The 55,589-nt window shown below is 60.4% G+C and carries 49 protein-coding genes, 7 tRNA genes and 1 pseudogene (1 of these 57 running past the window's edge); 23 read left to right on the top strand and 34 right to left on the bottom strand.

The annotated features are described in order from the left end of the window. A protein-coding gene (gene putP / locus AC1IN8_RS06940) for a sodium/proline symporter PutP (protein WP_319912610.1) crosses the window boundary here: on the top strand, nt 1-1,346 show its 3' portion. The gene continues 163 nt to the left of window position 1, outside the view; the window shows 1,346 of its 1,509 coding nt (coding positions 164-1,509); its start codon lies beyond the left edge, outside the window; its stop codon occupies nt 1,344-1,346. A gap of 61 nt (nt 1,347-1,407) precedes the next feature. Here putP and AC1IN8_RS06935 read toward each other — a convergent pair whose 3' ends face one another. The 6 genes from AC1IN8_RS06935 to AC1IN8_RS06910 all read right to left on the bottom strand — a co-directional run bounded on the left by AC1IN8_RS06935 (nt 1,408) and on the right by AC1IN8_RS06910 (nt 7,406). Then, nucleotides 1,408-1,998 carry an MliC family protein gene (locus tag AC1IN8_RS06935; protein ID WP_479758442.1) on the bottom strand — a complete coding sequence of 197 codons (591 nt, stop codon included), beginning with the start codon at nt 1,996-1,998 and terminating at the stop codon, nt 1,408-1,410. A 147-nt stretch (nt 1,999-2,145) separates the two neighbouring features. After that, nucleotides 2,146-2,751 (bottom strand): NAD(P)H-dependent oxidoreductase, encoded by a 606-nt coding sequence (locus AC1IN8_RS06930; protein WP_479758441.1) that lies wholly within the window; start codon nt 2,749-2,751, stop codon nt 2,146-2,148. Nucleotides 2,752-2,807: 56 nt separating this feature from the next. Continuing rightward, nucleotides 2,808-3,239: a MerR family transcriptional regulator gene (locus AC1IN8_RS06925; RefSeq protein WP_479758440.1), complete on the bottom strand. Its 432-nt coding sequence runs from the start codon at nt 3,237-3,239 to the stop codon at nt 2,808-2,810. A gap of 770 nt (nt 3,240-4,009) precedes the next feature. Beyond that, nucleotides 4,010-5,935 (bottom strand): restriction endonuclease, encoded by a 1,926-nt coding sequence (locus tag AC1IN8_RS06920; RefSeq protein WP_479758439.1) that lies wholly within the window; start codon nt 5,933-5,935, stop codon nt 4,010-4,012. Nucleotides 5,936-6,240: 305 nt separating this feature from the next. Continuing rightward, nucleotides 6,241-6,669 (bottom strand): VOC family protein, encoded by a 429-nt coding sequence (locus tag AC1IN8_RS06915; RefSeq protein ID WP_479758438.1) that lies wholly within the window; start codon nt 6,667-6,669, stop codon nt 6,241-6,243. A gap of 374 nt (nt 6,670-7,043) precedes the next feature. Further along, nucleotides 7,044-7,406, bottom strand: a complete 363-nt coding sequence (locus AC1IN8_RS06910) for a DUF2061 domain-containing protein (protein WP_479758436.1) — start codon at nt 7,404-7,406, stop codon at nt 7,044-7,046. Between the two features lie 179 nt (nt 7,407-7,585). Between AC1IN8_RS06910 and AC1IN8_RS06905 the strand changes: the two genes are divergently transcribed. Beyond that, the gene (locus AC1IN8_RS06905; RefSeq protein ID WP_479758435.1) at nt 7,586-7,792 is read left to right on the top strand and encodes a hypothetical protein; all 207 of its coding nucleotides are present in this window, start codon (nt 7,586-7,588) and stop codon (nt 7,790-7,792) included. 81 nt (nt 7,793-7,873) lie between these two features. On the opposite strand, the gene AC1IN8_RS06900 is transcribed toward AC1IN8_RS06905, so the two are convergent. From AC1IN8_RS06900 to AC1IN8_RS06890, 3 genes are read right to left on the bottom strand one after another with little or no spacing between them, the layout of a single operon-like run. Further along, nucleotides 7,874-8,728, bottom strand: coding sequence for a 23S rRNA (adenine(2030)-N(6))-methyltransferase RlmJ (locus AC1IN8_RS06900; RefSeq protein ID WP_479758434.1), 855 nt, complete (start codon nt 8,726-8,728; stop codon nt 7,874-7,876). Continuing rightward, nucleotides 8,722-9,183, bottom strand: coding sequence for a DUF2390 domain-containing protein (locus tag AC1IN8_RS06895; RefSeq protein WP_265436574.1), 462 nt, complete (start codon nt 9,181-9,183; stop codon nt 8,722-8,724). Before AC1IN8_RS06895 ends, AC1IN8_RS06900 begins: the two co-directional genes overlap by 7 nt. Then, nucleotides 9,176-11,086 (bottom strand): ABC transporter ATP-binding protein, encoded by a 1,911-nt coding sequence (locus AC1IN8_RS06890; RefSeq protein WP_479758433.1) that lies wholly within the window; start codon nt 11,084-11,086, stop codon nt 9,176-9,178. Before AC1IN8_RS06890 ends, AC1IN8_RS06895 begins: the two co-directional genes overlap by 8 nt. A gap of 152 nt (nt 11,087-11,238) precedes the next feature. Between AC1IN8_RS06890 and AC1IN8_RS06885 the strand changes: the two genes are divergently transcribed. The 3 genes from AC1IN8_RS06885 to AC1IN8_RS06875 all read left to right on the top strand — a co-directional run bounded on the left by AC1IN8_RS06885 (nt 11,239) and on the right by AC1IN8_RS06875 (nt 14,332). Beyond that, nucleotides 11,239-11,649, top strand: a complete 411-nt coding sequence (locus tag AC1IN8_RS06885; protein ID WP_319912630.1) for a CBS domain-containing protein — start codon at nt 11,239-11,241, stop codon at nt 11,647-11,649. Nucleotides 11,650-11,967: 318 nt separating this feature from the next. Next, nucleotides 11,968-13,038: a porin gene (locus AC1IN8_RS06880; RefSeq protein WP_202046628.1), complete on the top strand. Its 1,071-nt coding sequence runs from the start codon at nt 11,968-11,970 to the stop codon at nt 13,036-13,038. A gap of 349 nt (nt 13,039-13,387) precedes the next feature. Further along, on the top strand, nt 13,388-14,332 hold the full coding sequence (locus AC1IN8_RS06875; protein ID WP_319912631.1) for a chemotaxis protein CheV: 945 nt from the start codon (nt 13,388-13,390) through the stop codon (nt 14,330-14,332). A gap of 104 nt (nt 14,333-14,436) precedes the next feature. On the opposite strand, the gene AC1IN8_RS06870 is transcribed toward AC1IN8_RS06875, so the two are convergent. After that, the gene (locus tag AC1IN8_RS06870) at nt 14,437-15,045 is read right to left on the bottom strand and encodes an arylesterase (protein ID WP_408805467.1); all 609 of its coding nucleotides are present in this window, start codon (nt 15,043-15,045) and stop codon (nt 14,437-14,439) included. A 57-nt stretch (nt 15,046-15,102) separates the two neighbouring features. Between AC1IN8_RS06870 and AC1IN8_RS06865 the strand changes: the two genes are divergently transcribed. Beyond that, entirely contained in the window at nt 15,103-15,828 is a 726-nt protein-coding gene (locus AC1IN8_RS06865) for an ABC transporter ATP-binding protein (protein WP_043132953.1), read from the top strand. A gap of 302 nt (nt 15,829-16,130) precedes the next feature. Further along, on the top strand, nt 16,131-18,572 hold the full coding sequence (locus tag AC1IN8_RS06860) for an ABC transporter permease (protein ID WP_479758432.1): 2,442 nt from the start codon (nt 16,131-16,133) through the stop codon (nt 18,570-18,572). Nucleotides 18,573-18,635: 63 nt separating this feature from the next. Here AC1IN8_RS06860 and AC1IN8_RS06855 read toward each other — a convergent pair whose 3' ends face one another. Beyond that, nucleotides 18,636-19,541, bottom strand: a complete 906-nt coding sequence (locus tag AC1IN8_RS06855; protein ID WP_139436002.1) for a TIGR01777 family oxidoreductase — start codon at nt 19,539-19,541, stop codon at nt 18,636-18,638. 281 nt (nt 19,542-19,822) lie between these two features. Here AC1IN8_RS06855 and AC1IN8_RS06850 point away from each other — a divergent pair, with 281 nt between their 5' ends. After that, the gene (locus AC1IN8_RS06850; protein WP_479758431.1) at nt 19,823-21,373 is read left to right on the top strand and encodes an EAL domain-containing protein; all 1,551 of its coding nucleotides are present in this window, start codon (nt 19,823-19,825) and stop codon (nt 21,371-21,373) included. 117 nt (nt 21,374-21,490) lie between these two features. On the opposite strand, the gene AC1IN8_RS06845 is transcribed toward AC1IN8_RS06850, so the two are convergent. Both AC1IN8_RS06845 and AC1IN8_RS06840 read right to left on the bottom strand, forming a co-directional pair. Continuing rightward, nucleotides 21,491-22,672 (bottom strand): aminotransferase-like domain-containing protein, encoded by a 1,182-nt coding sequence (locus AC1IN8_RS06845; protein WP_404837844.1) that lies wholly within the window; start codon nt 22,670-22,672, stop codon nt 21,491-21,493. A gap of 195 nt (nt 22,673-22,867) precedes the next feature. After that, a complete protein-coding gene (locus AC1IN8_RS06840) occupies nt 22,868-23,935 on the bottom strand; it encodes a M28 family metallopeptidase (protein ID WP_479758430.1) in 1,068 nt (355 codons plus the stop codon). Nucleotides 23,936-24,211: 276 nt separating this feature from the next. On the opposite strand from AC1IN8_RS06840, the gene trmB reads away from it, so the two are divergent. From trmB to AC1IN8_RS06820, 4 genes are all read left to right on the top strand, one after another. Next, nucleotides 24,212-24,925, top strand: coding sequence for a tRNA (guanosine(46)-N7)-methyltransferase TrmB (trmB, locus tag AC1IN8_RS06835; RefSeq protein WP_139436010.1), 714 nt, complete (start codon nt 24,212-24,214; stop codon nt 24,923-24,925). 42 nt (nt 24,926-24,967) lie between these two features. Next, nucleotides 24,968-25,300, top strand: a complete 333-nt coding sequence (locus AC1IN8_RS06830; protein ID WP_005348158.1) for a YggL family protein — start codon at nt 24,968-24,970, stop codon at nt 25,298-25,300. Nucleotides 25,301-25,397: 97 nt separating this feature from the next. After that, nucleotides 25,398-26,318 (top strand): glutaminase B, encoded by a 921-nt coding sequence (gene glsB / locus AC1IN8_RS06825; protein WP_202046621.1) that lies wholly within the window; start codon nt 25,398-25,400, stop codon nt 26,316-26,318. Between the two features lie 38 nt (nt 26,319-26,356). After that, entirely contained in the window at nt 26,357-27,640 is a 1,284-nt protein-coding gene (locus AC1IN8_RS06820) for a rhodanese-like domain-containing protein (RefSeq protein WP_414017163.1), read from the top strand. Nucleotides 27,641-27,722: 82 nt separating this feature from the next. Here AC1IN8_RS06820 and AC1IN8_RS06815 read toward each other — a convergent pair whose 3' ends face one another. The 6 genes from AC1IN8_RS06815 to AC1IN8_RS06790 form a co-directional block, all read right to left on the bottom strand. After that, a complete protein-coding gene (locus AC1IN8_RS06815; protein ID WP_479758429.1) occupies nt 27,723-29,810 on the bottom strand; it encodes a YjbH domain-containing protein in 2,088 nt (695 codons plus the stop codon). Further along, nucleotides 29,810-30,559, bottom strand: a complete 750-nt coding sequence (locus AC1IN8_RS06810; protein ID WP_479758428.1) for a capsule biosynthesis GfcC D2 domain-containing protein — start codon at nt 30,557-30,559, stop codon at nt 29,810-29,812. The genes AC1IN8_RS06815 and AC1IN8_RS06810 overlap by 1 nt, the downstream gene beginning before the upstream one ends. After that, nucleotides 30,556-31,167, bottom strand: a complete 612-nt coding sequence (locus AC1IN8_RS06805) for a YjbF family lipoprotein (protein WP_479758427.1) — start codon at nt 31,165-31,167, stop codon at nt 30,556-30,558. The genes AC1IN8_RS06810 and AC1IN8_RS06805 overlap by 4 nt, the downstream gene beginning before the upstream one ends. A gap of 100 nt (nt 31,168-31,267) precedes the next feature. Further along, nucleotides 31,268-31,540, bottom strand: coding sequence for a hypothetical protein (locus tag AC1IN8_RS06800; RefSeq protein WP_139436024.1), 273 nt, complete (start codon nt 31,538-31,540; stop codon nt 31,268-31,270). Nucleotides 31,541-31,626: 86 nt separating this feature from the next. Continuing rightward, nucleotides 31,627-32,571: a Wzz/FepE/Etk N-terminal domain-containing protein gene (locus AC1IN8_RS06795; protein WP_479758425.1), complete on the bottom strand. Its 945-nt coding sequence runs from the start codon at nt 32,569-32,571 to the stop codon at nt 31,627-31,629. Between the two features lie 63 nt (nt 32,572-32,634). Beyond that, the gene (locus AC1IN8_RS06790) at nt 32,635-35,175 is read right to left on the bottom strand and encodes an SLBB domain-containing protein (RefSeq protein WP_162519177.1); all 2,541 of its coding nucleotides are present in this window, start codon (nt 35,173-35,175) and stop codon (nt 32,635-32,637) included. A gap of 900 nt (nt 35,176-36,075) precedes the next feature. Between AC1IN8_RS06790 and AC1IN8_RS06785 the strand changes: the two genes are divergently transcribed. Next, nucleotides 36,076-36,285, top strand: a complete 210-nt coding sequence (locus tag AC1IN8_RS06785; protein ID WP_041205103.1) for a YgdI/YgdR family lipoprotein — start codon at nt 36,076-36,078, stop codon at nt 36,283-36,285. A gap of 43 nt (nt 36,286-36,328) precedes the next feature. Here the strand turns inward: AC1IN8_RS06785 and AC1IN8_RS06780 are convergent, their stop codons facing one another. Both AC1IN8_RS06780 and AC1IN8_RS06775 read right to left on the bottom strand, forming a co-directional pair. Then, the gene (locus tag AC1IN8_RS06780; protein WP_479758424.1) at nt 36,329-39,892 is read right to left on the bottom strand and encodes an ATP-binding cassette domain-containing protein; all 3,564 of its coding nucleotides are present in this window, start codon (nt 39,890-39,892) and stop codon (nt 36,329-36,331) included. A 99-nt stretch (nt 39,893-39,991) separates the two neighbouring features. Beyond that, entirely contained in the window at nt 39,992-41,269 is a 1,278-nt protein-coding gene (locus AC1IN8_RS06775; protein WP_479758423.1) for an alpha/beta hydrolase, read from the bottom strand. 522 nt (nt 41,270-41,791) lie between these two features. On the opposite strand from AC1IN8_RS06775, the gene AC1IN8_RS06770 reads away from it, so the two are divergent. Beyond that, nucleotides 41,792-42,013, top strand: coding sequence for a hypothetical protein (locus AC1IN8_RS06770; RefSeq protein WP_080675078.1), 222 nt, complete (start codon nt 41,792-41,794; stop codon nt 42,011-42,013). 64 nt (nt 42,014-42,077) lie between these two features. On the opposite strand, the gene AC1IN8_RS06765 is transcribed toward AC1IN8_RS06770, so the two are convergent. Next, nucleotides 42,078-42,153 (bottom strand) — tRNA-Asn (locus AC1IN8_RS06765). A 5-nt stretch (nt 42,154-42,158) separates the two neighbouring features. Then, a tRNA-Phe gene (locus tag AC1IN8_RS06760) sits at nt 42,159-42,234 on the bottom strand. Nucleotides 42,235-42,847: 613 nt separating this feature from the next. Between AC1IN8_RS06760 and rraB the strand changes: the two genes are divergently transcribed. Next, nucleotides 42,848-43,183, top strand: a complete 336-nt coding sequence (gene rraB / locus AC1IN8_RS06755; protein ID WP_025325934.1) for a ribonuclease E inhibitor RraB — start codon at nt 42,848-42,850, stop codon at nt 43,181-43,183. A gap of 70 nt (nt 43,184-43,253) precedes the next feature. On the opposite strand, the gene AC1IN8_RS06750 is transcribed toward rraB, so the two are convergent. Further along, entirely contained in the window at nt 43,254-45,224 is a 1,971-nt protein-coding gene (locus AC1IN8_RS06750; RefSeq protein ID WP_139436744.1) for a putative bifunctional diguanylate cyclase/phosphodiesterase, read from the bottom strand. Between the two features lie 166 nt (nt 45,225-45,390). Between AC1IN8_RS06750 and AC1IN8_RS06745 the strand changes: the two genes are divergently transcribed. Then, nucleotides 45,391-45,885 (top strand): hypothetical protein, encoded by a 495-nt coding sequence (locus tag AC1IN8_RS06745; RefSeq protein WP_025325936.1) that lies wholly within the window; start codon nt 45,391-45,393, stop codon nt 45,883-45,885. A 63-nt stretch (nt 45,886-45,948) separates the two neighbouring features. Here AC1IN8_RS06745 and AC1IN8_RS06740 read toward each other — a convergent pair whose 3' ends face one another. After that, nucleotides 45,949-46,866, bottom strand: a complete 918-nt coding sequence (locus AC1IN8_RS06740; protein ID WP_479758422.1) for a cupin domain-containing protein — start codon at nt 46,864-46,866, stop codon at nt 45,949-45,951. Nucleotides 46,867-46,979: 113 nt separating this feature from the next. Between AC1IN8_RS06740 and AC1IN8_RS06735 the strand changes: the two genes are divergently transcribed. Beyond that, on the top strand, nt 46,980-47,309 hold the full coding sequence (locus AC1IN8_RS06735) for a carboxymuconolactone decarboxylase family protein (protein WP_024945875.1): 330 nt from the start codon (nt 46,980-46,982) through the stop codon (nt 47,307-47,309). Between the two features lie 224 nt (nt 47,310-47,533). On the opposite strand, the gene AC1IN8_RS06730 is transcribed toward AC1IN8_RS06735, so the two are convergent. The 6 genes and pseudogenes from AC1IN8_RS06730 to rsgA all read right to left on the bottom strand — a co-directional run bounded on the left by AC1IN8_RS06730 (nt 47,534) and on the right by rsgA (nt 50,524). Next, on the bottom strand, nt 47,534-47,938 hold the full coding sequence (locus tag AC1IN8_RS06730; RefSeq protein ID WP_202046616.1) for a hypothetical protein: 405 nt from the start codon (nt 47,936-47,938) through the stop codon (nt 47,534-47,536). Between the two features lie 2 nt (nt 47,939-47,940). Continuing rightward, nucleotides 47,941-48,204, bottom strand: a complete 264-nt coding sequence (locus tag AC1IN8_RS06725; protein ID WP_005327324.1) for a DUF2960 domain-containing protein — start codon at nt 48,202-48,204, stop codon at nt 47,941-47,943. Beyond that, nucleotides 48,194-48,325, bottom strand: a pseudogene (locus AC1IN8_RS06720) (VF530 family DNA-binding protein); the annotation flags it as partial. The gene AC1IN8_RS06725 and the pseudogene AC1IN8_RS06720, both read right to left, overlap by 11 nt. Next, nucleotides 48,309-48,578 (bottom strand): VF530 family protein, encoded by a 270-nt coding sequence (locus AC1IN8_RS06715; protein WP_479758421.1) that lies wholly within the window; start codon nt 48,576-48,578, stop codon nt 48,309-48,311. The gene AC1IN8_RS06715 and the pseudogene AC1IN8_RS06720, both read right to left, overlap by 17 nt. Next, entirely contained in the window at nt 48,575-49,447 is an 873-nt protein-coding gene (asd, locus tag AC1IN8_RS06710; RefSeq protein ID WP_479758420.1) for an archaetidylserine decarboxylase, read from the bottom strand. The genes AC1IN8_RS06715 and asd overlap by 4 nt, the downstream gene beginning before the upstream one ends. A gap of 42 nt (nt 49,448-49,489) precedes the next feature. Further along, on the bottom strand, nt 49,490-50,524 hold the full coding sequence (rsgA, locus tag AC1IN8_RS06705) for a small ribosomal subunit biogenesis GTPase RsgA (protein ID WP_479758418.1): 1,035 nt from the start codon (nt 50,522-50,524) through the stop codon (nt 49,490-49,492). Nucleotides 50,525-50,615: 91 nt separating this feature from the next. Here rsgA and orn point away from each other — a divergent pair, with 91 nt between their 5' ends. From orn to AC1IN8_RS06675, 6 genes are all read left to right on the top strand, one after another. Continuing rightward, a complete protein-coding gene (orn, locus tag AC1IN8_RS06700; protein ID WP_139436732.1) occupies nt 50,616-51,161 on the top strand; it encodes an oligoribonuclease in 546 nt (181 codons plus the stop codon). Between the two features lie 177 nt (nt 51,162-51,338). Continuing rightward, nucleotides 51,339-51,414: transfer RNA gene (locus tag AC1IN8_RS06695), tRNA-Gly, on the top strand. 24 nt (nt 51,415-51,438) lie between these two features. After that, nucleotides 51,439-51,514, top strand: a tRNA-Gly gene (locus tag AC1IN8_RS06690). A 29-nt stretch (nt 51,515-51,543) separates the two neighbouring features. Beyond that, a tRNA-Gly gene (locus AC1IN8_RS06685) sits at nt 51,544-51,619 on the top strand. 38 nt (nt 51,620-51,657) lie between these two features. Then, nucleotides 51,658-51,733 (top strand) — tRNA-Gly (locus AC1IN8_RS06680). A 24-nt stretch (nt 51,734-51,757) separates the two neighbouring features. Continuing rightward, a tRNA-Gly gene (locus tag AC1IN8_RS06675) sits at nt 51,758-51,833 on the top strand. Nucleotides 51,834-52,116: 283 nt separating this feature from the next. Here AC1IN8_RS06675 and AC1IN8_RS06670 read toward each other — a convergent pair. From AC1IN8_RS06670 to AC1IN8_RS06660, 3 genes are all read right to left on the bottom strand, one after another. After that, complete coding sequence (locus AC1IN8_RS06670; RefSeq protein ID WP_005327092.1) at nt 52,117-52,326, bottom strand: cold-shock protein; 210 nt, start codon at nt 52,324-52,326, stop codon at nt 52,117-52,119. Nucleotides 52,327-52,596: 270 nt separating this feature from the next. After that, on the bottom strand, nt 52,597-53,265 hold the full coding sequence (locus AC1IN8_RS06665) for a LysM-like peptidoglycan-binding domain-containing protein (protein ID WP_139436730.1): 669 nt from the start codon (nt 53,263-53,265) through the stop codon (nt 52,597-52,599). Nucleotides 53,266-53,364: 99 nt separating this feature from the next. After that, on the bottom strand, nt 53,365-55,467 hold the full coding sequence (locus AC1IN8_RS06660) for a methyl-accepting chemotaxis protein (RefSeq protein ID WP_162519214.1): 2,103 nt from the start codon (nt 55,465-55,467) through the stop codon (nt 53,365-53,367). Nucleotides 55,468-55,589: the final 122 nt, after the last annotated feature.

The raw sequence follows: 55,589 nt of genomic DNA, 5'->3' as shown, positions 1-55,589 counted from the left end.
ACATGAGCGGCTGGCTCCTGATGGGCTTGCCGGGCGCCGTCTTCATCGGCGGCATCTCCGAGAGCTGGATCGCCATCGGCCTCACCATAGGTGCCTACTTCAACTGGCGCTGGGTGGCCGGTCGGCTGCGGGTTCACACCGAGAAGAACCGCAACGCCCTGACCCTTCCGGACTACTTCACCTACCGTTTCGAGGACAAGAGCCGGGTGCTGCGCATCCTCTCCGCCCTGGTGATCCTGCTGTTCTTCACCATCTACTGCGCCTCCGGCGTGGTGGCCGGTGCCCGCCTGTTCGAGAGCACCTTCGGCATGAGCTATGACACCGCCCTCTGGGTCGGTGCCGCGGCTACCATCACCTACACCTTCTTCGGCGGCTTCCTCGCGGTGAGCTGGACAGACACGGTGCAGGCCACCCTGATGATCTTCGCCCTGATCCTGACCCCGGTGTTCGTCATCATCGCGGTGGGCGGCATCGACACCGCCATGGTGCAGGTGGCGGCGCAGAACGCCAGCAACCTCGACATGTTCAAGAACCTGGACTTCATCGCCATCATCTCCCTGATGGCCTGGGGCCTGGGGTACTTCGGCCAGCCCCACATACTGGCGCGCTTCATGGCGGCGGACTCCCACCACTCCATGGCCAGCGCCCGTCGCATCAGCATGACCTGGATGGTGTTCTGCCTCGGCGGCGCCGTGGCCATCGGCTTCTTCGGCCTCTCCTACTTCTCTACCTTCACCGAGCAGGCCGCCGGCGTCACCGGCAACCCGGAGCGCGTCTTCATCGAGCTCTCCAAGATACTGTTCAACCCCTGGATTGCCGGCGTGCTGCTCTCCGCCATCCTGGCGGCGGTGATGAGTACCCTGAGCTGTCAGCTGCTGGTCTGCTCCAGCGCCATCACCGAGGATCTCTACAAGCCCTTCCTGCGCAAGAACGCCTCCCAGAAAGAGCTGGTGTGGGTCGGCCGCGCCATGGTGCTGGTGATCTCCCTCATCGCCATCGCCGTGGCCGTGAACCCGGAGAACCGGGTGCTGGGGCTGGTGAGCTACGCCTGGGCCGGCTTCGGTGCCGCCTTCGGTCCCGTGGTGCTGCTCTCCGTGCTCTGGTCCCGCATGACCCGCAACGGCGCCCTGGCCGGCATGCTGGCCGGTGCCCTGACCGTCATCGTCTGGAAGCAGTTCGGCTGGCTGGGTCTGTACGAGATCATTCCGGGCTTCGTCTTCGCCACCCTGGCGATAGTGGTGTTCAGCCTGCTGGACAAGGCGCCCTCCAAGGCGATGCTGGATCGCTTCGCCGAGGCAGAGCAGGAGTTCCAGACCCCGATGGCCGAGGCTATAGCGGTGAAATAACCCCTGTGACCGCTAACAAAAAGCCCCGCAACTGCGGGGCTTTTTCATGGGAGGGGTGGGCTTATTGGCCGCTGACGCGGCACTGCCGGGCGGCTTGGTCATAACGCTCCAGCCTGGCTTCGTTCCCCTTGGTCAGCAGCGTGAGATTCTGCCCCTCGTAACGGGCGCCGCTGGCGCTGGGGGCTTCAAAGGCGAGCACCTGCGACTGCTGCGCCCCCTCGCTCAGGTTGATCACGGCGGCGGGCCGCTTGGCCTCGTTGTAGAAGTAGGTCGAGAGCCGGATCCCGCCGTCGCACTGGTAGTCGACCGGGCTTGGCACTCTCAGCTGGCCCCCCTTTATCTGCAGCTCTGTGATGCGCAGCTGGTAGCTCTCCTCCACGCATTGGCGCGAGTCGCTCTCTTTCCAGCACTCGTTGCGCCCCTTGATCCAGCCGCGCTGCATCGCCTTCTCCGTCTTCTGCTGCTCGGCCGACAGCTGGCTCAGCGCCTTGGGGTAGAGGGCGGCGAGTTCGTTATCCAGCGCCGCCAGCCCGGCGTCCTGGCAGACAAGCTGCTCGGCCGCGCCGTGGGCCTTGGCACAATCAAAGGAAGGGGTGGCGGCACTGGCCAGCAGCGGCATCAAGGCGAGGGTGCCCAGCAACATCTTGGTCATCGAAAAGGCTCCAGCAAGAGGGGATTCCCACTTACTACAGCACAAGGGCGCCGGACCGCCGAGGACTTTTTCACCCCAGACTCCCTTGCCCGCCTCTTTGGGCAGCGCTGCCGACAACAATGGTCATCAGGTCGTCGCCGCCCTGGCTCAGGGTCGCCGCCGCGCCAGCCGCTGCGCATCACTGCGGGCGGCGGCGGCGGTACGGCCCAGCCAGCGCTGTCGCTCCCGCTCGCTGGCGGTATGGACTGGCCCCAGATGCTGGCGATGGGTCAGCCTTATGCCGCACAGCCCCAGCACCGGCTTGGCGAGGGTGCGCTCGACGGGGGAGCCCAGCCACCAGCGGTAGTACCAGACAGGGCTGTCCATGGTGAGCAGCAGGCGCGCCGTCTTGCCGGCGAGCAGGCGCTCGGGAAGCGCCTTGCCTTTCTGATATCGAAAGGCAAACCCCGAGAGCAGCACCCTGTCCAGCAACCCCTTGAGCCGGGCCGGCAGGTGGCCCCACCAGAGGGGGGCGACGATCACCAGATGGTGAGCCTGCTTCAGGCTCTGCTGCAATGCCTGCAGATCGGGCTCGAGGGGCTGCGCCTCGTCATAGCCATGGTGCAGATCCGGCTCGAAGGCGAGCTCCCCCACGTGATGCAGAGTGACCTCTGTGCCGCCCTCCTCGGCGCTGCGGGCGTACTCCCTGGCCAGGGCATGGCAGAGGCTGTCGGGTTTGGGGTTGCCGTTGATGATAAGCAGCTTGGGTGTCATGGCGTGGCTCCTGATGAAGTGAGCCCCCATTACACCCCTTGTCCCATGGGACAGAGTCAAGCCACCTTGTGCGCCCGCCCTGCATCCCTCTGATGAAGCTGCGATTCGGAGTCGCGCGGGATGGGAGCGCCATAGCGGCAGGGGTGCTGCGCGAGCAACTCGGCGCACTGGCTCAAGGCCTGGTGCTGGCGTTGCAGCCTGGCCACCTCGGCCTCGATCTGCGCCAGCTTGCCCGCGATAAGCTGCTCAACCTTCTGCCAGGGAAACTCGGCGAGACTGGTGAGGCCTGCCAGCAAGGGAACCAGCTCCCCCAGCTTGCAGCCGAGTCGCTGGGCCTCGCGGATAAAGTCGACCCACTCCAGATCCTCGGCCCGGTAGACGCGATACTTGCCGCGCCGCCTGGGTTCTGGCAGCAGCCCGAGCTGCTCGTAGAGACGGACTGCCTTGGGAGTGGTGCCCGCCAGCCGGGCAAATTCGCCGATATACATATTGCTGCTCGCAAAGGTGGTGTGAAAGGGGCTCACTATAGGCCAGTGGCAGGGGGGAATGAATCCCCACGGGGAAGAGGCAGTCGGCGCGGCGATTTGCGCAGCAGCGATCCGTATGCGGCTTTCCCCATCGAATGCGAGGGCTTTGCCCTCGACGGGGTTTCGCCCGCCCTTCGGGCCTGGGCGAGTGACTTTGGAAAGACCCAAAGTCACCAAAGGTCTTCTCCCCCGGCAAGCCGTCCGCTTCGCGGATTCCCTCTCCTCCTTCATCGGGTCGGACGGATCGCCGCACACGGCACATCCCTGTGCCGCCTGCGGCTGCGCCGTCGTCCATGACGGCGCTCCTGACCCGCTAAACTCGGCTCGGCGGCTTTCAGGGGGAAATAATACCCTGCCTGTCTGCGGCGCAGTGAGGTGTGCCGCAGGGGCGGGATATGGCCGAGCTGACCCGTGATGGGGCCGCAGCAGGTGCTGGTGGACTGGTGATCGCCAATATAAGCAAATATGGGGTCATCAACGGAAAACTCATAAATCCAGCTTATAGTGACTCCGGCGAGCCAGACAGGGCCACTAGGTGGCCAAAAAGGGCTCCCCAAGGAGATTTCCCGATCCTTGCTTATATAGCGGCTGGGTTATAGATGATGGTCAGAATACGCTGCGCTAATCAAACCTACTTGCTTTGCCAAAGGAAACCCCTATTCACACTGCTTATAACAATCTCCTATGGAGTGGTTGACAAAATGTCAAAAATTAATTTTTTGCTAAGTACATTATGGACTCATCATCTTTTTTAATTCATCAATTGTTACTGGCTCTGTAATATTCAATTGCCCAACATATTGTTTTGATGACTCACGCCAATTTACACCAAAGGAAATTTTGTAATTATCAAGCCAATATTTATCTGTGATGACTTGGAATTTATTGTGAATATTTACCTCTAGAGTGGACATGATTTTTTTTGATATTAAATGAATTTCATCAAGGATGTTTTTTGTTGTTTTATGCTCAATCCCATCAATGTTTGGTATTATATTAAAATGAAATAGTTGTTTGCTTTTTTCTACTTCTATCTTGAGCTCATCAACTTTATCCATGCCTGATATTATGCATTTTATGTTTTCCATTTCGGCGTCAGAAACATTATCTGTATTTATTATAAACTCGATCAAAAAAAGACGAGAGTATGGCAATATAGGGCTGGGTATGTTTTCAGGATAAGAAATAATTTCACCGCAAATATATTTCACTTTTTCTGGTAATTCAAAAGGATCAGAACCTTTTATAGCAATCATATGCCTTGCTGTACTCGGAGGTATTATTTTGACGTCATTTATTTTTGATAATTCATGAGAGATTGAAGATCTCTTTTCTAACCATTCTTCTTCGCTTGGCATTTTTAATATATGGTCTAATGATTCAGAATTTCTTTGTCTTGGAATAGATAGATAGCCAAGTAGCGCATGATGTAGCCAACCACATATCATTTCATTATCAACATACCATTCTGACTTTTCATCTGGAGTTGGTATGTTTTTATATGGCCAAACATCAAATTTTTTGATTACGCAAAAAATGGATTGTTGCCATTGCAATTTTCTCTGTTCAATAATGGCCAGTTTTGTAAGCTGCTCACTCCATCCAATACGACTTATTAGTATATGGTCGAGGCAAACATTTAATTCTTTATTAAATAATCTAATGTATTCAGCTTCTGAAACTCTAGCATCGTTAACACTGGTCCAATTCTTGGAACTATCAGTATCAATAAACTCATATTCGGTGCCAAAAAATGATTTTGTTTTTACGAAGCTAATTGGTTTAACATCAAGCTCTAACCTTGAACCGTCCTGAGTATTAGGCCTATTGACTATATGAGGTGTGCCAAATCGAATAGTAAATGAACTTAAACTTAGTTGTGTCCATGTTGATAGAATGTTTGCTAAGTTCTGTATTAAATCATTGATTTCTATTAATGTGTTTAATCCTTCAACTGTTATCGCTGAAAAAGAGAATAATGAGTTGGCACCCTCTTCACATGTTAGTGGTACTGGCGCTTTATATGGCTCAAATATCCTTGTATCTAGTAATATTTTGTTGATGGAAAACTTTAAATGGTTTAACGAATTTCTAAAATCGGTTAGAAGAATTGTGATATCTTGCTCTTCTGCATGATCATTAATAATGTATGGAAGATCATTTTCATGCTCTCTTATCAAGATTGGGAAGTTAATGGTTAATAATTTCCTTATAAATGACTCGCCATCAAACCAAATTGATCTTAACAAAGGATTATCTAAAACAATAGAACATAACATATCGCCATCTATAAAATTTAGATTAAAAGTTGGATAGTTGTCTAGATATTCTCTTTTGGCTTGTGGTGAAATTTTAGCATTTGTAATAAAAATACCATTTTTATAGTTGAATTTAATTAAAGCCATTGGGAGTTCGGATAACTCTCTGCTACTACAGACTAACTCAGAGTTATTATGATACTTACATTGCACTAGTAACTTTTCGCCTGATTGGTTTTCCGCATATAGATCTCTGCCACCATCACCGGGACCATCCATTTTTTTTGTATTAGTACAGCCTAAGGAAAACAAAATGTCTGCACTTAAATCAACTAAAAGTTTTGGGTCTAAAATTTCAGTTAATTTCTCTTTAGGGTTTTCTGGACCTTTATAGCTCATATTTCACTACCTATTGGCTTATGTACTTAATAGTGACTAGAATGAAAGTAGGACTAATTTTATAATTAAATTCCATGTATGATTCCGTATCGACGCTTTTACCGTGATGGAGTATTTATTTAAAAGCATCATATTACCATTTTGGCTCTGTATCTGTTCATATTCGAATGACTTCCTTTCTAGGATTTTCCTTTATCACTGTAAAAGTACAGTAATAAGAAAATCAGGGCATCACTATGTTGGGCAAGGCGTAGCCACCTCGTTGCACCATGGCGAAGTCCATATCACCGGTGTTCTGTTATTTGCTAAAACCGAATTTCCACCGACTCAGCACTGCGTGTTGCCTCGCCGTGATATACCGCTTCGATATTATTGCCGTCCGGATCGAGCACAAAGGCGGCGTAATAGCCGGGGTGATAATTGCGCTCGCCGGGGGCGCCGTTGTCCTGACCGCCGTGGGCCAGCGCCGCCTGATAGAAACGTTCCACCATTTCCCTGTCTTGCGCTTGGAAGGCGAGATGGTGGCGGCCAGTCAGTGCACCGAGCGCAGCCGGGCTGTCGATGGCAGTGACAAAGAGCTCGTCTGCCCAGAAGTAGCCGTCACCCGCGCCGCCTATGGGAATATCGAGGGCGGCTAGGGTGGCGGTGTAAAAGCGCTGGCTGGCAGCCAAGTCTTTTACCACCAGCTGGAGATGGTCGATCAGTCGGCCCCGATGCAGTGTTTGCGTTTCCATGCACAGCCTCCACTCAGAAATTTTTGGACAAGAAACAGCTCTGTTTGCTGGCTACCGTTTTTGGGCAAGCTACCGCCCCTGAATGTCAGCTTCCAGTGTGCTGCTATTTGGCTGCGCTTGAGGGTTGGCGTGGCTCATGGGTGACTCCAACGAGGCATATATTGCCATTCGGGTATGTTAGCGGGGGTGGCGCCGAGGGGAAGGGCAGGGTGATGGATTTTCGGGCGGGATCAAAGAATGAGTCGGTATGGCAAGGGATGCGTCGGCGATCCGGGTCTGTGGGAGGGGGCTATGCCCCCTCATTGGGCTCATGGGGCCCAGGGGTTGGCGGCTGTTATGGCAGCTCGTGAAGGGGAAGGGCTGTCCGCCCTCCCTTATGCCAGTACCAGTGGCTGGCGGCTGCGCCACAGCCGCTCGTGGAAGAAGAAGACGACTGTGTTGATGGCGGGCTCGATCAGTGCCATCACGCCGCCGGTGAGCAGCTCGCCGCTCAGCAGGTAGGCGACGCCGAAGGCCACCGAGAAGTGCACCAGGGCGAAGCTGCTGGTCTTGGCCTGCAGGCTGTGATTGGGCTTGAGCTTGTGCCAGCCAAGGTCGTGGAAGTAGAAGGCGACCGTGTTGACGGCGGGCTCGATCAGGGCGATCAGGCTGGCGGTGAGCAGTTCGCCGGTCAGCAGATAAGCCACGGTGAAGGCGACACTGAAGTGCAGGACGGCGAAGCTGATGGTCTTTTTCATGATGGTGTCTCCTCTGGCGATGAAGGCAGTATCACCCAGAATCACATCAAATGAAAACCATTCTCATCTATTGGCTAAATAGAAAAAGCCTATCGACCGGGGAGAAGCCACCAGATTGGGAGTTGCCTGGGGCCATGGCGGCGCTAGAGTGTGCCTTTTGCCATGAAAAAGGAGCTTTCATGACCCTCAATGCCAACATCTATGTGCTGTTCATCCTGCTGCTGATGATCCTTGTCGGCGTCGTGGCCTGGCGATTGGCCCGGCGCAAGAGCCGCCACCCCGTGCTTGTCACCGTTCTGTGCGTACTGCTCTGCCTGGTGCCGCCCTTCGCCCTGCTGGCGTTGCTCATTCTGGCGCTCTGGCGGGATATGCCCGTGAGGGCCTGAGGCGAGCGGCGTCATCCCGGCAACGGCAGAGAGAGAAAAGCCCCTTTCGGGGCTTTGTCATGTTTGCGGTCGGTAAGGGGTTCAGTCGGCTGCCTTGTTGAGCCACTCCACCCTGTACTGGGCACCGGCGCCCTGGGCCAGCCTGGCGCACAGGGGTTTGAGGAAGGCTTCGATCTGCTCGTCCAGCATCCAGGGGGGACTGACGATCAGCATGCCGGAGCCGTTCATGCCCCAATCGGCGGTCTGGCCGGCGACTTCGAGCTCAACCACCAGGACGTTGCCGAAGTTTTCCCGCTTGATCGCCTTGAGCATATCGCGGGACTTGTCCGCCTCCTGGCCGAGGATGGGATACCAGAGGGCGTAGATGCCGGTGGCCCAGCGCTTCTGCGCTTTTTTAAGGGTATCGACCACGGCGAAGTAATCTTCTTTCAGCTCATAGGGGGGGTCGATAAGCACCAGGCCCCGGCGCGGGGTGGGCGGCAGCAGGGCCACCAGCCCCTCAAAACCGTCGCGATGGTGGACGGCGACGCGGGGGTCGTAGCCCATGTTGGCGCGAAGATCCTCCACCTCGTTGTTGTGCAGCTCCATCAGCGCCAGCTTGTCCTGCTCGCGGATAAGGCGGCGGGAGAGCTCCGGCGAGCCCGGGTAGTAGTGCAGCTCGCCGCTCTGATTCATCTCCTCGATGACGCCAAGATAGGGGGCCATGGCAGACCATTGGGCTCGCTCGTCCCACAGCCGGCCGATGCCGTCGGCGTACTCCGCCTTCTTCTGGGACCAGTCGCCGCGCAGGTCGTAGAGACCGCCGCCGGCATGGGTGTCCAGCACGATGAAGGGCTTCTCCTTCTTCTTGAGGGACTCGATGATCAGGGCCTGGACGGCGTGTTTCAGCACGTCGGCATGGTTGCCGGCGTGAAAGGCGTGGCGGTAGCTCAGCATATTAGGTCTCTGAGGGGGCCCTGCTGGGCACCCAGTAACGATAGATAGTTCAACAGGTTGTGGCTCTTGCCACGAAACAGGGAGAGGCCGCGCAGGGTCTGCAGCAGGACCCCCTGTTGCAGCCGCTCCAGCTCCAGCTCGTGGGCCAGCATGGCCTGATACTCCTCCTCGGCCAGCCGTGACTTGGCTTGCTGGCGCAGGGTGCGCCAGGGGAGCAGCACGGCCTCGGTCTGGACCAGGGCCGGTTGCAGATCGGTGAGGTCGACCGGGATGCCGAGCAAGTCCAGATGATGCAGCAGGAGCGCCAGGTTGACGTTGCCCCCCTGGCTCTGCACCTCGAGCCAGTCCTGGCTGCGCTCACCATAGACCTTGCCGCTCCAGTGCCAGAAGCCGAGCGGCGTCGGCAGCTCGTGCACGGCGACCCGCTCGCTTGCCATCAGCTGTTCGTCACGCAAAGAAGGCCTGCTCCATGGTTTCCAGCTCCTCAGAGAGGCTCATCCACTCCAGCTCCACCTCTTCCAGCTGCTCCTTGAGGGGGCCCTGGGACTTGAGCAGCTCGGAGAGCTTGCCCTTGGCGCTCTCTTCGTAGATGGCGGGATCGGCCAGCTGGCTCTCGATGTCGCCAAGCTTGCCCTGCAGCTTCTCCATGCTGGCCTCGAGTTTCTCCAGCTTCTGGCGCAGGGGCCGGGTCTGCTGGCGGAACTGGGCCTCGAGCCGCTTCTGATCCTTGCGTGCCACCGCCGAGTTGGCGGAGACGGGGCCGTCCACCGGCTTGGCGTTGGCCTCTTTCTCCTGCTCGCCGAGCCACTTGTGGTAGTCGTCGAGATCGCCGTCGAACGGTTCGACCCGGCCACCGTGGACCAGATAGAAGTCATCCGTGGTGGTGCGCAGCAGGTGACGGTCGTGAGAGACCACCACCATGGCGCCCTCGAAGCCTTGCAGCGCCATGGTCAGGGCGTGGCGCATCTCCAGATCCAGGTGGTTGGTCGGTTCATCCAGCAGCAGGAGGTTCGGCTTTTGCCAGGTGATGAGGGCCAGCACCAGCCGCGCCTTCTCGCCGCCGGAGAAGGGGGCCACCTTGTCCAGCGCCTTGTCGCCGTGAAAACCGAAGCTGCCGAGGTAGTTGCGCAGCTCCTGCTCGGACTTGTCCGGCGCGAGGCGGGCCAGGTGATCGAGAGGGGTATCGTCCAGGCGCAGGGTTTCGAGCTGATGCTGGGCGAAGTAGCCGATGCTGACCCCGGCGCTTACCTCCAGCTTGCCCGAGAGTGGCGCATTGGAGCCCGACAGCATCTTGATGAAGGTGGACTTGCCGGCGCCGTTGCGCCCCAGCAGGCCGATGCGCGAGCCCGGTACCAGGTTCATCTTTATCTTCTCCAGGATCACCTTGTCACCGTAACCGGCAGAGAGGTTCTCCATGGCGATGAGGGGGGTCGGCAGAGCCGAGGGCTCGCGAAACTCGAAGCTGAACTCGGAGTCGGCGTGGGCGGGCAGGATCTTCTCCATCCGCTCCATGGCTTTCAACCGGCTCTGGGCCTGACGCGCCTTGGAGGCCTTGTAGCGGAAGCGGTCCACATAGGCCTGCATGTGGGACATCTCCCGCTGCTGCTTCTCGTACATGGATTGCTGCTGGGCCAGCTGCTCGGCGCGCTGCAGCTCGAAGTCGGAGTAGCCGCCGGTGTATTCGTTGAGCTTGCCGTTCTCGATGTGGATGATGCGGTTGATGACCGAATCGAGGAAGTCGCGGTCGTGCGAAATCAGCACCAGCGTGCCCTGATAGCCCTTGAGCCACTTCTCCAGCCAGATGACGGCGTCGAGATCCAGGTGGTTGGTCGGTTCATCGAGCAGCAGCAGATCGGAGCGGCACAGCAGGGCCTGGGCCAGGTTCAGGCGCATGCGCCAGCCACCGGAGAAGCTCCTTACCGGCGAGTCGAGCTGATCGCCACCAAAGCCCAGCCCGTGCAGCAGCTCGGCGGCGCGGGCGCGGATGCTGTAGGCGCCTATGGTGTCGAGCCGGCCGTGCAGCTCGGCGACCAGGAGGCCATTGTCATCCGCCTCGGCCTGGGCCAGCTGGGCTTCCAGGGCGCGGAACTCCTTGTCGCCATCGACCACGTATTCCAGCGCGGAGCAGTCCAGCGCCGGGGTCTCCTGGGCCACGCCGGCAATCTGCCAGCCGGCGGGCAGGCTGAAGCTGCCGTTGTCGATGGCCAGCTCGCCCCGCACCAGCGCAAAGAAGGTGGACTTGCCACAGCCGTTCTTGCCCACCAGGCCCACCTTGTGGCCGGGGTGTATGGTGGCGGACGCGTTGTCCAGCAGCGTGCGGCCGCCGCGGATCAGTTCGATTTGACTGGCAACTATCATGGATGGATCTGCTTGGCTCAATGAAGGGGAGAAACTGGCGCGGATCTTACGTGAAATGACTCGGATTTGCACTTGAGGCAGGCGGGCATGGCTGGCTGCGGCAAGAAAAACGTGCCATAACAGAGACATCTGTCAGGGGGCAGGAGGCTTCCATGTTGATTAAAGAGATCATGACGACCCGGGTTGCGACCGTTTCCATGGATGACAGGCTGGGTGTCATCAAGGCGATCTTCGAGCAGGCCCACTTTCGCCACCTGCTGGTGCTGGAAGATGACATGCTGGTGGGAGTCATCTCGGACCGGGATCTGCTGCGCGCCCTCAGCCCCTATCTCGACACGGATGCCGAGATGAACCGCGACACCGAGACCCTCAACCGGCGGGCCCATCAGATCATGAGTCGCCAGCCTATCACCATCTCTCCCGACTCGTCCTTGCCGGAAGCCGCGGCCATCATGCTGGAGCAGCATGTCTCCTGCCTGCCGGTACTGGAAAACGGCGCCCTGGTCGGCATCGTCAGCTGGAAAGACCTGCTGCGCGTCATGCGGGACTGGCAACCTGTCTGAGGCGTTCCTGGGAGCGACTGGATCCCGCTTCGCCAGGTTTTCATTGACTCTTCCTCGATACAAACGTCTGCCATTTAGATGTATGGCATTTTTGTTGTTCTGATATTTTCATTTATGTGGTTTAAAATTCCGCATTAACCTATGTTTGTGACACTTAGTGTCGCGACAAACGGGATAAATAGAGTATTTCTAATTAATCGACCCCAGCTTCAGTTCCCATCAAGGTTCGCAGATCTACCCTAGGTCATCGGAAATGAACCCGATTCAAAATGACAACGACCGAGCACAGGTCTGGTTTACACCTCAGAGGAACGAACAATGAAAAAGACAGCATTGACGATGGCCATCTCCAGCCTGCTGCTGGCCGGTGGTGCACAAGCTTCTACCGTTTACAACCAGGATGGTACCAAGCTTGACATCGGTGGCCGTGTTCAAGGCATGTACTACGGTAGCGACAACGACGACGAGAGTGGCGATCAGAGCTACCTGCGTCTGCGCATCGGTGGTGAGACCCGCATCAACGAAGAGACCGTCGCCAACGGCTTCGTCGAGTACAACGTACCGACCAACAGCTCCGACAACGAGCTGCGTTATGCCTACGTTGGCATCAAGAACGATCGTTTCGGCGCCTTCAGCTACGGTCGTCAGGACGGTCTGATTGCCAAGGCCGTCAACGATTACACCGACGTTCTGCCGGAGTGGGGCGGAGATGGCCTGGGCAAGGGTACCGAAGTCTTCGGTACCGGTCGTACCAACGGACTGGCTCAGTACCTCTACACCTTCGACGGCCTGGTGCTGGGTGCCCAGTTCACCGGCGAGAACGAAGCGCAGAACGAGAGCGCGTCCAGCTGGACCAGGGGCTCCGAAGAGGGTTACGCCCTGTCTGCCAACTACAACTTCGACATGGGCATCAGCCTGGGTCTGGCCTATAACCAGGCTGGCAAGACTGCCGATCAGGCTGCCAACGCCAACTTCGGTGGCAGCGAAGACGCCAAGCTGACCGCAGTCGGTATCAAGTACAACGCCAACAACCTGTACGCTGCCGCGACCTACGCCTACGGCGAAAATCACGTCTATGTGAACCAGGCTGGCAACGACGGTTATGCCTCCGAGAGCAACGGTTACGAAGCCGTGGTTCAGTACACTTGGGGTCAATGGAAGCCGTCCCTGGCATATAACCGCCTGGACGTGAAAGATTCCGACCAGAACCTGGATGACACCCTGACCGAGTACGTGTCCATCGGTGCCTGGTACAACATCAACGACAACTTCGATGTCTACGTTGATTACAAGGCCAACCTGCTGAACAGCGACGGCACTGACGGGTACAACAAGTTTGGCCAGAACACCGACGACGTCGTTGGCGTGGCCATGCAGTACCACTTCTAAGTCGTTCCCTGACTGCCTACTGTATTTTTTGACCGGCCGCCTCGCGGCCGGTTTTTTTATGGGCGCAAAACCAGACGTGCCCTTTCTCGGCCATCAGGCCAATCCCGGGTTCAGCATTCTCCCCTGCTGGTCGATAACTCTCTTTGTCGGGCCGATGGAGATGAGGGCTGCTGGCATGGGGCTATGGGGTGAGGATCACGCCCCGTGGTCAAGATCCTATCTTTTCTCGACCCTTTTCATTATTTCTATAGAGACTTGCGTTGCTCCTGCCGGGGGAATGCGGGTCTGGTTGGCATGCTGGCGCCCCTCTGGCGGGGCGGCACTCGGAAAACGGACGTAAGGGCTTTATATGGCGAGCATATTGGATTCAGTGGATCAACGTACCCAGCTGGTGGGGGAGAATCGCCTGGAGTTGCTGATGTTCCGGTTGGGATCCCAGCAGCTGTTTGCGATCAACGTCTTCAAGGTGCGGGAGGTGGTGAAGCTGCCCCATCTCAACAAGATGCCGGGCTCCCATCACAACATCAGCGGGGTGGCGAACATCCGCGGCGTCTCCATTCCCGTCATCAACCTGCGCGGTGCCATCGGCATGCGTCCCATGGCGGTCGACAACGAATCCAACCTCATCATCACCGAATACAACCGCACCATTCAGGGATTCCTGGTGGGGCAGGTGGCCCACATCGTCAACATGACCTGGAAGGACATACTGCCGCCCCCCCGTTCGGCGGGGCGCGCCAACTACCTCACCGCCATCACCCGCATCCCGGAGGGCGGGGTCGACCAGATTGTCGAAATCATCGACGTGGAGAAGGTGCTGGCGGAGATAATCACCTATGACATCCGCATCTCGGCGGAAGTGCTGGACAAGGAGATCCTGCCCCAGATGCAGGGGCGCCGGGTGCTCATCGTCGATGACTCCAGCACGGCACGCAATCAGGTGCGCGAGACCCTCGCCCAGCTCGGCCTCGAGGTGATCGAGTGCCAGGATGGGCTGCAGGCGCTCAAGCTGCTCAAGGGGTGGTGCGATGCGGGCAAGAAGGTCACCGACGAGATCATGCTGATGATCACGGACGCCGAGATGCCGGAGATGGATGGTTATCGCCTGACCCACGAGGTGCGCAGCGATCCGCGCATGGCCGATCTCTTCATCACCCTCAATACCTCACTGAGCGGCAACTTCAACGAGGCCATGGTCAAGAAGGTGGGATGCGACCGCTTCATCTCCAAGTTCCAGCCTGATCTGCTGGTCGGAGTTACCCAGGAGCGGATGCGCCAGATCCTGGGGGTTTGAACCCGACTCAAGGGCTTATCGCCTTAAGCCAGCCTGATAACAGAACACCCGCCTTGGCGGGTGTTCTGTTTTGGTGGGCAGGGGGTCAATGCCGTCCCCTGGGGTCACTGGGTCAGCAGGGGCTCGATAAAGCGGGCGACCCGGTCGCGGATCTGGGGCTGCGCCGCCGCCGTGGGGTGGAGCCCATCGTTCATCATGAGTTCAGGGCGCAGCACAATATCATCGATAAAGAAGGGCATCAGCGGCAGGTCATTGGCCTGCGCCAGCTCCGGGAAGATCTGCTCGAACTGCTGCAGGTAGCGGGCGCCATAGTTGCGGGGCAGCTGGATCTGGGTCAGCACCGTCTTCGCCTGGCTGGCCTTGGCCAGCTCCACCATCTTGGTGAGGTTGGCCCGGGTGATGGCGGGGGCGAAGCCGCGCAGGCCATCGTTGCCACCCAGCTCGATCAGTACCCAGTCAGGCTTGTGCTCCTCGAGCAGGGCGGGCAGGCGAGCCAGCCCCCCCTGGGTGGTTTCACCGCTGATGCTGGCGTTGATGAGTCTGTGCTCGCCACCCTGCTGCTGCCACTTTTCGTTGAGCAGGGCAGGCCAGCTCTGTTCGGCCTGCATCTGGTAGCCGGCACTCAGGCTGTCCCCCAGTACCAGCAGGGTTTGCGCCTGGACCGATGAGATCCAGCAACACAGGCAACTCAAGACGAACAAGACACGAGTCATGCATTCAACTCCCAGGATCTATTGTCATTACAGGTTAAGGCAAACAGGAAACGCATCATGAGTTCAACGCCCATTATCACCGTCAGGGGGCTCGGCAAAACCGTTCGCCTCGGCCAGGAAAGTCTCACCATCCTTGAAGGGATCGATCTGCAAGTCAATACCGGCGAGACGCTGGCTCTGGTCGGCGCCTCCGGTTCCGGCAAGTCCACCCTGCTCGGCCTGCTGGCCGGACTCGACCTGCCGAGCAGCGGCGAGATAGAGATCCTGGGCCAGTCCCTGACCCGGCTGGACGAGGAGGGGCGGGCCAGACTGCGCGCCGAGCAGGTGGGGTTCGTGTTCCAGTCCTTCCTGCTGCTGCCCACCCTGAGCGCCCTGGAGAACGTCATGCTGCCGGCCGAGCTGCGCGGCGAGACCGACTGTGAGCCCAGGGCTCGCGAGCTGCTCACCCAGGTCGGGCTGGCCGAGCGGCTGCACCACCTGCCGCCGCGCCTGTCCGGGGGGGAGCAGCAGCGGGTCGCCATCGCCCGGGCCTTTATGACCAGGCCCAGCCTGCTGCTGGCGGACGAGCCCACCGGCAACCTCGACAGCAAGACCGGGGAGACGGTGATCGAACTGCTGTTTCGTCTCAACCGCGAGCACAACACCACACTAGTGGTGGTGACCCACGATCATGAGCTGGCCCAGCGCTGTCAGCGGCAGCTGGTGATGGCGGCGGGACGGCTGGAGGCGGATGCGCCAGCATCCGAAGCCACCTTGGCTCCCCGTGTCAGGGAGCTGTCATGAATCAATGGAAGAAACGGGAATCCAAGCTGCTGCGCCGGGAAGGGTTCAGCAATGATCTGTGGCTCTGGCTTGTGCAGGCGCCGGGCATGGGGAGCAAGTCATGAGTCAATGGAGACTGGGTTTCAAGCTGCTGCGCCGGGAAGGGTTCAGCGGGGAGCTGTGGTTCTGGCTTGTGCTGGCGCCGGGCATGGGGAGCAAGTCATGAGTCAATGGAGACTGGGTTTCAAGCTGCTGCGCCGGGAAGGGTTTAGCGGGGAGCTGTGGTTCTGGCTTGTGCTGGCGCCTGGGATGGGGAGCAAGTCATGAGTCAATGGAGACTGGGTTTCAAGCTGCTGCGCCGGGAAGGATTCAGCGGGGAGCTGCGCTGGTTCGTGCTGGCGCTGGCGCTGAGCGTGGCCTGCGTGCTGAGCGTGGCCCTGGTGGCGGATCGGCTGGATGCGGGGCTCAAGGCCTCGGGCCGCGACTTCATCGGGGCGGATCGGGTGCTGCGCTCCGCCACCCCGGCGCCCGAGGCCTGGCTCGCCCAGGCGAAGCAGGAGGGGCTCCTCGTCCAGACCACGGTCAGCTTCAACAGCATGCTGTTTCACGGCGACGGCCTGCAGCTGGCGTCCATTCGCGCCGTGCCGAGCGATTTCCCCTTCTATGGCAAGCTGGAGCTGATGCCCCAGCGCGCCCCTGCGCCCGGCGAGATCTGGCTCTCTGCCCGGGTGATGCAGTTGCTCGGTGCCAAACTCGGGGACGAGCTGGAGGTCGGCAACACCAGATTGACGGTGGCGGGGGAGCTGGGCCAGGAGCCGGATCAGGGCTTCAGCCCCTTCCAGATGGCGCCAAGGGCGCTGATCCACAGCGCCGATATCGAGGCTACCGGCGCCCTCTTGCCGGGCAGCCGCCAGCAGTGGCGCTATCTCATCAAGGGATCCCGGGAGGGGGTCGCCCGCTATGAGCGCTGGCTCAAGCCCAAGCTGACGGCGGGGCAGAAGCTGATCAAGCCCGACGATCAGGGCTCCCAGGTCGGCAAGTCCCTGGCCAATGCCGAGCGCTTCTTCCGCCTGGCGTCCCTGGCCGGCGTGCTGCTGGGGGCCCTGGCCATGGGCATAGCGGTGCGTCACTTCGCCGAGCGCCAGACCAACATGGTGGCGCTGCTCAAGACGCTGGGGGCGTCGCGGCGTACCCTCTGGCAACTGATGGGGACGCTCCTCGCCTCCCTGACCCTGATAGGTGCCCTGATCGGCCTGGTGGCGGGGAGCGCCATGCAGTGGCTGACGCTGCAACTGCTGGGGGATCTGCTGCCAGCTGATCTGCCGCCGCCCTCCTGGCGCCCCTTTGCCCTGGGTCTGGCGGTCGCCTTCTTCATCACCCTGCTGCTGGCCTTCATCCCCTTCCTGCGCCTGCTCAAGGTGCCGCCGCTACGGGTACTGCGCCGGGAGCTGGAGGCGGGCATTCCCCCCTGGCTGACGGTGCCCGTGGGCCTGCTCGGTCTGTTTGCCCTGGTCTGGGGTTTTACCGCCGATGTCAGGCTGGCGCTCGGTCTCATCGGGGGCATGGGGCTGCTGATGGTGCTGCTGGCGCTGCTGGCCTCCGGGCTGCTGCGACTCGGTGGTCGGCTCAAGGGCCCTCATGCCCTGCGTCTGGCCATCAGTCACCTCTCCCGCGAGCGCGGCAGCGGCCTGTTCCAGCTGGCGGGCTTTGCCCTGGCGCTCATGCTGTTCGGGCTCTTGTGGGCGGCGCGGGTCGATCTGCTGGATGATTTTTCCGCCCGTCTGCCCGCGGATGCCCCCAACCGCTTCCTGGTCAATGTGGCCGACGGGGAGCGCGACGGCATACTGGCGGATCTGCACCAGGCCGGTGCCATCACCTCGGACTTCTACCCCATGGTGCGCGGGCGTCTGACCCGGATCGCCGGTCAGGCGGTGGGTGAGGATGCGGCCCGGGAGGGGGTGAACCGCGAGCTCAACTTCACCACCACGGCGACCCTGCCCCCCGACAACCAGGTCACCTCGGGCCAGTGGCTCGGCGGCAAGGGGGAGGTCTCTGTCGACGAGGTGCTGGCGGGCCAGCTCGGCATCGCCCTGGGGGACGCCCTCAGCTTCACCATAGAGGGGCGCAGCTTCGAGGCCAGGGTGACCAGCCTGAGGTCCATCAAGTGGGACAACATGCGGCCGAACTTCTACATGATCTTCTCGCCGGACGTGCTGGCCCCCTTCTCCCAGACCTGGCTTGGCAGCTATCGCCTGCCGCCTGAGGGGCGCAGCGCCGAGGTGGAGCTCATCCGTCGCCACCCCACGGTGAGCCTCATCGACGTGGAGGATCTGATAGGGCGGCTGACCCTGGTCTCGGATCAGGTGAGCCGGGCGCTGGGGCTGATGCTGGGGCTGGTGACGGTGGCCGCCCTGCTGGTGCTGCTGACCCAGACCCAGGCCAGCATGGCCCATCGGCGCCGGGAGCTGCTCTTGATGCGCACCCTGGGGGCGGGCAGCAAACTGCTCGAGAAGATGCTGCGCTGGGAGCTGGTGGCGAGCGGCACCCTGGCGGGGCTGTGCGCCGCCATGGTGGTGGAGCTCTGCTCCTTTGGCCTGCAGTGGTGGTGGTTCGATGGCCAGTGGCAGTTCCACTGGGCCATCTGGGCCGGCCTGCCCTTGCTGGGGGCCCTGCTGGTGACCCTGGCCGGTCAGGGCATGCGCCGTCAGCTGCTGGCGGGCACCCTGAGCGACCGGCTAAGAGGCCTGGGGCAGGGGCTGCTCTGACGGCCGCTGGCGAGGCACCGATAGTGACAATCCCGACCCAGGTCGGGATTTTTCATGGTGGTTTCAGCGCGGGGGCTGCAGCAGGTTGCCGAGGGCCTCGGGGAGGGCCGGATAGGTGAAGTGGAACCCCGCCTCCTGCAGGCGTGCGGGCAGGATCTGCTGGCCGGTGAGCAGCAGATCCGCCGCCTCGCCCATCAGCAGCCGAAGCACCCGGGCTGGTACGAAGAAGAGGTGCGGGCGATGCAGCGTGCTGGCCAGGGTCTGGCTGAACTGGCGATTGCTGACCGGCTGCGGGGCCGTGCCATTGAAGATCCCCTCACACTCGTCGTGCTCGAGGAGAAACAGCATGGCCCGCACCAGATCCTGCACGTGGATCCAGCTCATCATCTGGGTGCCCGGGCCCATGGGGCCGCCGAGCCCCAGCCGATAGGGGGGCAGCATCCTGGGCAGGGCGCCCCCGTCGGTGCCGAGCACTAGGCCGATGCGCACTATGCAGACCCGGGTCTGGGGGCTGCGGGCCTGCAGGGCCAGCTGCTCCCACCGCTGGCAGAGGCGATGGGTGAACTCGTCGTGGGGATGGTGGCAGCGCTCGTCCAGGGGCTCATCCCCCTGGCGGCCATACCAGCCGATGGCGGAGGCACTCAGCAGCAATCTGGGGGGCGTGCTGGAGAGCTTGACGAGATCCACCAGCTGCTCGGTCAGCAGCCAGCGGCTGTTGCACAGCAACTGCTTGCGGGACTCGCTCCAGCGGCCACTGGCGATGGGCTCCCCGGCCAGGTTGATGACGATGTCCACGTCGTTGAGGTGATCCAGCCGGTCCAGGTTGTCCAGCAGAGTGACGTCGTGACCGAGCAGCTCATAGGCCCGGCTGCCCTGGCGGGTCAACACCACCACCTCGTGCGCCACCTTGAGGTGTGCCACCAGGCGGCGGCCGATAAAGCCCGTTCCCCCCGTGATCAGTATCTTCATGTGCTGCCTCCCTGATGGCTGTTGGCTCTACTCTAGAGGCTGGGCACTGGATGGACAAGCTCCTGTTTTTATGAGCATTATAAATTCATGATGGCGCCGCCTCGCGCGCCTTGCGCCAGGGTGCAGGTGCTGGCCCAATGCATGGGCGCTGGATGGGAAGGGGGGCTTGCCTCCCAGAGCGGGTGCCATCTGGATTTCACCCGAGCGCATCATCATTGCTTGCCAAGCGGGCAGCAGCGGGTAAACTCGCCTGCTTTTTCGCCGTGACCATGAGGACGGTTATGCCATTTCGTCGTTTAAGGGTGCGTCAATTCTATGTCCGGCTGGCCTGTGCCCTGCTGGCGGGTCTGCTGCCCATGGTGCTGGGGCTCGCCGTCATCACCTGGCAGACCGCCGCCGGAGTGCAGCAGGATGCGGTGGAGCGGCTGCAACATGCCAGGCTGATGTTCGACCGCACCCTGGACAACGCCCTGCTGGCGGCATCGGCCCTTGCCGGCAGTCTGAACAAGCCCTGCCTCGAGGTGGTTCAGGGGCTGCGGGATCAGGTGGCGACGGTGCCGGATGTGCGCAGCGTCAACTTGGCAGAGGGTACGACCATCTACTGCACCTCCCTCTATGGCCCGGTCAGCGGGGAGATCCAGCTGGGCGACTACGTGGGTGGCAAGCTGGATCTCATGAAGGGTAACCCCGTCACCCCGAATCGCCCCCTCATCGTCTACCGGGAGGAGATGGGCAGGTTCAGCGTGCTGGTGGGGATAGACGGCTACTACCTGCTCAACATTCTGGACATGCTGAGCCGCAACTCCCCCCTCGGGCTGGTGGTCGGCCAGGAGATGCTGCTGCGAGACAGCCAGCTCACCGACCGACTCATCCCGTCGGACAGTCCGGGCTACCTGGAGGAGGCCTCCGGCAAGTATCCGTTCAAGGTGGTGACCAGGGTATCGGTCGATGAATACAGGGCTCACATCTGGGACTACTCCAAGGTCGGCATCATAGTCTACCCCCTGCTGAGCGTGCTGTTCGGGGTGGGGATCTTCTGGCTGATGGGGCGCTCGACCTCCCCGACCCAGGAGCTGAAGCGGGCGCTGGATCAGCAGGAGTTCATCCCCTATCTGCAGCCCGTGGTGACAGGGGAGGGGGCACACTGGAGCGGCTGCGAGGTGCTGATGCGCTGGCAGCATCCCCGTCAGGGGATGATCTCGCCGGATCGCTTCATTCCGCTGGCGGAAGACAGCGGCCTCATCGTCCCCATGACCCGGCTGCTGATGGCCCAGGTGCGGGAGACCTTTGCCCCCCTGGCGGATCAGTTGCCCAGGGGGTTCCACTTCGGTTTCAACATCAGCGCCAGCCACTGCAAGGATCTGAGCCTGCTGGACGATTGCCGGGACTTCATCGACGCCTTCCGGCACAACCCCATCAAGCTGGTGCTGGAGCTGACCGAGCGGGAGCTCATCGTAGCGGACGAGACGACAGACCGGCTGTTCGCCGAACTGCATCAGCTCGGCGTCTTCATCGCCATCGACGACTTCGGTACGGGGCACTCCAGCCTGACCTATCTGCAGGCCTTCCAGGTGGACTTCCTCAAGATCGACAAGAGCTTCGTCGGCATGATTGGCTCGGATGCGCTCTCCAGCCACATCGTCGAGAACGTCATCGATCTGGCGACCCGGCTCGGTCTGCTGCTGGTGGCGGAAGGGGTGGAGAACCAGGTGCAGGCCGATTACCTGAGGGAGCGCCAGGTGGATTTCCAGCAGGGCTACTTCTATGGCAGGCCCATGCCAATGACGGCCTTTGCCAGCCTGCTGCCCACCCAGCAGCCCCCGTCAGCCTGAGGGGCTACGCCAAGGTGCTCGGCGCCCATGGCTTGCTCGCCCGCTGACAAGGGCTGAGAGCGAGGCATAAAAAAACCAGCGACCCGGGTCGCTGGTTTTTTTTCATCCCCAGAGGGGTCAGAGCATGCGGGACAGGGCGCGGCAGAGGCGCTTGATGCCCTCTTCCGTGGTGGCCTCATCCACACAGGAGAAGCTCAGGCGCAGGGTGTTCTGGATCTCGGGGCGCACATAGAAGGGGGCGCCGGGCACGAAGGCGACCTTCTCCTTGATCGCCTCGTCGAACAGGGCCATGGCGCTGATGCTGGGCGGCAGGGTCAGCCAGAGGAACATACCCCCCTCGGGGCGGGTGTAGCTGACGCCGGGCGGGCAGTGACGGCTCAGGGCGGCCTCCATGGCGGCGCGCTGGCGGCCATAGACCTCCTTGATCTTCTCCAGATGAGCGTCGAGGGAGTGATCGGTCAGGAAGCGGTGCAGCACCTGCTGGCTGAAGGCGTTGCTGTGCAGATCCGTGGCCTGCTTGGCGATGGTGACCTTCTTGCGCAGCCAGTCCGGCACCAGCATCCAGCCCAGACGGAAGGCGGGCACCACCGTCTTGGAGAAGGAGCCGAGCAGTACGGTATTGTTCGGCGCCAGCTTGGCGATGGGGGGCAGGTGCTCCCCCTCGAAGCGCAGCTCGCCGTAAGGGTCGTCCTCCACCATCAGCAGATCGTGGCGCACCAGCCGCTCGGCCAGGGCCTCGCGGTTGGCACGGCTATAGGAGACCCCGCTCGGGTTCTGGAAGTTGGGCACGCCGTACAGCAGCCTGGCGCTGGAACCCTGCTCCAGCAGCGCATCCAGCGCGGCCAGATCCAGTCCCTCTTCCCCGAGCGTGATGGGCCTGAAATTCGGTTGATAGACGGAGAACGCCTGGATGGCACCCAGGTAGCCCGGCTCTTCGATGATGAGATCCTGCCCCTCGTCCACCAGTACCTTGCCCAGCAGATCCAGCGCCTGCTGGGAGCCGCTGGTGATCAGGATGTTGTCCGGGTTGACCTCCATGCCGTGGCGGCTCTGGTAGCGATCGGCGATGTACTGGCGCAGCGGGGCGAACCCTTCGGTGGTGGCGTATTGCAGCGCCGCGGCGCCCTGCTCGCGCAGCACGTCCTGGCAGGCTTGCTCGATGGCCTTGACCGGGAACAGGTGGGGATTGGGCAGGCCGCCGGCGAAGGAGATGATCTCCGGATTGGCGGCGACTTTTAGGATTTCACGGATAAAGGAAGGCTCGACCTTCTCGAAGCGCTGGGCAAAAAACGGCTGCATAGGGTTCTCTCTGACTAGGTGGCGGTCGCTCCATTCAACCGCCAGGTTATCCGTTTGTATCAGATTTCAGAAATGAGGCAATGGCTGTCACAAAAATCCATAAAAAAGGGCAGGTTTGGCACCTGCCCGAATTTTATCGTCTCTACCCTGGCCGGGGGCGCCAAAACCCCTGCCAGGCGTTCATCTGCCCTGAGCTCAGAGCCCGGGATCTTTCAAGAAGCTGATCATCAGATCCGTGTTGGCACCGAGTTGCTGCTGGACCCGACCCGGGAACAGCTCCGCCATCTTGTCGAGGCGGTCGTGCTCCGTGTGCCAGATCTTGCCCCACTGGGTCTCGCTGTCCCGATCGCAGGCGCTCTTGCCGGCCTCGTCGTAGCAGTCCCACAGCGCCCGGTTGGTGCTCTGGGAGTAGCCGTCATAGCCATCCTCCCCGTTGATGGTGAAGTTGGTGGCCTCCACGTAGGCGATGGGCACCCCCAGGCAGGCAAAAGGCGCATGATCCGACCAGCTGCCGGTCTCCCCTTCCGGGTAGCCGTCGTAACTGGGGTGAATGGCGAACGGGGTGGTGCTCTGCTTGGAGATGGCCAGCAGGCGATCGCGCACCTTGGGATCGAAGCTGTAGCGGCCCGGCTCGGCGCAGTTGTACTCGGCCACGTCCGAATGGGCGGAGTGAACGTAGACGATGTCGCCCCCGGCTATGGTGTCGTAGTTCACCATGGCCAGCAACTTGGCGACGGCGTCGCTGTCGAGGCTGGCGGCATAGGCCTTGGAGCCGTTGAGGCCGTTCTCCTCCGCCCCGAAGAAGGCGAAGCGCACCGTGTAGGGCAGGCTCTCTCCCTTGAGCGCCTCGGCGACCGCCAGCAGGGCCGCGACACCGGCACCGTTGTCGGTGGCACCTTCGGAGCCCTTCTTCTCGCCGGTGCTGTCGTAGTGGGCACCGATGAGGATCACCTTGTCACTCTGGCCCTTGAGCTCGGCGACCAGGTTCTGGGAGTGCTTCTCGGTGCCGCTTCGGGTGTAGCTGAAGGGCTGGTTCTGCACCTCGTAGCCCCAGCCGGTCAGATGGTCCTGGATCCAGGCCGCGGCACGGGTTTCGGCCTCGGTGCCCGTGGGTCTGGCACCTATGCCTTCGGCACTCGAGCTCAGCTGCACCAGGTATTCATAGGCCTGGGTTTCGGGGGCGGGGGGTTGGGAGTCATTGTCCGAGGGGTTGCACCCGGCCAGCAGGGCCGAGATGGCGAGGGTCAAAAGGGCTCTTTTCATACTGCAATCCTTTGTTGTGTATGGTTTTATTTTTCCGCGTCAGGATGCACCTGACGCCCGGCAGATTCTGTGAGGGGGGTGGCATTTGTCAACCGCAGTGGCGGAATTGGTCAGTCAGGGGGGATTTGTTGTGCGAAACACTTGCGCCTTGGGCCTATCTTGGGATAATTCGCTCCCCTGTTTTTGCCGATTGATGAAATAACGAACCACCAGGTCGGCCTAAACCCGGATTGACCCCGGTTCTGTTACCCGGATTGATGAAATAACGAGACAAATATGCCTGTGACCCAAGATGTATTTAACGAAGACGGCAAGTTCATGCGCAAGATCCGCAGCTTCGTCCGTCGCGAAGGCCGCCTGACCAAAGGGCAGGAGAAGGCCCTGGAAGAGCTCTGGCCGGTCATGGGCATCGATTTTGCACCACAACCCCTGGACATGGTGGCGCTGTTTGGCCGCGAGGCCCCTGTGGTGCTGGAAATCGGCTTCGGCATGGGCGCCTCCCTGGTGGAGATGGCCAGGAATGCCCCCGAGAAGAACTTCATCGGTATCGAGGTGCACTCCCCGGGCGTGGGGGCCTGCCTCGGCACCGCCCAGGAAGCGGGCGTCACCAACCTGCGCGTGATCTGTCACGATGCGGTGGAGGTGCTGGAGCACATGATCCCGAACGGTTCACTCTCCTGCCTGCAGCTCTTCTTCCCGGATCCCTGGCACAAGAGCCGCCACCACAAGCGCCGCATCGTACAGCCGGCCTTCGCCCAGGACATCCGCCAGAAGCTCGCCATCGGTGGCGTCTTCCACATGGCCACCGACTGGGAAAACTACGCCGAGCACATGCTGGAAGTGATGAGCGCCGCCGAGGGGTACGAGAACACCTCCGCTACCGGCAACTGGGTGCCCCGTCCCGACTGGCGCCCGCTGACCAAATTCGAGCAACGTGGCCATCGTCTGGGCCACGGGGTCTGGGATCTGATTTTCAAGCGTGTCAGCTGAGCTGGCACGTCAACTCCGTATCCACTAACTTGAGGAGCTATCATGGCCAATCGTAGCCGCCGTCTGCGTAAGAAACTGCGCGTCGATGAATTCCAGGAAATGGGTTTCGACATCAGTTTCAACTTCCCGGTCGGCACTGCCGAAGAGACCATCGATGCGGTAGTCGATGCGATGATCGATGAGGTTGTTGAACCCCGTAAGCTGGCCTTCGCCGGTTCAGGCCACCTGGCCTGGGAAGGGATGATCTGCACCCAGCAACTGGGCAAGTGCACCGAAGAGGACCGCGCCGCCGTCAAATCCTGGCTGGAAGGCAAGGGGATGGAGGCCGTGGTGGTCACCGAGCTGTTCGATCTCTGGTACGGTGAGCCGGCCTGATATCCGACTGCCTCTCGGGCAGATAGAAAATCCCGCCGCCGGCGGGATTTTTGTCGGTGAGCCTCGCCTCACCTCGTCTCATCTCATGGAATCGTCGATGGTGTTGTCATCCGAATTACTGGCCAGCATCCTGGAAGAGGTGCGCCCGCTGCTCGGGCAGGGCAAGGTGGCCGATTACATTCCCGCGCTGGCGCAGGTGCCGGCGGACAGGCTCGGGATCGCTGTCTGCACCGTGGAGGGGGAGCTGTTCACCGCCGGTGACGCCTGCGAGCCCTTCTCCATCCAGAGCATCTCCAAGGCCCTGAGCCTGACCCTGGCGCTCACCCTCTATCAGGAGGAGGAGATCTGGGCCCGGGTGGGCAAGGAGCCCTCAGGCCAGCCGTTCAACTCCCTGGTGCAGCTGGAGTTCGAGCACGGCATTCCCCGCAACCCCTTCATCAATGCCGGCGCCCTGGTGGTGAGCGACCTGCTGGAGACCCGGCTCACGGCCCCGCGCCAACGGACCCTGGAGCTGGTGCGTCGCCTGTGCGGCAATCCGGCCATCATGGCGGACCAGGTGGTGGCCCGCTCCGAATATCAGCACGCCGCCCGCAACGCCGCCATCGCCTACCTGATGAAGGCCTATGGCAACTTCGAGAACGAGGTGGACAAGGTGTTGCAGAGCTACTTCAATGCCTGCGCCATCCGCATGAGCTGCGTCGATCTGGCCCGGGCATTCATCTACCTGGCCAACCGCGGCGTGCCGCTCGGCGAGAGCTCGCCGCTGCTGCCTGCCCGCACCACCAAGCAGGTCAATGCCCTGCTCGCCACCTGCGGCCTCTATGACGAGGCGGGCGACTTCGCCTACCGGGTCGGCATGCCGGGCAAGTCCGGGGTGGGGGGCGGCATCATGGCGCTGATCCCCGGCGAGCTGGTGGTCTGCGTCTGGTCCCCCGAACTCAACAAGGCGGGCAACTCCCTGGCGGGCACGGCGGCGCTGGAGCTGCTGGCCGAGCGCCTCGGCCGCTCCATTTTTTAACTTTGTTCACTATGCATCGAGACAACATCATGAAACGAATGACTGGACTGTGGCGCAGCGGCCTGGCCGCCCTGCTGCTCTGGTGTGCCTGGCCCGCCCTGGCCGCCGAACTGCCCCCTCTCTCCCTGGCCGATGCCAAGGCGAAGCAGGCCGTGATCCTGGATACCCGCCCCAGCTACTTCTACCAGGGCTGGCCCATGGCGGGCGAAAAGCAGGGGGGCCACGTGGCTGGCGCCGAGAACCTCTCCGCCGAGTGGAAATACAGTGACGAAGAGTGGCCCAAGGCGCTCGCGAGCAAGGGGCTGAAGGCCGATCTGCCGGTCGCCCTCTACGGCGCCCCGCGGGAAGTGGCCGAGGTGGCCCGTCTGCTGCGCCAGCAGGGCATCAAGCAGCTGTTCGAGCTGCAGGGCTGGCAGAGCGCGCCGCGCGAGCACCTGGCCCGCTGGCAGCAGCTGGTCTACCCGCTCTGGCTCGCCGATCTGCAGGCCGGCAAGCCGGTGGCGGCCGCCCCCAAGGGGGACTGGAAGGTTTTCGAGGTGGACTGGGGCTCGCCCAAGGCCTACTTGCTGAGCCATATCCCGGGGGCCGGTTACATAGACACCAACCGTCTGGAAGAGGAGCCGCTGTGGAACAAGGTCTCTGACGAAGCCCTCAAGCAGCTGCTGTTGGAGAACGGCATCCGCCACGACACCACCGTCATCCTCTATGGTCGCAACACCATGGCGGCGGCCCGTGCCGCTCACCTGATGATGTATGCCGGGGTGGAAGACGTGCGCCTGCTGGACGGCGGCCTGGATGCCTGGTTCGTGCAGCACCTGCGCACCGAAACCGGCCTGGCCAACAAGTTTGAGCCGGTGAAGGAGTTTGGCGTGGCCATTCCGGCCCATCCCGAGTACTACACCAGCCTGGACCAGGCCAAGGCGCTGCTCAAGCAGCCCGATAGCGCCCTGGTCAGCGTGCGCACCTGGGACGAGTTTGTCGGCAACACCTCAGGCTACAGCTACATCAAGCCCAAGGGCGACATCCCGGGGGCCAAGTGGGGTCACGGCGGCGTGGATGCCAACAGCATGAGCGACTTCCACAACCCGGACGGCACCATGAAACCGGCCCGCGAGATCCTCGCCATGTGGGATCAGTGGAACATCGAGCCGACCCAGCAGGCCGCCTTCTACTGCGGCACCGGCTGGCGCGCCTCCGAGGCCTTCTTCTACGCCTGGCTGATGGACTGGAAACGGATCAGCGTCTACGACGGCGGCTGGTACGAGTGGAGCTCAGACCCCAAGAACCCCACAGTCACCGGTGAGCGCAAGCCCAAGGGCTGATCGCAGAGACCCATGTGCCAGAAACAAAAAAGCACCTTCATGGAAGGTGCTTTTTTTATCTGCGACGTGCAGTCACTTCATGTCAGAAGGAGGCGACGCTGCTCTGGCTGTAGAGCCCGTACTTTCTGGCCAGCATCTGGCCGCCGTCCCGGGTCAGGGGGACCCAGCTGATGGTGCCGCTGTCTATGGTGGACTTGAACATCATCAGATCGAACGGGATTGTGATGTAGAGCCCCTTGGTAAAGCTCCCCTCGCCATACTCTTCTGCCGACACATTGGTGAAGGTGGCAAAGAAACCGGCGCTGATCCCCGAATCAAACTGCTTGGCGAAGTTGACGGTGGCGCCATAGTCCCCCGCCAGGTAGCGACCCACCGAGATCTGGGCCGTCACCTTGTCCAGAAATTCAGGCTGCCAGTAGGTGGTGACATGGCCGGTCGCCACCTGATAGTCGGCCAGTTGGAGGGTGTTTTCCCAGTCCCGCTGCTTCACCAGGTTGATGTCTGCCCCTATGGCCCAGGTTTGGTTGAAGGGGCGATACAAGGTTTCACCACCGACCCCGGCGTACATCATCTCCAGATAGCCGCCATAGGCCTGGGCGTACCAGGCATCATCATATTTATCCATATGGGTGAGCTGAAGGTTATTCAGGAGCACATCCGAGGAGGTGACATATTCCCGGATCCAGGTTCTGACCCGGGGCAGGGCCTCGCCGTCGGGTGGGGGAGCCGTGTAATTGAACTTGTCGTAGTTGTTGAACAGATTGAAGAAGATGGTGCTGCTCAGCCAGTTGCGTTCGGTCATGTACCAGTCGGTATTGGCATTCAACCCGACCTGATACATGTAAAAACTCTCTGAGCCTCCGATGGACTGGTTCAGTTTGGGCACAATCTTGAAGCTCCATGAGCGGGGTTCCGCCTCATGGCGCAGTTTCCCTGCCACCTGGGTCGGCGCCTGACGGCTGACCTCTATCTCCTGTGTCTGGCCGAGAGGAAGGTCGCTGTTGGCGCGGCGTACGGAGTCCAGATCGACGCGGGTCTCCTGCAGTGGCATTCCTTGCTTCTGCTCGATGATCCGCAACTGCTTCACCGACGCAGGGACCTCATTGATGGCGAGCATGGTGGCCCTGTGCTCGCCCTGAGCCTGCTCCCGGAAGCGGGTCTGCTCACCCACCAGGGTAAGGGTATCGTCATCACCGTAGAGGGAGACCTCTTGCCAGCCTGCATTGGCGGCAAGCTGAGAGGACAAGTCCTGCCAGTCCACTTCATTCAGAGAGGCAGTTTCGCTGACCTGATAGGCCGGAACCGGGGGGTCCATGAGTTTGGGCAGCGACAAGGAGGGATCGTTGAAATTGGTATGCAGTGTCACCCCCCACATCAGCGTATTGCCGCGCTGATAACTGAGGTGCATGTCGAGAGCATCATAGGGCTGGTAGACTATGCCCACATTGATGGGGGTGCTTTGTGTTATGACGCCCGCCGACTCGTGACTGTAGTCATTGCCATCGTATTCAAGCTTCAACCTCAATGGTTGCCAGGGCGTCTGGTACTCGATCCCGCCAAAGAGTGCGGCAGGTCCATGGAACAGGCTGCCAAATTCAAATTTGCCACCACTGCCAGAGAAACTGTCGTCGCGCTGGCACCAGGCCTCACGGGCTTCACAGAAGGGGTTCTTGATATTGCCGCTCTGCCCCATATTTCCCCATGCCATCCCGATGGTGAAATCCAGGTTCTTGTAGCGTTTGCTGGCGACTATGTACTCGCTGTCAAAGAGTCCGGTCCCCATGACATCGCGAAGTCCGACAGAGACATGAGGGCGCCAGGTGGATTCATTCCAGAGTCTGGCTTTGACATCCATGCCCTTGTCTTTATAGGTTTGATCGCCACTGAAGCTCTCGTCATTGCTATACAGGCGGGTGCGAATGTCGGTGTATCTCAGGGTGGCTTCCAGCCAGTCGAATGGCTGCATGGAGATAGACCAGCGTCGATATTCCTGGTTATCCATGTAGTTGAATGAGAACTCACCTTCTGGCGCCATGCGCGCCGTTGGCATCTGGAGCAGACCGACGCCACCAAAGTCACTCTGGGTGGGAAAGGTAGGGGAGAAACTATCCGTATTGGCGCAAGCGATAGGAGAGACAAGAATAGAGAGGGTGGCGATTCTGGTTAGCATTACTCGGGTATCCGATTAGCAATCATTTCGGCAATACGGAGATTGATGTTTTTAAATTTGGCCGGCAGTAACTCGGGAGCTAACCCGGCAAACAGGGTTGCACCGGGCATGGGCTCTATATGATATTCATTCCAGACGGCCACGGGTGATAACTGGATGCTGCCATCTGGCTGGATAAGATATACCTCGCCCGGGTTGGCTCCGGCCAACAAGCTATGGCCTTGCCAATATTCAGCCAAACCTTTTCCATGTTCATGAGGCAATGACTTGCGGCTATTGATTAACCCCATCAAATATAAACGGGATGGCCGAGGAGAAACATAGAGTGAGTAATTCCCGGTCAAACGAGGGTTGTTGTCAGGTTCAACTCTGCTGAGATCGGGATCCAGTTTTATGTCAATCCGGCCTGTGACATCAAGCTGATCCAGCTCTCGCAACAGTTGCTGGGTTGTTTGGACCAGGCCACCTTGATGCTCTCTCATCCACATCACCTGGAGTGATTTCACATCGGCGAGCAAACGCTCCTTGGCTTGCTGGGCCACACGCTCTTCCGTGGGGGATGAGATGATGGCGGCAGGCCAATAGATATGGCTAGGTAGCTTGGAATTATTTAGTAGCTGTTCAAGACGCTGGCTATTCGAAAGGGAGATGGTGGTGCTATTGACATTACCGAAGACTACTTTAGTAACGCTGTCTGCGTGAAGCAAGGGCACATAGCCTATCAATAACGAGAGTATTATTTTTTTCATGGTGCGTAAGGCTTGGTAAAGACCATTTCTATGGTGCTGTTGTCAGGGCCTAGCTTTTGAATGGTTTTTCTGACCAGGCCAGACTTTTTGTCCAACCAGTAATAATTCTTCCATGTTTGACCATCTTTTATCGACTGCACAGTTTCCTCATAGAGGGAGGTCACAATGATGACGCCGTTGATATCCAGGTCTTCATTCGCCAGTTGCCGGAATACACTGTGCAGGCTTCTCCCGCTGCGGCGATTTTTTGCCCATTCCGCGCTGTAACTGAACTGTGCACCCGAAGTGATGGAAGATTGGGATAATGGGTCTGTCATCGAGTCTGCAAAGTAATCAAGATCATTATCCAACTTCAGTGTTCTGGTTATACGACCATGTTTGGTCACAATCATGCCTCTGTCGCTGCTGACCCATGACAGTCGATTATTCTCTGCAAATGCAAGAACGACGAATATTCTGGGCCTGTCATCGACAGTTACAAATGCACTGGCATAAGGTAGTTTATTGATTGCTTCTGGGGAGATGGTTATTTCTTCATCCCCGGAAAAAAGAAATTTAAGTTGCTGATAGCTATCAAAGTTGTTGTCTGCACAGCCAAACAACAACATTGATAGCACTATGAAAATGCGCTTAGTTAGCATGCAAGCATCACTGAATAGATAAGTATTAAAATAAAGACTGCCCTGAGGCAGTCTTTAAATCTTAATATCAACGAGCTGTGCTGGTCACAGTCGAAGTGGAGCTGTTGCTGTTGCCGTCGTCATTGCTGGCAACGGCGACGGCAACACCAATGGCAGCAGCAGCGGCTACGCCAACGGCCAGAGCACCTGCGGTGATGCCACCGACAGCAGCGCCAGCAGCACCGGCACCGGCAGCAGCGCCACCGGTACTAGCACCAGCGCCTGCAGCTACTGTTTCTGCAGCCATGGTCGGGGCGGACAGCGCCAGCAGGGCAGTCATAATCAAAACACTCTTCTTCATATATTTCCCTTATAAAATCAGAATAGTCGACGATCGTTCTATTCTATTATGATGGCAAGCCATCGTTTTTGATCAGTTTGCATCCATCATCTTTTATCATGACGGAATGCAAACCGAACCAAAACTATCATCACTCCCAGCATGCCGCCCAACAGTGCACCCAAGACAACAATCAGTGCCCGTTTTGGTTTTATTTTTTCTTCGGCTATGACGGCAGGATCAAGGACCTTAAAAACGTATTCCTGATTGACTTCGGCGAGCATCAAGGTTTTGGTCTGCTCTTCGATCAGTTGATAAAAAACCTTCTGCATATCGGCGACGGAGGTTTTGGATAACTGCTCGGTCAGATAGGAAATATTGCGCTTTGCCTCTTCCTGATCTCGTTTTTTCATGGTGTGGTTGAGATCATCGATCAACCAGTCCACCCACTGTTTGGCCAGTTGCGGTGAATAAAAGTCGATGGTGACAGTCAATAATTCAGTTTTGGGATCGCTGTTGAGGGTGACCAGATTCTTGAAAGCCTTGATCAGTTCCCAGTCAGTGGGCTCGGGAGACCTGCCGGGCGGCATCTCGCGGACCCACTTCTGATCCTGGGTATCATAGACCTCAGGGTCGATGAGCAGCTCACCCGTGGTCTTATCTATGCCGGTGGCGGCGATCAGAGGGACAGCCAGCTGGTGCCGGCGGATGAAATCCCCAAGAAACAGCCGTGATTTGCCCACTTCGATGGCTATCGAGGCCTTATCCCCGCCTTTGTTGCCAAGATCGACGCCAGCCAGGCTGGCCAGCCCGCCGAAGCGGGAGGCCAGCGCGGAGAGCCCGCCACCTTGCTGCTCAAGGGAGGGGGTCAGGAGCGCTTCGGCACGATAGATATTGGGGCTTAAAAGTGCGAAGGCGACGGCGAAGCAAGTGGCAATGACGGTGGTGGAAAAGATCCACCACTTGCCGTGCCACAATGCAATCACCAGTTCCCGCAGGTCAATTTCATCACTCACCGGAGACATATCTCTCGGTAAGGGAATGACATTCACTTTTTGTGCTTCCATTGTGATGTAATGAGTCCTATGGAATATAAAATGATGCGTTCAATGGCATTATTTGATTGCGGACCAGGCTACGCCCAACTGATACATGATCTGTGTGGCGGAAGACATGATGCTCAGGTTATCCAGATAATCAGAGTCCACCGGGACTATGATAGTGTCACCAGGTTCAAGGCTCTTTCGTCCGCCAAACCAGCTATCATTGGGTAACATCACACTGCCATTGGCCTTTATCACATAGACGCGATCGGTATCGGCTTGCTTCTTGGTACCACCGGCAAGACTGATGTACTCATTGATGCTGGTGTTCTCTTTATAGATATGCGAAGAGGGGAATTGCACCATGCCTGCGATGGAGACCACATTCTGCATGGTCGGGATGTATAATTTATCGCCATCCTCCAGCAATATATCGGATTGCTTTTCTCCAGAGAGCAAGGCTGGCATATCTATGGTCATCCGACCAATTGCCTTGCTGTTCTCCAGTTGATTCACAACCGTCATGGCCTCGGCAGGAGAGCTGCTGTAGTTGGCAATGGTGCTCTGCCTGCGCAACGTCATGGTCGATATCTCTTGGCGAAGTTCATCCCGTAGCATCACCAATCGCTCCTCTTCCTGCTGGCGCAGGGCTTTACGTGCAAATATTGCACCGTTGGGATTGGCGTAGGCAGTAATGCCACCCACCCGCTCGATCAGATCGTGCAGGCTTTCTCCGCGACGCACGGTATAAGTGCCGGGGAATTTCACTTCACCGAAGACCTGGACGGTCGCCTCTTCCCGCCACTGGGGATGGGGCAGAACGTTGATATTGTCTTTGGATTGCAGGAGTGGCGAATTGTACGGGCTATTGGCTGTGTCCAGGGAGAATCGCTCATTCTGGACCAGGATGCTGTCACCACGCTCATTGACGCGGGACAGCTCGACAATGTTGGCCTGCTCATTGAACCCGCCGGCGGCGAGAATGGCATCGGACATACGACTGCTCTCGGTCAGTGGGTAGAGGCCCGGGTATTTCACTTCCCCCCTGACTTCCATGATTTTGACCGGCTGGCCCTGAGTCGACTGCGCTTTCAAGCGTTCGATGACTGGCGCCAACAAGACTTGCCTGGAGTCAGCCACAACGGCATCTGTTGCCGTTTTATCGGAAAGTGAGGAGAGCTTGACCTGACTATCGGTATTCAATTCATCACTTTTGACATTGGCGCCGGTGGATGCATCTGTGCGCATCATGGCAGCGTTGCTCAATTCTTGCGACTTGGTTCCGAGGTCTTTTACTTTTGTATTCGTCGCCGCAGTCTCTCTGAGGCGGTCAGTAGCATCGTTGCGGAACACCAGCACCTGATCCCTGGCCTGAAGCAGGACATCATCCTTGCCGCCTGGGTGTTGCAGAGCATTGCCCAAATTGAATTGAATCACGCTGATATTACGCTGGGAGTCAATCTCTCTGACCACCAGAGCGTAACTCAAATCGGTAGCCGAAATGAGGTCTCGCTCAACACTCTGCAATATAGTGCTGACTCGAGTACCGGGAGAGAAGCTGTAGACGCCGTCACGAACGACTGCACCTTTGACCACAATGGCCTGGCTATATTCGGTGCTGCTCGGTTTCACCGATATCTTGTCCCCGTCCCGAATACTGAAAAGGCGATCATGGGCGTTTGCCAGGGTCAGGTTGAATACCCTGAGACCGCTATCGGAGTGGCGCTCTACGGAGACTTCTTGCAACGCGGCGGCTTTGACGCCGCCAGCCAGTGCGAGTACATCCGCCAGGGGCGCCGAATTTCTCAGCTCGTAAATGGCGGGGCGCTTGACCAGCCCGTTGATGGCGACCTCACTGCCCTTGGCAGGAACAAACACTGTATCTCCGGCCTGTAAACGGATGTCTTGGCTGGTATCACCCCAGACAAGCATCTTGTAGAGATCCACATCTATGACGTTTTGCCCTGCGCGTTTCACCTGGATTTTTCGCAAGGAACCGACTGTGTCTATGCCACCAGCGGCCTGCAATACCTGAGTCACGGTCGCCATGCCACTGACATTGTAAGCGCCCGGGCGGTAGGCGTCTCCCATGACAAACACCTGCATGGAACGCATTGAACCAAAGCTGATGAAGGAATTTACACCTATCATCTGCTCCTTGATCCTGGATTCAAGGTCACTTCTGAATTGCTGGAAGGTTAAGCCACTGGCGGAGATAGGGCCGAGACTGGGAAAATCAATAAAACCTTCCCGGCCGACACTCAAATCATAAACAGCATTTTCTTTGCCGTAGAGTTGAACATGAATTTCATCTCCAGGGCCAATAACATAGTCATCCGCAACAGGCATGTCGGTAATAGGAGCATCCAGGATGGGCTCACCGGCAAATACATTATACCCAAATGGTTGCAAATCCCCTGGTTGTGCCACTCCGGCTACGAGAGGGCGCTGGGATACCTGGCTATAATCCAGTTCACGTGGTGCGGCAACAGGAACCGATGGTGTGACAGGGGTAATAGCACTGGCACTATTTAGCTGTTCAGTGGATATACCATACTGCTTTGCCAGAGCCTGCTGTTCTGCCGGTGGCAGCCGCTTGAATTGCTCCATCATCTGCGGGCTTATCTGCGGCGCAGCGAATATATTCAAACTAATCGCAGCTAAGATCCATGACGCTGTTATAACTTTCATTTTACGTAAAGCCTTGCAATGGGTTTGTTTTGACTGCTACAAATGATCGACATAAATTAAATCATGCTCACTCATAAATTAAGTGGATGATCTCTTTATGTGATATTTCCTGTAAAAGGATTGGGCTCTCTCATTGCAATATCTGTGTATGAATTCTTATGTTTTATTGTTGGCAGTTAATTTAACTGCTCACTGACTCGTGTACTGTGCAATCAGTACGGGTTGTGACCACCATATATTGGCGACATAAGGGCATCACACAAGCAGCAGCAAATTGCTGCTCTGTCACAGTATTGTGAATTGACTCAATGAGGGGCTCATCGTGGTGTCCATCTGGACTGGAGGTAAAACAGACATAGCTACCGCATCCGAATGACATATCGGCATGAAATGTAATTTTTTTGTTATGGATCTTGATCGCCAGACAGAAGGTGTCGCATCCGATGGGGCGAAAAAGATGAGTTATTGATGGATTTAGTAATTAGGTTGCCATTTGAATTCAGTGTCGGAATCTATCAAAAGCGTATTTTTTTGCAACATATATCAGACAATTCTCAGTCTGAATGTCGGATGATTCTCAATCTCTGATTTTTTGAGTGAGAAACGATGCATTGTGTAGTCAATTTGTTTCTTTTGTGGTGTTTCTGTGTTTGTTTTTTTGTGTGATCTTTTTTTGTTGAATCTGAATGGAAGTACTTGCTTGGGTGTTGACTTTAAATTTCATTTTCTATCCATCTGTTGCTCGTCGCGCCGCGGCCCTGAATCCGCCTGAGCTAGGCTTCACTTATCAACCTAGTGGTGAGAGTGAAGGGGGGATAGGCAATGAAACGACTGATGATGATCCTGGTGTGCATGCTGGGGCTGGTGGCGTGCAGCTCCCAATACATCATGAGCACCCGGGACGGGAAGATGATTACCACCGACAGCAAGCCCAGGCTGGATGAGGACACGGGCATGTACCGCTACTACGACGAAGAGGGGCGGGAGATGTTGATCAACAAGGATGACATCACCCAGATCATGGAGCGTTGAGACGCACGACGAGCAGGGCTGCCCGCGGGCAGCCCTTTTTGTTTCAGCCCGTCAGCTCCCCCACCTGGCGGTTCACCTGACCGGCGAACAGCTGGTGGAAGCGGGAGCCCGGATTGGCCAGCAGGCTGACCGGAGAGCCCTGCTCCACCACTGTGCCAGCCTCCATCACCACCACCTTGTCCACCGACAGGAGCGGCTCCAGATGGTGGGCTATCACCAGATAGCTGGCCTGTGGCCGGTAGCGATAGAGCAGCTCCGCCATCTTGCGCATGCCGCCGTGGCTGAGATCCGAGGTGGCCTCGTCCAGCACTATGAGGGGGCGGCGCGACAGCAGGATGCGGGCGATCACCAGCAGCTGGGTCTCGCCGGCGGAGAGTTGTAGCCGGTCGAGATCCTCGTCCAGCCGGCCGGCGCAGCGCTCGGCCAGGCCGACCCGGGCCAGCGCCTGCTCCAGCGCGGCGTCGCTCTGCTCGCTCAGGGGGGCGAGATTCGCGCGCAGGGTGCCGAAGAAGGTGAGGGGGATCTGGGAGACGGTGTCATAGAGTGCGCGCACCGCCTCCGGCGCCAGGGCAGAGAGCGGCTGATCACCGTAGTAAATCTCTCCCTGGGAGGCCGGATACATGGCCTGCAGCACCCCGAGCAGGGAGCTCTTGCCTGCCCCGGTACGCCCGCACACCCCCACCTTCTCGCCGGGGGCCAGCTCGAAGTTGACCCTGTGCAGGGCCCACTGGCTGGCGCCCGGGTAGCGCAGCCCCAGGTTGTCGAAGCGCACCGCCGGATGGGGGGTGGCGAGGGCCTCTCCTTCCTGACGCTCGCTCTCTATCTCGCTGTATTCACGCACCCGCTCCACCGCATTCATCACCTGCTCCACTTCGGCGAAGGTACGGATCAGGGAGTTGAGCATGGCCGAGGCGGTGAAGGCGTAGGTGATGGCCACGGCCCCCAGCAGCGGGCTGTTGCCAAAGGCCACCATCAGTGCCACTGCCCCCACCAGGGCGGCGGAGAGCAGGGTCTGGTGCATGCCGAGCCAGCGGTTGATGGAGGTAGTGGTGTACCAGCTGCGCAGGTTGTTGTCATAGTGATGCAGCACCTGATCCAGCGCGAAGCGCTCGGCCCCGGCCAGACGCAGGGCGGGGGCGCCGCGAATGGTCTCGCTGATGCTGATGTAGAGCGGGGAGCGCAGCACCGAGGACTGGCGCCGCAGCTTGAGCTGCACCGCCCGGTAGCGCCGTTGCAGCACGTAGAGCGCCCAGCCCACCAGGGGGGCGATGAGCAGCAGCAGGGGAATGTTGATGCCGATGACCACCACCTGCAGAGCCACAGAGACCAGCATGCCGAACAGCCCCATCAGCATGGACAGCAGCACCTCCTGGGCCTCCCCGAGATCCCGGTCGAAACGGTTGAGGATGCGCCCCTGGGGCACCTTGTCGAAGAAGGCCATGGGGGCGCGGCTGATGCGGCCCAGCATGCCGTCGAACAGGGTCCAGGCCAGCTTGAGGCCGAGTTTGTAGTTGATGACCCGCACCACCATGATGCAGACCAGCGATCCCGCCCCCAGCAGCACATAGATGCCGAGCAGGGTGTTCACATCGCTCACCTCGGCCTTGCCGCCGAGCCAGAGATCCGAGGCGATGCGCAGCCCCTCCTGTCCCAGGGTGAGCAGCAGGGCGATCAGGATGGCGCCGGGGGCGGCCAGGCGCTGCCACATGAAGCCGAACAGCCCCCAGTCCACCTTGCCCTCCACCACCTTCTCCTCGCTGAACTGCTCCGCCTCCTGGGGGGGGACCGGAGGAGTGGGCTGCGGGTGCTGGATAAGATCCGCCAGCTGGTGGGCGTCGAGCTCCACCAGGCGGCCCTGCTCGATGCGGATCACCCGGTCGCAGTGGGCCAGCACATCCGGGTCGTGGCTCACCAGCAGCCGGGTCGGCCCCGGCTTGAAGGCGAGCCCTTGCTCCAGCACCTGGGCCGAGACCATGGGATCCAGCGCAGACAAGGGGTTGTCCAGCAGCAGGATGTCGGCCTCTGCATAGAGCGCGCGGGCCAGGGCGACCCGCTGCTGCTGGCCGCCGGAGAGGCGGGTGCCGAGCTCACCCACCAGGGTCTGATCCCCGTGGCTCAGCAGCCCCAGATCCGTGGCGAGGGCGCAGGCACCGAGCACCCAGTGGTAGCGTGCCTCGTCCCAGGGTTGACCGAACAGAATGTTGTTGCGGATGCTGTCGTTCATCAGCCAGGGCTTGTGGCCCAGATGCGCCACCCGGCCGTTGCGACGGACAGTCCCCTCAAAGCCGTTGTCAAAACCGGCGACCAGGTGCAGCAGGCAGCTCTTGCCCGCCCCGGTTGCCCCCGTGATCCCCACCAGCTCCCCCGGCTCGATGTGCAGACTGACCCCCTGTAGCACCGGTTTTTGCTGGTGCAGGGCGGTGACCTCTTCCAGCCGCAGGCTGCCGACCGGCAGGCTGGGATCGCCGAGATCCCGATGCTGCTCCGGGCTGCTCAGAAACTCGCACAGCCGGTTGAAACCGGTATTGAAGTTGATCAGGGTGCGGATGAGGTAAGGCAGCCGCATCATGGGGATCCGCAGCACGGCGAACAGGGCTATGGTGGTGAACACCTGGGGCAGGGTCAGGCTCTGGCCCGAGGCCAGATAGGTGGTGAAGGTGGCGAGCGTCACCAGCAGCGGGGTGCTCATCATCAGGAAGCTGTTGATGGCATCGAGCTTGAGCACCCGGCCGAGCACCCCCAGCTCCTGCTGGCGCTTGGCGTTGGCCGCCCGGGTGAAGAAGGCGCCGAGGCCGTTCTGGCGCACCAGGCGCAGCTTCTTGATGTATTCCGCCAGTATGCCGTTGCGCTCGTCCTGCTGGCGCTTGAGTTGCTGCTCCTGCTGATTCATGCGGCGCACCACCCGGGTGGAGAGCAGCAGCAGCAGGGTGAGCACAGCAAAGCCCACCAGACCGGCGCTGCCCACCTGCCACACCAGCAGGGCTATGGTGCCCGCCAGTTGCAGTGCCATGGTGAGCGGCATGGCGGGATCCGCCAATATCCAGGTGATGTCCCACACGTCCCGGTTGATGAGGTTCTGTACCCGGCCACCGGCCCTGTCATCGAAGCTCTTGCCGCCGAGCTTCATCACCTTGGCGAGCAGGGATTCGGCCAGCAGGCGGCGAATGGGGACGTGCATCTTGAGCGCCAGCTGCAGGGAGTGCTCCGCCAGCATGCCGGCGGCGAGCACCGAGGCAAACAGGGCGAAGGCGAGCAGCAGCTTGTGGCCGGTGCTGGCATCGGTGCCGAGCTGGGTCATGCTGTGGTTGAGCAGCCAGGGGCTGGCCAGGGTGGCCAGCATGCCGATCAGCTGCAGCAGGGTGAGCAGGCCGATACGGCGACGGTAGTGGCGCCAGATAAAGGCCATGATGGGCCAGGGACGCACCGGCGCAGCGGCGGTGAGCGCGAGGAAGGCATCGGCCCGCGCGTCGCGCCTGTCTTCCGGCAGCAGGGGGTAGAGATCGTCGAGACCGACCTGGGGCTCGGTCAGCCCCTTGCGTTGCAGCGGGCCCGTCCAGTGATAGAAGAGGCGGCTCAGCCAGCCGGCCGAGGTTTCCGGATGATCCAAAGGGTGTCCTTGTTGTTTTGTGTTGCTTCCGACAGGGCGGGGCGGCTCATGGGCCGCCCTCGATATTCTTTTTATGGCGGGCTCGTCGCCCGAGCGGGATCAGCGATCCCGATTCATGCGGATGAGCCTGTCCAGGATCTGCTCGCCGTCGACTCTCAGGCCGTTGTGCTCGTACTCGTTGGTGATCCAGGCGCGGCTGTTGCCAAGGCCCCTGAGGGTGTCGCGGCTGTAGTCGAACTCCACGTACATGTCCTCGGCATAGACGGCGCAGGCGACCGGCACGGGGTTCTTGGCCAGCTGCGCCGGGTCGTAGAGGGGGCCCCAATCGGCCTTCTTGGCCAGCAGGTGGGCGGCCTCCTTGAGCGGCATCAGCTCGCGAAACTGCTCGAACATCCAGGGGAAGATCATCTCGCCGGTGAAGGCGAAATCCTTGCCGGGCGCCCAGGCCAGGGCCGGGTACTCCCCCCTGATCCGCTCGGCCGCCCAGTTGCTTGCGCTCCCCTCGCAATAGATGGACTCGTGCAAAATGGCGAACACCGGATTGGTGTTGAACGGCTGCATGGCCTGCATCTTGTAGAGGAAGGCGGGGTTGATCCGCTCGCCGATGAAGGCGTCCTCCAGCAGGTAGTAGAGCTCCTCGAAAGCGCCGCTGGCGCCGAGATCCAGCCCCTGCTGCTGCAACTGCTCCACCGTCAGGCGCTGGCCGTTAGGCAGGCGCACGTCGTGGCGGTGCAGGTGGGTCGCCAGCCGGTTGGCGATGGCCTGGACATGGGGGAAGCGGGCGAAGAAGGCGCGGTTCTTGTCCGCCACCCGTTGATAGGTGGCGCGGTAGACCTCGTCCGCGCTGCGACCTATGGGGGCCACGCCGCCGGTGAGGTAGACCTCGTGCAGGCTGTCCGGGAACAGGGAGAGATAGGTGAGGCTGCAAAAGCCGCCGAAGCTCTGGCCAAGCAGGCTCCAGGGCCGGTCCGGGCTCAGGGTCTCGCGAATGTATTCGGCATCCCGCACTATGCTGTCGGCGCGAAAATGGCCGAGGTAGCCGGCCTGCTCCCCCGGGGTGAGCCCGGCCAGCGCCTCGGCGTTGATGGGGCTGGAGTGGCCGGTGCCGCGCTGATCGAGCAGCAGCACCCGAAACTCCTGCAGGGCCCGCTTGATCCAGCCGCCGCTCGCGGTCGGGCGCGGCGCGCCAAAGCCCGGCCCCCCCTGCAGATAGAGCAGCCAGGGCAGCTCGTCATCCAGCCTGTCCTGGCGACAGAGGGTGCGGCCAAACAGGGTGATGCTCTCCTCGTCATCCGGTTTCTGGTGGTTGAGGGGCACGGTGAAGAAGTGTGGCTCGCAATGGATGCCATCCAGCACATAGTGCAAGGGGCTGCTCATCTGGGGTCTCCCTGGGATCGGAAATCGTCGGCCTCATCATAGCCCCGGCTCGCAGACGGGTCACGCCGGTTTTCCCGATATTGGGCGGACCCATGACGAGGCTCTCTCCCGAGCGCCCGGCCGCTTTATTGTTGCGGACCGATTGACCTTGAGCTGAACCGGGATCAAGATGAGCGGCCTGCCGAGGAGGGCAGGGGAGCTGGACACAACAGGATGAGGTGGGCTCGATGAGGCCGCGATGGATAAGGTTCAGAAAGAGAAGAAAAGAGACGGATCCTGAGGGCGTGCTGCAGGCAGGGTTGCTGGTATTCAGCGCCACCTGCGGGGCGACCCTGTTACTGGCGGCCTGTAACGGCGGCTAGCAGTCATGAAAGGCCCACCCGACAGGGTGGGCTTCTTCATTTGTCTCCCTTTTTTGGCAGGGGTGGACCGGCCTGGAGCCCTTTGCTGGCGCGGGTTTGCGGTAGTCTGATACCTGCTGCTATGGTCAATTTACGACGGGATCCACAGAGGGAGGCGATCATGAATAGTCGTGAAAGGGTACTGGCTCATTTGGCCACAGATCACCGGGTTGCAGGATTGACCGCTGGCGAGGCTCTGGCCGGTATCAGCCACTCGATGAGTTCGCTCCTGCTGCAACAAGATCAGCACTTCTTCCGCTCTCATGCCGATGATCCTTGTCACGAGGTCGCCCGGGCATGTTCTGCCGGTCATGTCTGGCACGGTGACGAGAATCGCTATTAGGGGATGACATTTCGGGAAGGGGAGATGCAGAAAGGCCCGCTCAGATGAGCGGGCCTTTCGAATTTGGCTCCTCCTGCTGGACTTGAACCAGCGACATACGGATTAACAGTCCGCCGTTCTACCGACTGAACTAAGGAGGAATTATTGGTGCCCAGAGACGGAATCGAACCGCCGACACGGGGATTTTCAATCCCCTGCTCTACCGACTGAGCTATCTGGGCAACGGCGCGCATTAAACCCTTTCTGCGCCGAGGTGTCAACCGCCGGGGGCAGATTGTGGCATCGTTCGCTCGATAACCGAACAATCGGCCCTGTTTCATCCGTTTTTCCGCCTTGTCGCGCCGTTTTCATGGGCAACCCGGGCAAAAGGGGGGGCGTATTCCCCCTGGACGGGCGTCATGACTCAGTGGCTACCATGACCCAGGCCCATCATAGGGGGCGAGCCGATGAGCGGGCGCCTTGCTTCTGAGGGTGTGTCATTCAAACGAGCTCTGTCATGCTCCCGGGCTGACCCTCTGTCATCGGCACCTCCAGGGTGGAAAACACCGACTCCCAAAGAGCCTGCAATCTGTCTTGCTTGCCTCAAGCCGGAGGGGGCTGTGCCTGTCAAAGGCGGGTTATTGCACTTTTTGACCTTTTTACGGACACCCCCCTTTGGTGGGGAGCGGGCAAGGCAGTTATCTTGGTCCGCCGCATTGAGCCCGTTGCGCTCTGCGGGTATGCTTTGCCGCAACCATCCCCCTGGCGGCGACCCGGGCCGACGCGGCCGCAGCGTGCCTGCCAGCAGGGGCTGACATCCATCCAATACCGCCTGGGGTTTATATGAGTATCAACATGCAAGAGTGGCGCGACGAGACCACCGCCATCGTCAACGAGCTGCTGGCCGATGGCAGCAACCCGAGTCTGGACTACGAGATTGAGCACCACTTTGCCTGCCAGGACTTCGATCTGCTGGAGAAGGCGGCGGTCGACCTGTTCAAGGCCGGCTTTGAGGTGACAGATGCCGAGGAGATGGAGCTGGATGATGGCGCCACCATCTTCTGCTTCGATGCCACAGTGGAGTGCAAGCTGGATATCGAGACCATAGTGGCCGACATCGAGAAGATGCTGCCTATCCTGGAAAAATACGGCGTGGACTACGACGGCTGGGGCACCTACTTCCAGGAGTAAGCGCGCCAGAATCGATGCGTCTGCAAACACAACAAGGCCACCCTAGGGTGGCCTTGTTGTTGGCGCTGCCTCAGGCCGGCAACTGGTAGTTGCGGGCAAACTCGGCGGGAGGCAGGGGGCGGCTGAACAGGTAACCCTGCAGGCGATCACAGCCCGCCTGGGCCAGCCAGGCCTGCTGCTCCACGGTTTCCACCCCTTCGGCGGTGATCCTGATGCCGAGCTCATGGCCGAGCCCGATGACGGAGCGCACTATGGCGGTGGTGGCCTGGTTGCTGGCCAGCCCCTGGGTGAAGCTTCTGTCGAGCTTGAGGGTGGCCACCTGCAGCCTCGGCAGGTAGGCGAGGGAGCAGTAACCCGTGCCGAAGTCGTCGATGGCGAGCTGGAAGCCCGCCTCGATGAGGCAGGCCAGGTTGCTCTCTATCTCGTCGGCATTCTCCATCAGCACCCCTTCGGTGATCTCCAGCTCCAGCTGCCAGGGGGCCAGCCCGTGGCGCTCGATGCAGTCGAAGATCTGCGGGCAGAGTTCGGGGTCGCGGAACTGCAGCGGCGACAGGTTGATGGAGAGCACCAGATCCGGCGCCGCCACCTGCCAGCGGGCCAGCTGGGCACAACCCAGCTCCAGCATCAGCTGGCCGAGCTGGCCGATGAGGCCCAGCTCTTCCGCCAGGGGAATGAACTCGTCGGGGGAGATCATGCCGAACTCAGGATGAGGCCAGCGGCAGAGCAGCTCGGCCCCGTGCAGCCGGTTGCTGTGGGTGCAGATGATGGGCTGGTAGACGGCGGTCAGTTCGGCCGACTTGATGGCCAGCGGCAGCTGGGCGGCGATGTGCTGACGGCGCTTGAGCTTGGCGTCCAGCTCGGGGTCGAACAGGGTGCAGTGCTGCTGCTGGCGCTTGCCCTGGGCCAGGGCGGCTTCCGCGTGGCTCAGCAGGCGCTCGGCCTCCTTGGCCTTGCCGTGGGCGATGCCGAGGAAGACCGGGATCTGGATCCTGTGCTCCTCGACCTGATAGGGGGCCATCAGCTCCTGTTGCAGGTTGCGGCTCCACTCATCCAGGGAGAGGGGAAGCTCGGGCAGCAGCAGGGCGAAGTCATCGGCGGCGACCCGGCAGAGCAGGGACTGGGGCGGCGCCAGCCGTTGCAGGCGGCGCGCCACCTGGCTGAGCAGGCGGTCGGCGACCCGGATGCCGAAGCGATCGTTGATCTCGCGAAAATGTTGCAGATCCACCAGCAGCAGGCTGGCCTTGCGGGCGCCGAGGTGGCGGCTGGTCTGCAGAAAATGGGAGAGCTTGAGCAGGCCGGTGAGGCTGTCGTAGTGCTGCTCCTGTTGCAACTGGGCCTGGGTGGTGCGCAGCCCTGTGATGTCGCGGCTCAGGGTGAGAATGCCGAGGGAGTTGCCCTCGTCGTCCGGCACCTCGACTCGGGTGACCTCCAGGTGGCGCCCCTTGCCCTGGGCATCCACCACGCAATATTCCCCCTGTCCCAGGGTCTGCTCGACGGGCAGGCGGGGGGGCACTCGCCGACCCAGGGCATCGCTTGCCGTCAGCCCCATGAAGTCGAGGAAGGCCTGATTGCAGTCGATGAGCACGCCCTGGTGATCTTCGAGGCGAATGAGGTCCGGAATGGCGTCAAGCAGGCGGCGTTGCAGCAGTTGCTGCTGGCGGAAGGTCTGCTCCAGCTCCTTGCGCTGGTCGATGGCGCTGACCATGGCAAAGAGGGCGAGGGGGTTGCCCTGCTCGTCATAGAGCGGCACCTTGTGGATCTCCATCCAGTTGGCGCCGGCGCCACCGTGGCAGTGCAATTGCTGGTGCAGCAGGGGCTTGCCTTCGGCCAGCAGGCGCCCGTCCTCCTCGCGAAACAGATCGCCCCAGGGCATCTCGGCGTCCGTCTTGCCGATGAGATCGCTCGGCTGCGGCAGCCCGGCCTCCCGGGCGAAAGCCTTGTTGGCAAACAGGTACCGTCCGGCCGTATCCCGGCAGAAGATATTCATGGGTAACTGGTCGATGATCTGCTGCAGCAGCGCCAGGGAGAGCGAAGAATTCACGTGAGCACTCACGGGGGAGACTTCGAGCAAATCTATGATAACAGGTCAGTTTTGTAAAGCTTGGGTTAAGAATCCGCCATTTATGAGGATCCCTGCTGACAGTCTGTGTCGTGATCGCCATAATAGCCGCCGGTTGGCCTATGGCCTTATGGACGAGAGAAGCAGCATGAAGAAGATAATGGGGGGCGCCCTGGCCCTGTTGATGGTGGGTTGTGCCAGTGACAACAATGGTGGCGAGCAGTACCGCTATACCCCGCCGGTTGCCAAGGCGACCAACAACACCCAGGAGATGGCAATTCCGGTGGATCTGGTGTGGGCCCGCGCCGAGAAGTGGTTTGGCGATCACGGTCTGAACATCGAAAACAGCCAGCGTGGCTCAGGTCTGATGACCGCCAACGTCGAAAACTCGGCCGAGGGGCTGGAGTGGCTGGATTGCGGCACCATGGGTTCCAAGGTCGCACTGGGCAACCCCAATCTGCAGATCAACCTGATCATCACCCAGAGCGGCAACAACAGCGTGGCGACCGTCAACGTCAAGGGCAACACCCAGCTCTACTTCGTCGAGTCCTCCGGCGAGCGCGTGCTGGCTCCCTCCATCACCCCGGTCTGCGTCTCCCGCGGCAGCCTGGAGCAGAGTCTGTTCGCCACCCTGGGCAACTGATCCTGCCCTGCCTGTGCGCATGAAAACCCCGTTGCCTGCAACGGGGTTTTTGTTTTTGGCCCGCTAGCCGGGCAGGGCCGGCCAGCCCTGCTGGCGAAAGCGGCCAGGCGCCATCCCGCTCGACTGCTTGAATGCCTTGGCAAAGGAGGCCTCCGACTGATAGCCGACCCGCTGCGCCACCTCGGCAAGGGGGAGTTGATCCGGGTGGCGCAGCAGCTCGGCCGCCCGCACCATCCGCACCCGCACCATGAACTCCCAGACGCTGCAGCCCAGCCGCTGGCGAAAGTGGCGAAAATAGGTGGCGCGGGACATGGCGGCCAGCGCCGCCAGTTCATCCACGCTCCAGGGGTGGGCCGGGTCGGCCAGCATGGCCTGCAGCGAGCGGCCCAGCCTGGGGTCTTGCAGGGCGCCGACCAGCCCTCGCGCCCCGTGTGGATCGCTGGCATGGGCCCGCAGCCCCATGGCCAGCAGCACCTGACTGAGGGCCGTCAGCACCGCCCCCGAGCCCTGCTGTTCGCGGGCCAGCTCCTGCTGGATCAGGCTCAAGACCAGCTCCAGCGCCTGACGGGACTCGCTGGCGAGCAGCGGGATGCAGAGCGGGCTGGGCAGGGCATCCAGCAACAGCGGCCGCAGCGGTCCCTGATAGCGGTACTCGCCGCACAGAAACTCCACCTGATCGCCGCCATCGCCCCTCTGCGGCAGCAACCCGTCGCCCGGCTCGGCCAGGGTCAGGGGGTCGCCTTCCCGCCAGATGGTATGAGGCTCGCCAGCGGGCAGCAGCAGCAGATCGCCCGGGCGCAGTGCCACGTCGTCTCCCTGCACCGTGGTGACCCGGATCTCTCCCCTCATCAGCAGGTGAAACGGCATCACCCCGGCCGGGCTCTGCGCGTGGGGCAGCCTGAAACCGCCGCGATAGAGGCAGCGCACATCGAACGTGCCCTGGATGCCGGCCTGGCTGATCAGCTGGTCTATCTGGTTCATGATTCTATTTGACTGTTATTTGCGTCTTTAAAGTATTAAACGACTCAATCCTCGATGCAATACTGGCTTCATCGAGCAGGCAGGGGCCTGTTCTGTCACACCGGAGAGTCAAGATGCAAGACTGGGATCAATACCGCAAACAGTTGATGGGCCGCGTCATGGAGCTGGGCACCCTGAGCCCGGATACCCTCAAGGGTTATCAGCAGCTGTCGTCCGCCGGCAGCAAGAGCGGCGTACTCGATGGCAAGACCCGCGAACTCATCTCGCTGGCGGTGGCCGTCACCACCCGCTGCGATGGCTGCATCGCCGTCCATGCCGATGCCGCCCTCAAGCAGGGGGCCAGCCGGGCGGAGATTGCAGATGCACTGGGGGTTGCCGTTGCCATGAATGCCGGGGCCGCCATGGTCTATTCTGCCCGGGTGCTGGATGCCATCGACCGTTGAGCCAGGATGGGGCGGCTCTGACGCCGCCCTGCCGCCCTGCCGCCAGGTTGTCGGTCTGCCGGCCAGTCCCTGTCGGTTCCAGCAAGTTGAGTGACCCTGCCTACCTTTGCCGCGCCCCACGGGCGTGGCTTTTTTGTCTGCGGGCTGGCCTGCCGGCAATGGTTCGCGCTTTCCAAAAACAAAACCCCCGGCTGGGCCGGGGGTTGGATGCTTATCTCAGGGGATCAGGGCTGGAGTGCGCTGTCACCGTGAAACAGCGCCCGCTCGCCGGACTTGAGCACATAGCCCTTCCAGGGGAAGAGCTGGTAGGCCCCTCCCTGCCAGGACCAGTTTCCCTCCTCGCCCTGGCGGTCAAGGGGGATCAGCTCGCCGCTTGGCAGGGTCAGCTCGGCCTTGCTCCGATCGGCGTTGAACAGCACGAAGGCGCTGCCGGTCTCGGTGGCCTCGAGGGATTGCAGGCGCACCCCCTGTTCGAACAGGCGTACGCACTGGCCGAGCAGGGGGGACCACTGGTAACCTGCGCTGGCACGGCAGCCGTGGGCATCCTGATCGTTGCCGACCAGCTGGGGAGTCTGGGTGCTACAGGCCGCCAGCAGCAGGGAGGCGGCCATCAGAGTCAGGGTTCGCATGCTCACTCCTGCTTGTCTTCGAGATTGTCCCGTTCGATCACGACATTGGAGAAGCCCAGCTCCTTGAAGTAGTTCTCCCTGTAGTCCTTCACGCTCTTCTTGTCGCGGCGGCACACCTGGGCCAGCTGGGCCTCCATGGCGTGGAAGCTGGAGAGATCCAGCCCCTCGGCCGCGGCGATGGCGTCATAGATGCTGTTGAACTTGTCGTTGGCGTAGCCTATCTCTTTGGCCTGCTTCTTGTAGGTGTAGGTAATCTTAAACGCCACTGGGGTCTTCCTTCTGTTTGGCCTGTTTGCGCTGAACGTAGAGATAGAGGCTCTCTACCTTCTCTCGCGCCCAGGGAGTCTTGCGCAGGAACTTCAGGCTGGACTTAAACACTGTGGGATCCTGCCTGTTTCGCCTGCTTGCGCTGGACGTACAGATAGAGGCTCTCGACCTTTTCCCGCGCCCAGGGAGTTTTTCGCAAGAATTTCAGGCTGGACTTGACGCTGGGATCCTCGGTGAAGCAGCGGATGTTGATCTGCTGCCCCAGGGCTTCCCAGCCGTAGTGCTCGACCAGGGCGGTGACGATCGCCTCCAGGGTCAGCCCGTGCAGCGGGTTGTTTTTCTGCGAGCTAGCAGGCTTCGGCTGGTCACTCATGCCTGCTCCGCCAGCTTGGCAAAGGGCTGACCCATGCGGGTGGTGACGCCGTTGGCCAGGTGGGGTTCGAAACCGGCCAGCATGCCCGGGCCAAACAGGCAGACGACTGTGCTGCCGAGCTTGAACAGCCCCATCTCGGCGCCCTTTTGCAGGGTGATGGCCTCGTCGCCGGTGTAATCCCAGCGCACCACTTCCTTCTGTCTGGTCGGCGCTATGTTGCCGGCCCAGATGGTCTCGATGCTGGCGACGATAGTGGCGCCCACCAGCACCAGCGCCATGGGGCCGTGCGGAGTGCGGAAGGTGGCAACCACCCGCTCGTTGCGGGCGAACAGGTTGGGCACGTTCTCGGCGGTGAGCGGGTTGACGGAGAAGAGATCCCCCGGCACGAACACCATGCTCTCCAGCACGCCGTCCAGCGGCATGTGGATGCGATGGTAATCCTTGGGCGCCAGATAGATGGTGGCAAAGTCCCCATCCTTGAACGGCGCCACCAGATCCTCGAAGCCGCCCAGCAGCTCGCGGGCGCTGTAGTCGTGGCCCTTGGCCTGGATGATGCGGCCCTGGTTAATGGGGCCGAGCTGGCTGACGGTGCCGTCCACCGGCAGGGCCAGGGTCATGGCATCCTCGACCAGGGGGCGGATCCCCGGCTTGAGCTCGCGGGTGAAGAAGGCGTTGAAGCTCGCGTAGTGGGCCGGATCCTCGTGCAGCGCTTCGCTCATGTCGACGCCGTACTGCTTGATAAAGGCCTCGATCACCCGGGTGGTGAGGTTGCCAGCTTCGGCGGCGGCAAGCTTGCCGACCAGGCGGGAGAGGGCATGTTTGGGCAGGCAGTATTGACCGGCAATTTTCAGGTTGTCAGTGATGCTCATGATCTTCATCTGCTCTTTCTAAAAAGAGGGAGGTTGATTGGGTCACAGCCGGGCTTGTTGCCGACCGTGGCGGGCTTCCTGCATGGTTTCCAGGATGCGGTGATAGTTGTGGAAGCGGTCAGGGCTGATGGCGCCACTGCTGACCGCCGCCCGCAGGGCGCAGCCGGGATCGTCCTTGTGGGTGCAGTCGCGGAACTTGCAACTGCCGAGGTAGTCGCGAAACTCCACGAAACACCAGGTGATGCGATCGGCTTCCAGGTGCCAGAGGGCGAACTCGCGGATCCCGGGGGAGTCGATGAGATCGCCGCCGCTCGGGAAGTGATAGAGCCGCGCCGTGGTGGTGGTGTGGGTGCCCAGCCCCGAGTTTTCGGAGATCTCGCCGGTGAGCACGCCGAGCCCCGGCATCAGGGCGTTGGTCAGGGACGACTTGCCCACCCCGGACTGGCCGACGAAGATGCTGATCTTGTCGGTCAGGGCGGCTTTCAGCTCATCGAGCCCTTCGCCGCTCTCGCAGCTCACCAGGATCACCGGGTAGCCGAGCTTGCGGTAGGCGGCGAGCTGGCCCTCGACCCGGGTGCGGGCCACCTCGTCCAGCATGTCGACCTTGTTCAGCACGATGAGGGGGGCGATCTCCACATCCTCGGCGGCCACCAGGTAGCGGTCGACGATGTTGGTGGAGAACTCGGGCATCACCGCCGAGACGATGACTATCTGGTCGATGTTGGCGGCGATGGGTTTGACCCCGTCGTAGAAGTCCGGCCGGGTCAGCACCGAGTGACGGGGATGCACCGCCTCGATGACGCCGGCGGTCGCGGCATTGAGACCGGGACGCCACACCACCTTGTCACCGCACACCAGGCTGTTGATGCTGCTGCGCCTCAGGTTGCTGCGGTGGATGGTGCCATCGACGGCTTCCACGTCCGCATGCTGGCCGAAGCGGCTGATCACCACCCCTTCGATGGCCGGGCCAAACAGGGTGTCATCCACCACAGTGGTGTGATCTTTTTGCAGCCGCCGCTCGCGGTTGGCCTGAACGCGCCTCTGTTGACCCAGATTGAGTTTTGCTTTCTTTGCCACTCGATTCGCCAGTTTATGAACAGATCCAAAGCCAGTATGATACATGCAAATTGGCAAAATTCCGCCATTCCTCCCAATAGAGAGAGCAATCATGACAGTCAGCGCGCAGAACCTGGTATGGATCGACATGGAGATGACGGGGCTGGACCCCGAAGAGAACGTGGTTCTGGAGATTGCCACCATCATCACCGACAAGGATCTGAACGTGCTGGCACAAGGGCCCGTCATCGCCATTCACCAGAGCGATGAAGAGCTGGCCAAGATGGACGAGTGGAACGTCAACACCCACACCAAGAGCGGGCTGGTGGCCCGGGTCAAGGCGAGCGAGCACGACGAGGCCCGCGCCGTGGCCGAGACCCTCGAGTTCATCCGTCAGTGGGTGCCGGAGCGCACCAGCCCCCTGTGCGGCAACAGCATAGGCCAGGATCGCCGCTTCATGGTCAAGCACATGGGGGAGCTGGAAGCCTTCTTCCACTACCGCAACGTCGACGTCAGCACCATCAAGGAGCTGGTGCGCCGCTGGCAGCCGGAGCTGCTGGAAAAGTTCACCAAGAGCGGTTCCCACCAGGCGCTGGACGACATCCGCGAGTCCATCGCCGAACTGCAGTTCTACCGCAGCCACGTCTTCAAAATCTGAGTCCCCGGCAAGGGGTTGCCGTCGCCCGGTTGCTAAAATCGGCAGTTCGGCCAGCTTTTGAGCGAACGGCTGCACAGTGACAAAAAAGCCCTTGCAATTGGAATGACTGCTCTTATAATTCGGCTCCCGTACAGTAGCGCAAGCAACCAAATGCTGTACGGCTGTTTTAAGGTAGTTGCGGGAATAGCTCAGTTGGTAGAGCACGACCTTGCCAAGGTCGGGGTCGCGAGTTCGAGTCTCGTTTCCCGCTCCAAAAGTTTGCAGATGATATTCCGATGCGGGAATAGCTCAGTTGGTAGAGCACGACCTTGCCAAGGTCGGGGTCGCGAGTTCGAGTCTCGTTTCCCGCTCCAATCATCAGCACAGCCTCAAGACACATGTAGCGGGAATAGCTCAGTTGGTAGAGCACGACCTTGCCAAGGTCGGGGTCGCGAGTTCGAGTCTCGTTTCCCGCTCCAATACGTATTAGTAAGCTACTGCAGATGATTATTCCGATGCGGGAATAGCTCAGTTGGTAGAGCACGACCTTGCCAAGGTCGGGGTCGCGAGTTCGAGTCTCGTTTCCCGCTCCAATCACTTGCAGAAGACATCCTGTTGCGGGAATAGCTCAGTTGGTAGAGCACGACCTTGCCAAGGTCGGGGTCGCGAGTTCGAGTCTCGTTTCCCGCTCCAATCTCTCTTCAAATTCAATCTCTCTCCCCCAAGCTCACGAATCCAATCTCTCTTCGAAGTCCTCATCATCCATTTGAATTGTCCATCACATCGCGCCGCGATGATTTGTCGTATCCGGCATTCAGCCAGATCAGACCCATGTCTTCTGTAGCCGCTTTGTGCACAGGTGTTGGGGAGGGTGGTGGTTGCTGCGGACAGGCTTATGAGCGTGGCGGGGAAGGGGAAACGGCGGGCAAAAAAATAGGAGGGGCCTTGGCTCCTCCTGCGAGTTCACGAGTGCGGCTTAGAGCAGAGTCACGTTCTCAGCCTGGGGGCCTTTCTTGCCCTGGGTCACGGTGAACTGGACTTTTTGACCTTCAGCCAGGGTCTTGAAACCAGTGCTCTGGATGGAGGAGAAGTGAACGAAAACGTCCGGTCCCTGGGATTGCTCGATGAAGCCAAAACCCTTGGTTTCGTTGAACCATTTTACTTGGCCGGTGCGAATGTCAGACATGTGGTAAGTCCTATCTATAACAAAATGAAACTAACGCCTTGTTGGGCAGCATTTGCCTAGAATGCAGGGGCCTACCCATGACTGACTACGTCAATTTGTTCCAGTGGCATGCAGTACAATCCCTGTCTAAAGCACAATCGATTGTACTGGAGCCCGATCCCTTGTCAATTTGGCACTTTTCATTTTTTGAGCGAGCTAAAAGTATTGGGAAGTCAGCGGCTTGTTTCATGCTTCTGGTCAAAAAAACGGGAGGCCATGGCCTCCCGTTTTTTATTCCTTGAGGGCGAACCCTTCACCCTGTCGGTCGTAGCGGTAGTTTGCCTGACCGAAGGAGCGGATCTCGACCCGCTGGATGCGGCGGCCTGTGTCCACCAGGATGAACACCGACTTGCCCGATTGCAGCCGGGTCAGCGGCCTGTCCGGCCCCTCTATGGCGATCAGGCGGCTCAGCTCGGCGCCGGGCAGTTCAAACTTGCGCCAGATGGAGTAGAGGGTCTCGCCAGCCTGCACCTCGTGCTGCAGCCAGGTGCCATCCACCTTCTCCTCGACCGGTTTGGCCGCGACAGGCGCACTGCCTGCGGCCCCGTTGCCCACGGTCAGCGCCTGGGTCGGCACGGCCAGCGGCACGGCGAGCGAACCGGAAGGGGCCGCCCTGGGGGCGGCGGGGGCGGGTTCCCAGGCGAGCAGCAACAGCCAGAGAGGCACCAGCACCAGCAGGCCTATGGTGTGCTTGCGCGGCAGCGGGCTCGCCAGCTTGAATGAGCTGGTTCTGGGTTCCTTGTTGCGTTGACCAAGGCCGCTCATGCCCTGACCGAGGCGCTGACGCAGGGGCAGGGTAGCGGCATTGATACGATGGAGCAGGGTTCCTTGTGATTCGTCCTGGCGACGCTGCTGGGCTCGTCTGTTATGGCCACGTGGGCGACGGTCCGGGGTGGGCACGGCATTTACCTCTCACTACATTGCCTGCCATCAGGCAAATATAGCGCCTATGGTAAACGGACTCGCCCCCGAGGGGGAGAGCCCTGAGCATGAAAATTATCAGCTGAGACGAAATTGCCCCAGCAACTGCTGCAAACGCTCGGCCGCCTGGCGCAAGGCCTGGCTGGCTTTCGCCGTATTGGTCGCATCCTGGGCGATGTCGTTGGCCAGTGCGTTGGTTTTTGACAGGTTGCCTGAGACTGTCTCGGAAACCGAGCTCTGCTCCTCGGCGGCGGAGGCTATCTGATAGGTCATGTCGTTGATGGTGGCGATGGCCTGGAAGATGCTGTCGAGGGCCGCCTCCGCCAGATCGGCCTCGCCCACCGCCTGATGGGTCAGCTGCTGGCTCTGCTGGATGGCGTTGACTGCATTGGCCGAGCTGTGGCGGATCTTCTCGATCAGCTCCTGGGTGTTCTGCACCGCCTGCTGGGTGTTGCCCGCCAGCTTGCGTACCTCGTCGGCCACCACCGCAAAGCCGCGCCCCTGCTCGCCGGCCCGGGCCGCTTCGATGGCGGCGTTGAGCGCCAGCAGGTTGGTCTGATCGGCGATGCCCTGGATGACGGTGAGTATGCTGGTGATCTGCTCGCTGTCGTGGGCCAGCCCCTCGACCACCTCGGCCCCCTTGCCCGCCTCGGCCGCGACCTTGTGCATGGACTGGATCACCTGCTGGAAGCGTACCTTGCCCTGATCCGCCGCCCCCTGTGCCTGCTTGGCGGAGTCGGCGGTGTTGTTGGCGTGGGTGGCCACCTCCTGGCTGACATAGGACATCTCCTGCACCGCGGTCAGCATCTGCTCCATTTCCGCCTGGTGATGCTGCAGGTTGCTGTCGGTCTGGCCGGCGATGCGGTCGGTATCCCCCGCATGGCGATGGACCTCGCTCGCGGTCTTCTGCACGTCCCCGAGCAGCACCTGCAACTTGTCGATGAAGCGGTTGATGCCGCGGGCCAGTGACCCCAGCTCGTCCTGGGAGCGGGTGTTCAGGCGCTTGGTGAGATCCCCCTCGCCATCGGCGATGTCATCCACCAGGCTGACCATCTGGCGGATGGGGCCCGTGATGCTGCGGGCGATCACCAGCATGGTGGCCAGGGCCAGCACCAGAACGATGAGGGCACCGATGAGCTGCTGGGTCATGGCGGCCCGGTTCATCTCGGTGAGCTGGCTCTCCAGCTGATCGGCCCCCGCCAGCACCACCTGGTAGGGCAGGGTGACTATGATGGCCCAGTTGCGGGCCATGCCCGGCACAGCGATGGGCACAGAGATGCGAAACGCCTCGTCAAGCTCCTGGCGTTGCAGCTCGGGCTTGAGGTATTGCTGCCAGCCGTCGCCCAGCAGCTTGTCGGCGCGGCTGCCGAGCAGGCTGGGGTCCCCGCTGGTGCCTGTGATGACGCCGGCGGCGCTGACGATCAGGGTCTCTCCCTTGCCGTCATAGATGTTGCTGTTGAGGGACTGGGCCTGGCGGCTGATGGAGTCCACCGCCAGATCCAGCGCGGCAATGCCCTTGAACTGACCGCCCACCAGTATGGGGGTGGTGATGGTGCTCACCAGCACCTGCTGGCCGTTGATGTCCACCTTGAAGGGATCGATGAGGCAGGAGCGCCCCTCCCGTTTCGGGCAGGCGTAGTAGTCGTTGGCCGGATTGCCGAATTCGTCCGGGTCGCTCTTCTCGATGGAGAGCAGCAGATCCGAGCCAATGTTCTCCTTGTCGCGATAGAAGTAGGGGACGAAACGCCCCTTGTCATCGCTGCCAAGGGCACTCTGGCCTGCGAAGGCGCTGTCCTGGCCGTCGAAGCCGTTGGGCTCGAAGCCCGCGAAGGCGCCGTAGAGCTGGGGTTCCAGGCCGAGCTGCGCCTTGAGCAGATCCGTGGCCTGCTGGCGATCCAGCGGCAGCTTGCCCCCTTGCTGTTGGGCGAAGACGCTGGCCATCTGCTGGGTATAGGAGAGTCCCTTTTGCAGCAACTGGGTGATGGTGGCGGCCTCGGCGCGGGCGTTGGCACTCACCTTCTGCCAGGCCTCCTGCTGCAGGGCGGCGCGGCTGGAACTGATGGTCAGCTGCTGGGACTGCTTGCTCGAGTATTGGTTGAGCAGGATCAGGATGACCAGGGCCGTGGTCATGGCGACCCCCGCCAGTACCAGGATGCGATTCTGGATGGAGCGAAACTGCATCTCGTGTTCCTTGTGAGTAGAAAGTTGTATGAATTATCGGCATGGCGGGAGATTCCTCCAGCAATGTTGATCAGCAAAGCTGAAAATGAGGGGCGGTTCTGCGATCCCTCTCAAAGAACGGT

This window comes from Aeromonas sp. 130281 (assembly GCF_056642115.1).
This window is presented reverse-complemented; position numbering and strand designations above follow the sequence as displayed.

Excerpts from the sequence above, each read along its gene's own strand:
- AC1IN8_RS06905 (WP_479758435.1), top strand. The coding sequence starts at position 7,586 with ATGACCCTCAATGCCAACATCTATGTGCTGTTCATCCTGCTGCTGATG.
- AC1IN8_RS06805 (WP_479758427.1), bottom strand. The coding sequence starts at position 31,167 with ATGTTGTTGTTTGGCTGTGCAGACAACAACTTTGATAGCTATCAGCAA.
- AC1IN8_RS06920 (WP_479758439.1), bottom strand. The coding sequence starts at position 5,935 with ATGAGCTATAAAGGTCCAGAAAACCCTAAAGAGAAATTAACTGAAATT.
- AC1IN8_RS06800 (WP_139436024.1), bottom strand. The coding sequence starts at position 31,540 with ATGAAGAAGAGTGTTTTGATTATGACTGCCCTGCTGGCGCTGTCCGCC.
- AC1IN8_RS06880 (WP_202046628.1), top strand. The coding sequence starts at position 11,968 with ATGAAAAAGACAGCATTGACGATGGCCATCTCCAGCCTGCTGCTGGCC.
- AC1IN8_RS06865 (WP_043132953.1), top strand. The coding sequence starts at position 15,103 with ATGAGTTCAACGCCCATTATCACCGTCAGGGGGCTCGGCAAAACCGTT.
- AC1IN8_RS06900 (WP_479758434.1), bottom strand. The coding sequence starts at position 8,728 with ATGCTGAGCTACCGCCACGCCTTTCACGCCGGCAACCATGCCGACGTG.
- glsB (WP_202046621.1), top strand. The coding sequence starts at position 25,398 with ATGGTGTTGTCATCCGAATTACTGGCCAGCATCCTGGAAGAGGTGCGC.
- AC1IN8_RS06915 (WP_479758438.1), bottom strand. The coding sequence starts at position 6,669 with ATGGAAACGCAAACACTGCATCGGGGCCGACTGATCGACCATCTCCAG.
- AC1IN8_RS06810 (WP_479758428.1), bottom strand. The coding sequence starts at position 30,559 with ATGAAAAAAATAATACTCTCGTTATTGATAGGCTATGTGCCCTTGCTT.
- AC1IN8_RS06910 (WP_479758436.1), bottom strand. The coding sequence starts at position 7,406 with ATGAAAAAGACCATCAGCTTCGCCGTCCTGCACTTCAGTGTCGCCTTC.
- rraB (WP_025325934.1), top strand. The coding sequence starts at position 42,848 with ATGCAAGAGTGGCGCGACGAGACCACCGCCATCGTCAACGAGCTGCTG.
- asd (WP_479758420.1), bottom strand. The coding sequence starts at position 49,447 with ATGAGCATCACTGACAACCTGAAAATTGCCGGTCAATACTGCCTGCCC.
- AC1IN8_RS06735 (WP_024945875.1), top strand. The coding sequence starts at position 46,980 with ATGCAAGACTGGGATCAATACCGCAAACAGTTGATGGGCCGCGTCATG.
- AC1IN8_RS06850 (WP_479758431.1), top strand. The coding sequence starts at position 19,823 with ATGCCATTTCGTCGTTTAAGGGTGCGTCAATTCTATGTCCGGCTGGCC.
- AC1IN8_RS06860 (WP_479758432.1), top strand. The coding sequence starts at position 16,131 with ATGAGTCAATGGAGACTGGGTTTCAAGCTGCTGCGCCGGGAAGGATTC.
- AC1IN8_RS06855 (WP_139436002.1), bottom strand. The coding sequence starts at position 19,541 with ATGAAGATACTGATCACGGGGGGAACGGGCTTTATCGGCCGCCGCCTG.
- AC1IN8_RS06925 (WP_479758440.1), bottom strand. The coding sequence starts at position 3,239 with ATGTATATCGGCGAATTTGCCCGGCTGGCGGGCACCACTCCCAAGGCA.
- AC1IN8_RS06935 (WP_479758442.1), bottom strand. The coding sequence starts at position 1,998 with ATGACCAAGATGTTGCTGGGCACCCTCGCCTTGATGCCGCTGCTGGCC.
- AC1IN8_RS06660 (WP_162519214.1), bottom strand. The coding sequence starts at position 55,467 with ATGCAGTTTCGCTCCATCCAGAATCGCATCCTGGTACTGGCGGGGGTC.
- AC1IN8_RS06770 (WP_080675078.1), top strand. The coding sequence starts at position 41,792 with ATGAATAGTCGTGAAAGGGTACTGGCTCATTTGGCCACAGATCACCGG.
- AC1IN8_RS06820 (WP_414017163.1), top strand. The coding sequence starts at position 26,357 with ATGACTGGACTGTGGCGCAGCGGCCTGGCCGCCCTGCTGCTCTGGTGT.
- trmB (WP_139436010.1), top strand. The coding sequence starts at position 24,212 with ATGCCTGTGACCCAAGATGTATTTAACGAAGACGGCAAGTTCATGCGC.
- AC1IN8_RS06740 (WP_479758422.1), bottom strand. The coding sequence starts at position 46,866 with ATGAACCAGATAGACCAGCTGATCAGCCAGGCCGGCATCCAGGGCACG.
- AC1IN8_RS06840 (WP_479758430.1), bottom strand. The coding sequence starts at position 23,935 with ATGAAAAGAGCCCTTTTGACCCTCGCCATCTCGGCCCTGCTGGCCGGG.
- AC1IN8_RS06870 (WP_408805467.1), bottom strand. The coding sequence starts at position 15,045 with ATGACTCGTGTCTTGTTCGTCTTGAGTTGCCTGTGTTGCTGGATCTCA.
- AC1IN8_RS06890 (WP_479758433.1), bottom strand. The coding sequence starts at position 11,086 with ATGATAGTTGCCAGTCAAATCGAACTGATCCGCGGCGGCCGCACGCTG.
- AC1IN8_RS06715 (WP_479758421.1), bottom strand. The coding sequence starts at position 48,578 with ATGAGTGACCAGCCGAAGCCTGCTAGCTCGCAGAAAAACAACCCGCTG.
- AC1IN8_RS06790 (WP_162519177.1), bottom strand. The coding sequence starts at position 35,175 with ATGATGGAGCAATTCAAGCGGCTGCCACCGGCAGAACAGCAGGCTCTG.
- AC1IN8_RS06775 (WP_479758423.1), bottom strand. The coding sequence starts at position 41,269 with ATGAGCAGCCCCTTGCACTATGTGCTGGATGGCATCCATTGCGAGCCA.
- AC1IN8_RS06670 (WP_005327092.1), bottom strand. The coding sequence starts at position 52,326 with ATGTCTGACATTCGCACCGGCCAAGTAAAATGGTTCAACGAAACCAAG.
- orn (WP_139436732.1), top strand. The coding sequence starts at position 50,616 with ATGACAGTCAGCGCGCAGAACCTGGTATGGATCGACATGGAGATGACG.
- AC1IN8_RS06875 (WP_319912631.1), top strand. The coding sequence starts at position 13,388 with ATGGCGAGCATATTGGATTCAGTGGATCAACGTACCCAGCTGGTGGGG.
- AC1IN8_RS06930 (WP_479758441.1), bottom strand. The coding sequence starts at position 2,751 with ATGACACCCAAGCTGCTTATCATCAACGGCAACCCCAAACCCGACAGC.
- AC1IN8_RS06815 (WP_479758429.1), bottom strand. The coding sequence starts at position 29,810 with ATGCTAACCAGAATCGCCACCCTCTCTATTCTTGTCTCTCCTATCGCT.
- AC1IN8_RS06845 (WP_404837844.1), bottom strand. The coding sequence starts at position 22,672 with ATGCAGCCGTTTTTTGCCCAGCGCTTCGAGAAGGTCGAGCCTTCCTTT.
- AC1IN8_RS06830 (WP_005348158.1), top strand. The coding sequence starts at position 24,968 with ATGGCCAATCGTAGCCGCCGTCTGCGTAAGAAACTGCGCGTCGATGAA.
- AC1IN8_RS06745 (WP_025325936.1), top strand. The coding sequence starts at position 45,391 with ATGAAGAAGATAATGGGGGGCGCCCTGGCCCTGTTGATGGTGGGTTGT.
- AC1IN8_RS06885 (WP_319912630.1), top strand. The coding sequence starts at position 11,239 with ATGTTGATTAAAGAGATCATGACGACCCGGGTTGCGACCGTTTCCATG.
- AC1IN8_RS06785 (WP_041205103.1), top strand. The coding sequence starts at position 36,076 with ATGAAACGACTGATGATGATCCTGGTGTGCATGCTGGGGCTGGTGGCG.
- AC1IN8_RS06730 (WP_202046616.1), bottom strand. The coding sequence starts at position 47,938 with ATGCGAACCCTGACTCTGATGGCCGCCTCCCTGCTGCTGGCGGCCTGT.